The organism is Scytonema hankhaensis NUACC26, assembly GCF_045865695.1.
In the GTDB taxonomy this organism is placed as follows: Bacteria; Cyanobacteriota; Cyanobacteriia; order Cyanobacteriales; family Nostocaceae; genus Scytonema.
This window is the reverse complement of the sequence record NZ_BAACAP010000223.1, coordinates 1-57459: the sequence shown is the minus strand read 5'-3', so window position 1 is coordinate 57459 and position 57459 is coordinate 1. Positions and strand designations below refer to the sequence as shown.

The following is a 57459-nucleotide window of genomic DNA, read 5'->3' as shown; positions in this document are numbered from 1 at the left end:
GACCAAGAAGGAAAATTGGATTGGGAGGTTCACTACGTGGACGGAACAGTCATACGCGCCCACCAGCATGCTGCAGGTGGAAAAAAGGGGGCGAAGAAGATGAAAAATTAGGGCGTTCTCGTGGTGGTTTCAGTACGAAAATACACATACGCTGTGAGGGACAAGGTAAACCGATAACTTTTATTCTCAGTCCTGGACAAAGAAACGAGTCAATTTTTCTTGAACAATTGATGGAACAAGGTGCGGTCAAGCGTTCTGGGCGTGGTCGTCCACGTTTACGCCCTTTACGCTTAGTCGGCGACAAAGGGTACACAGGTCGTCGCATCCGTAATTACCTTCGTCGCCGTGGTATCCGTTTAACCATTCCACGGCTCTCAAATGAACCCCGTCGCGGTCCTAAAGCCTTTGAAATCTACCGTCAACGCAACGTTGTTGAACGTACTATCAACAGGCTCAAACAATTTCGCCGCATCGCTACCCGATATGAAAAGCTTGCAGCAAACTATACAGCTATGATAACGATCGCCTCCATTATTCTCTGGTTATAGTTTGAAAACACGCCCTAGTTGCATCTGTTGACAATTTTTCCCATATCTTCTGATATTCTTTCTTCATCTCATCAGCCAACTGTTGCGGGCTGAGAATTTGAACATTTTCTCCATATTTCAAAATACGCTGACGAAACCAAAACCAATAATCTATCGTGGCTTCGATATCACGAAATTTCTCTTCCAAATCGCTGCAAACAATGACTTCATCTTTGCGTCGGGGTTTGTAGTTGGCTAATTGTCCGCTCGTGCGATAACGTACTTTCAACGTGGGAAAGTTACATGATGACCAAGCTACATTAGATGCAGCACCAACACTGACTATTCTATCAAGGCGAAAGATATGATTCTGGTCTATGTTGGGCCAATAGTCAAAACGCTTAGAACGCCAGTCAGGTCTAAATGCAAACAGGTAAAGAACACCATCGTGTAATCGCAACTCCGAACGATCAATATCCCAGATTCTCCCTTCTCCTGGTTTGCTTTGATAGCGAATTGTGTAGCGACACTGTTGCTGAAAGCGTTCTTGGAGTTCGCGGACAATGTTATCTAAATTGCGATCGCTATAATCAACAGGAGGACTAAAATCTAGCTTAACAAACGCTGGAATGTCCGATTCTGAAAGGTTACTAATGCGTTGAATCTGGCTAGCTTGAGCCGAAAAGCCCATATCAGAAAGGAAATAAGCAGCTATGGCTAGGGCTTCTCGCTGTTCGTTAGACAATAGTAAGGGAAATTTGGATTCGACGAGTTCGTAAGGGCTGTGAGTTCCGCTTCTAATTTCGATACCGCAATCCCTCAGCTTGCGAATTGCGCGGGTGAGTTTTTGCTTAACATCGGCATTATCTATAGATTGACCCTGTTGTTCGAGAAAGATTGATAGTAAATCTGTAAGTTCGTCGCGTCGTCGTGGTTTTTCGGCTAGAAGTCTGAGGATTTCTAGAGCAAAGGCAAGCTGGTTGTTACTTGCATCCACTTTGGGCGGCATTGTTTGAAAGCGTTTTACGTATTTGACTCTACTAGTGTTCCCAGAATTTTTCGATTGTAGTCAAAAAATGATAACAACATTTCCAAAACTGGTATTAAACTTGGTTCAAAGGAAATACAGGGAAGCAAATGAAGCTTTTTTTACAACCCCTCTACTCTCAGCTTAACCCAGGAGTTGAGAATTGTCCGGTTGGGTGTACTTCTGAATGCATTGTCACTCAACAGGCTCCCAATCTGCAACCACCACCGGGATGTGTTTGTCCCTTGTCATCGCATCAAGCAAAAACTTATAAGGAAATTATACACGGAGATGCAGATATTATTTGCAATAAATCGGCAACTGGTGATGGTAAGTCCTTGGCTGCAAATTTACCGGGACTCATCAACCCTGATTTCCGCATCATGGCTTTGTATCCCACTATCGAACTTGTGGAAGACCAAGCCGAACAGCAAAAGCACTACAACAGCCTATTCAATTTAGATGCTTCTCAACGGGTTGACCGTCTGTTTGGTGCGGAATTAAATAGACGGGTTAAGCAAGCAGATAAGAGTGACAAGTTTCAAGAATTGTTATTGGCGATTTATCAAAAGCCTGTTTTGCTGACCAACCCTGATATTTTTCATTACATGACTCACTTTCAATACCGTAACCCGGCTTATGGTAGCGCTCAATTACCATTGACGTTGGCTGAATGGCCTGATTTATGGGTGTTTGACGAATTTCCTATTTTTGGCAGTCATCAAGAAACCGCTGCTTTAAATAGTTTGGCTTTCATTCGTCGCAGCCAAGAAAACCTACCTCGTCCCAGACGGTTTTTGTTCACTTCAGCAACACCAAAACCCGATTTTATCGAACAACTCCGCAAAGCTAACTTCAAGGTGGCTTCGGTTGAGGGGGTTTATGCAAGTGAGGAAACACCTGGATTTCGACAAATTCTGCAACCTGTGGAGTTGGAGTTTGTGGAATTACCAAAGGATAAAGACACCCAGACATGGTTAGAGGAGATGATTCCGACTCTTCAGCAAATTCTGAATGCGGAGTCAAAAGCGAGAGGCTTGATTATTGTGAATTCGGTGGCGAAAGCCGGTCAGGTCACTCGTTTACTACAAGCTTTGTTACCAGGGGTGATTGTTCGAGAAATTAGCGGACGGGTTGACCGACAGCAAAGATTGCAGGTGCAAAACGACTTGAAAGATTCCAGCCAACCAGTTCTGGTGGTCGGTACTTCTGCAGTTGATGTTGGAGTTGATTTTAAAATTCACTTGTTGATTTTTGAAAGTAGCGACTCTGCAACAGTGATGCAGCGTTTGGGACGTTTGGGGAGACATCCCGGTTTTAATACGTATAGGGCTTTTCTTTTGATTCCCGGTCATACTCCTTGGATTGTGGCACGACTGCAAGAAAAACTGAATCCCAATGAAACAGTAACACGGGATACTTTAGCAGATGCGATCGCTTATGCATTTGACCCACCCAAGGAATTTCAAAAATACCGTCAGCGTTGGGGTACATTGCAAGCCCAGGGAATGTTGTCCCGGATGATGCAAGAGAATAAGAAAGTCAGCGAACAAGTTCGTAGTCGCATGACAGAAGACTTGCAGCGTATTTACTCGCAAGATTTTGCCTCAGCCTACAAACAATGGTTTGCAATGCAAAACAATCCGGTTGGTAAAGCAACCCAAAAAGAACTTTTACGCTTCCGAGGAGGTTCAACGCTACAAGCCGCCGTTTGGGATGGCAATAATTTCTATACTTATGACCTATTGCGACTTTTACCTTATGCACGAGTTGAAATCATTAATCGGGAAACCTTTTTAAATGCAGTTCTTCAGACAGGAAGAGGTGAAGAAGAATTTCCCGATGAATTTATCAATGTTTACCTTCGCATTCAAGAATGGTTGGATAAGCGAGTGGATAATATTAGCTTGCACTGCAACCGGAACAGCAGCGAGTTACCAGTTAGCGAACTCTATTTAATAGATAAGTTAAGTTTAGTTGGAGATTTGCAAGCTGATGTTGTGAAGTGTTTGCACCACAAAAAATTACTCACTTTTCTAGTTCCAGTCAACAAAAATAAACTTAGCAGTCATTGGGAAGTAAGCCGCACTCTTAACCTCAGCCCATTATTTGGTTTATATCGTTTGGTTGATGCTAGCGAACAAGCTTATGCTTGTGCATTTCATCAAGATGCTTTACTTTTAGAAGCTTTAAAGTGGCAATTAAAAAAATTTACCAGCACTCGATTTGAATCTTCCATCTTTTGATTTTTATCACTAACAACTGTACGAGCGCAAGGCATTGCGCCCCTACTATCTACTAACAACCCTTTCATGTCTACCCTTCTTCAAACACTGCTCATCGAAACTTTACCAGAAGATACAGACCCAATTTTGCGTTTGTATATCGAGAAGCTACTACCACCACTAGAACGTGAATTTCGTTTCATTTCAGCTTTAGGCGGTTCTTACGAAGCACATTACCAACTATTATCTCAGCTTGGCGACTCCTATGCTCGAGAAAAAGCTCAAAGTTGGTCGAGTCGTGCAGACCAAAATTTATTGGTTCACGTTCTGAATGGCTTACTCACTGCTTGGAACATCAGTAAATATTTATCTCAACCCCTATCAAATGTTGAAAAATATTTACTTTGTTTGGGATTAACTCTGCATGACTATAACAAGTATTGTAACGGACAAGGAGAAGAAACACCAAAACAGTGGCAAGTCGAAGAAATTATTGATTTATGCCGCGATTTAGGAGAAAAACTTGAATTTCAATCATTTTGGTCTAAATGGCAAGACTATCTACCAGAAATTGCTTACTTGGCACAAAATACCCAAAATAAAGCTAGCACAAATATTTACCCTGCTAACTGGCCTGTTCCTAAAATTAAAGACCGCCGACGTTTAGAAATTCCCTTGCGTCGTCTGCTTGCTTTTGGCGATATTGCAGTGCATTTCAGCGATCCAGCAGACATAGACACACAAACAGGAGGACAAAGACTGCGCGAACAATTGCGATTTTTAAATATTAACAAAAATTTGGTTTATCATCGCTTACGAGATACTGTAGGTATCCTCAGTAATGGTATTCACAACTCCACAATTCAGTTTGCTAAAGAACTCAATTGGGAACCAATTCTGTTCTTTGCTCAAGGGGTTATTTATCTAGCACCACCAGATAATGAAACTCCAGAGATTCCCGAACTTCAAGAATTTATTTGGACTCAAGTCAGTGGAGTCTTAGCTCATAAAATGATGGGAGGAGATATTGGGTTTAAGCGAGATGGAAAAGGTTTAAAAGTTGCACCGCAAACATTGGAATTATTCTCTCCAGCAGAACTTATTCCCAAACTACCGCGAGTCATTGAGGTTAAAGTCGCAAATAGTAAAGACCCCGCAACACCCAAACGTTTGGAGAAGTTATCTTTAACTGATACCGAACGAGAATTTCTCAGCAAAGGTGCAGATATTCGAGCCGATCGCATTGCTGAATTTATTTTTCTAACCCAAAAAGAGTTTTTTGGTGAGTCTCCAGAATATATAAACTGGATGCTCAATACTTTAGGAATTAGTAACAAAATATCACCAGAACAAACACAAGTTCAAGCAGGAGGTGTAAATTATGGATGGTATCATGCGGCTGCTTATTATATTGCGAATCATACCACTTTAAAACCAGAAGATATATCGGACTCTATTGAAAGATGGGCAGAAGATTTAGCAAATTGGGCAATTGAAAATAACTTACTCTCTTCACATTCAAGTCCTATCCGCAAGATTTTCTATGATTACTTAAACCAGTATCTAGAAGTCAAAGGATGGGATAGCGATCGCACTTCATTTGACACTGAATTTACAGCCTATGCCAATGCGAAAACAAAGGTAGCAAAACAACCTATTTGTTCGTTAAGTTCTGGTGAATTCACCTCTGAAGACCAAATGGATTCTGTGGTTTTATTTAAGCCACAACAATATAGCAATAAAAACCCTCTTGGAGGGAGACAAATCAAACGAGGTATTTCTAAAATCTGGGCTTTGGAAATGTTACTTAGACAAGCTTTTTGGTCAGTACCAGCAGGAAAGTTAGAGGAACAACAACCCGTCTTTTTATATATCTTTCCTGCTTATGTCTATTCTCCTCAAACAGCTGCTGCTATTAAGTTATTAGTCAACAACATGAAGTTTATTAATCTCTGGGATGTCCGCAAGCAGTGGCTAGAGAATAAGATGAGCATCCATGCTTTGCAATCCGTCACATGGTTAAGTGATGAAGCCAATTTAGGACGTTTTGACAAAGATAAATATGCTAGAGAAGATTTGCCTTTTATGGCAATGAACTACACGACAACACGAGGAAAAACACTCACTGATGCATGGGTACAACCTGCTTTTCTTGCTTTATCGCTTTCCATATTATTAGGAGTCAAGGTTATAGCAACCAGTAGTTCCGTTCCACTTTATGACAGCGATTGTGATTTTAAAGAATCAATAGTTCTCGATGCACCAGCGTCATTTTGGAATTTACTTGGATTATCTAATTCTTTGCGAATTCAAGATTTTCAAAATGCAATGCAGCGACTGTTGATTGCATACAGCCTACATTTAGACACTCGTAGTTCTCCACCAGATGCTAAATGGAGAGATTTGATTAAAACAGTTCGGGAGGTGACAACGAATGTACTCAATATTTTTTGTCTAGCAGCAGAGGGTTTACGACGAGATAAACGAGATATACCCAGTCAAGAAGAAGTTAAGCGCTATTGGCAATATGCTCAAATCTGGGTAAAACAAGATGATTTCAAACAAAATGGATGTGTTTTTCTCATGAAGTTAATTGAAAAGCTAGTGCAGCAATATCGCGTGTTTTATCAAGCAAATTTAGGTGAATCTAGTCATACAATATTACTTCCCTTATCAAAAGCTTTGGAAATGATTTTATCAGTTCCTCAGCAGGTTGATGTCGATGATTTAATTTTGCAAGCTTCCGGACAAATTCAAGATGCTTTAGGGCGTCAGGAGGTTTATAAACGTCCTTTAATGATGAATAGATCGGTGGAAAAAACTAAAAGAGAGGAGCAAGAATTAATGGCAATTCATGCTTTTATGACTACTTGTGTTCGCGAACTTTTTCTTGGGATTTATAAAGGCGATCGCGCTTTGTTACAAGAAAATCGCAATCGGATTAAATCTGGAGCAGAATTTGCTTATCGGTGGTTGGCTTTGCAAGAAAAATCTACTAAGGTGTCTTAGGTTTTTTAATTAATAATTAACCGCAGATGAACGCAGATGCACGCGGATGAGTTTTTGAGTTTTGTCTTAATATATAAGGAGCAGGATCGTGAGCGTTTTTACAACTTTGAAGTCTGAATTTCAATCTGCATTTCCCCGTTTAGCATCTGGAAAGTATATCCATTTTATCTTGTTACGTCACAGTCAATCGTTCCCTATATTTCAAACAGATGGAATCCTTAACACTGCACGCACGCAAGCGGGTTTGGGTAATACAGATGAAAGCAAAAAACAAATTAGTCGTTTGGTGATGTTTAAGCGCAAACAAACGACTCCTGAAAGACTTGCTGGACGGGAATTACTCCGTGGTTTGAGTTTGACTAGCGCGGATGAAGCAAATAAGGATAAGCACTGTGAATATAATGGTGAGAAATCCTGTAAAAAATGCCCGGATTGTATTATCTATGGATTTGCGATCGGTGACAGTGGTTCCGAACGTTCTAAAGTTTACTCTGATTCGGCTTTTTCTTTGAGTGCTTACGAAGAGTCCCATCGTAGTTTTACATTCAATGCACCCTTTGAAGGTGGAACGATGAGTGAAGCTGGGGAAATGCGAAGCAGTATCAACGAGTTGGATCACGTGATTCCAGAGGCGACATTCCCCACAGTGGAAACGCTTCGTGACTCTACTTATGAAGGCTTTATCTATGTTTTGGGTAACTTACTTCGTACTAAAAGATACGGTGCTCAAGAATCGCGCACGGGAACAATGCGAAATTACATTGGTGGAATTGTTTTTGGTGATGGTGAAATTTTTAGTAATTTACATTTTACTCAAGCGCTTTACGATGCTTTAAAAGGAGATATCGATACTCCTATTAGTGATGTTTTACAGCAAGTAGAGACAGTGGCGAATAATTTATTGAATGATGAGCCTGTACGGAAAACCAAGTTAATTTTTGGTTCGCAATTAGATGATTTAGTCGGTGAAGTTAATGCTCTATACCAAGATGAGGCTCGCTTGGTGGAAACTATGACTGCATTATATGGGCAAACTAAAGCTTATGCAGAGTCTTTTGGAGCTTTGAAAAAGAAAGGTAAGTAACCCAATTTGGATTACCCCCCTTAATCCCCCCTTGTAAAGGGGGGAAATGGAAAATCTAATTCCCTCCTCACAAGTTACCTACGTGCTTAATTTGGTTAGCTTGTAAAGGGGGGAAATAGAAAATCTAATTCCCTCCCCTTAGAAAGGGGAGGGTTAGGGTGGGGTAAAACCCATGCAAAAATCCACAATGATATTATTATGGCTTTATACCACTGCACTTTGACGCTACACGATAATGTTTTCTTCGCCACTAGGGAAATGGGAATTCTCTATGAAACTGAGAAATATTTACACAATTGGGGGCTAAGTTTTGCACTGTTTTCTATTAATTACATTCCCCAACCCTATCGTTTACAAGGAGAACTAGCACAAAAACCTACATATTTAGATGCAAGTGCCGAACAAAATCTTCTACATCTCAATCAAGCCGGAATTTATGTATTCCCCGCTCAACCTATCAATTGGTCTTATCAAATTAATACCTTTAAAGCTGCTCAAGTTGGCTATTATGGTAAGTCAAAACAGTTTGGCGATAAAGGTGCTGAGAAAAATTACCCAATTAATTACGGAAGGGCTAAAGAATTGGCTGTAGGCAGTCAATATCGCACTTATATTGTTGCTCCAGAAACTATCAAAATTCCTCGGTGGATACGGTTGGGAAAATGGGCAGCCAAAATTAGAGTTGAAGTCATTAAACTTCCCGAACAAATCATGCGATCGCAATCTGGAGATTACACCTGTTTGCATCCTTTAAATCCCTTAGATTTATCAAATGAGACTCGACTGTTACTTTACAACCGGATTGTTATGCCTCCCGTGAGTTTGGTAAGTCAAGCACAATTACGGGGTGAGTATGTATTTGCCAAGAAGAATGATGAAGTGAAAAAGAAGGATTGGGATGCTTTTAAAGCAACATTAACAGCAGAACAATATCAGCAATTACCTGAAGAAATTTATTTACCAAAGGTCACTTTTTATGGAGCAAGAAATGTCGTTGCAACAGCATAAGTTTACTACATTACATTCTATTGTTGTCGAACTTGCAGCAGCAGATGTAGGAGAAATCCCCCCGACTTTATCTCGTGCATTGCATGCGCTAGTAGTTAAGTGGTTAGCAGCAGCAAATCCATCTGTAGCGGAAGCCGTTCATGCAAGTCAAAGTTCGCCATTGACGATTTCAGGTTTGTTGGGAAATCGCCGTCAGGGTGGGGTGCGTGTAGGAGATTACTTTTATTTTCGGATTAGTTTATTGGATGGTGGTTTGGTTGAACCATTGATGCGGGGATTTGAACTGTCAGAGAATCAATCTTTGGTGTTGGGAGATTTCCCGTTTGTACTGCGGAATATGTACGCTTTACCAGGAACGCATCACCTAGCTGGTGCGGCTGATTACGCGCTGCTGTCACACCCAGCCCCAGTTTTAACGGATATCGAGATGCATTTTCTGTCTCCCACTAGCTTTAAGCAAAATCAAAGCGTGCAGACTTTTCCCTTACCTGAATTGGTGTTTAACTCACTGCATAGGCGGTGGAATGTTTTTGCACTAGAACAATACCAACTTCCGGCTTGTGAATGGAATGCTGTAGTCACAGGTTACGAACTGAAAACCTACGCACTCAAGATGGAAGGAGGTGCGGAAGTTGGGGCGCAAGGCTGGATACGCTATCGATTTAATTGTGCTGAAACGGCTCGAATTGCAACAATTTTGGCAAATTTTGCCTTCTTTGCAGGTGTAGGACGTAAAACTGCTATGGGAATGGGACAGACACAGTTAGGCAATTCACAATTCAAAATTCACAATCCAAGAACTCAAAGTTATAAAAAACCTCGTAGAAAGGCTAACGCGAAATGAACGAACAATTTTATCTTCCCCTCGCTTATCTAAATGCTTGGGAATATTGTCCGCGTCGCTTTTTTCTGGAATACGAACTAGGAGAAAATGCTGACAACGAGCATATTATCATTGGTCGTCACTTACACCGCAATGTTGATGATGAGGGGAAATCTGTGGAAGGTGACAAAGTGGTTTATCGACATCAATGGGTGTGGAGCGATCGCACCCTCATCAATGGCATTATCGATGCAGTAGAGGAAAAAGACAACCAGTTAGTGCCGTTGGAATTTAAAAAAGGACGCATGGCAAACCACTTGAACGACCATTTTCAACTGTGTGGTGCGGCTATGTGTTTGGAAGAACGTACAGGAAGTACCATTCCTTACGGAGAAATTTTTTACTATGCCAACCGTCGTCGCGAGCGTATCCATTTTACACCCGAATTGCGGTTAGCAACAGAACAAGCAATTCAAGCAGCGAGGTCAGCCATTGGAGGTGCAATGCCACCACCGATTGACAATGCGAAAAAGTGTCAGGATTGCAGCTTGCAGAAAATTTGTTTGCCCAAAGAAATCAAAAAACTACGCCTTGAGGTATAAATTATGTCTATTCTCTACGTCACTCAACCTGATGCAGTTCTCAGCAAAGCAGCAGAAGCTTTTAAAGTTGCTCTCAAACAAGAAGATGGCAATTGGGAGAAAAAATCCGTTCCCGCTCAAACTGTCGAACAAGTGGTTTTAATGGGAAATCCCCAAATGACAGGCGATGCTCTAGTCTATGCTTTAGAACTAGGAATGCCAGTACATTACCTGTCTGGTTTTGGTAAGTACTTGGGTTCCGCGCTTCCTGCATATTCTCGTAACGGTCAGTTGCGGTTGGCACAGTATGCTGCTTACTATAATGCAGACCATCGTTTGGAGATTGTTAAAACAATTGTGACTGGCAAAATCCACAATCAACACGCTGTTTTATACCGTCACGACCAAAAAGACAATCCCCTGAAATCTCGCAAACAGCTTGTTAAAGAACAAACAACTCTTAACGAGTTGCGAGGTGTTGAAGGATTGGCAGCGCGAGAATATTTTGCCGCTTGGTCTAAGATGCTAGAGGAAGAATGGTCATTTAATGGGAGAAATCGCCGCCCCCCTACCGATGCGGTAAATGCATTATTGGGTTTTGCTTACGGGCTTTTGCAAGTACAGGTAACAGCTGCAGTTCATATGGCTGGTTTAGACCCTTATGTTGGTTATTTACACGAGGCGACAAGAGGACAACCCGCAATGGTTCTGGATTTGATGGAAGAATTTCGCCCGTTGATTGCTGATAATTTGATTCTTTCAGTCATCAGCCACAAAGAAATTAAACCCGATGATTTTACCGATAATCTTGGTGCGTATCGACTTTCCGATAGCGGACGCAAACAGTTTTTGCAAGCCTGGGAACGAAAAATGAACGATGAGTTTAAGCATCCCACCTTTGGTTATCATTGCAGCTACCGGCGTGCGATCGAATTGCAAGCACGATTGTTCAGTAGGCATCTACAAGAAGGAGTTCCTTATAAAGCGCTGACACTGAGATGAGTACTTTGTTTTACCTCGTCATTTACGACGTACCAGACAATAAAGCAGCAAATAAGCGGCGAACAAAACTCCATAAACTACTTTCTGGATATGGAACATGGACACAATACAGCGTGTTTGAATGTTTTTTAACCGCCGTACAGTTTGCTAAACTAACAGTGCAAGTTGAGAACTTGATGAAACCAGCCGAAGATTCAGTGCGGATCTATGTTTTAGACGCCGGGTCGGTACGCAAGACCATCACCTACGGTTCCGAGCAACCTCGACAGCAAGACACAATAATATTATGATATTAGGGTAGTCTTACAGATTTTTTTGGCAGGGCAAAGCACGGGCAAAAACCCCCCACCTCCCGCCAAAACGTCAGAACCTAGACAAAGCAATACTCTCAGCGATTGAAGTATGAGCACAGAGTCTGTTTGCGAAAGCTAGAATGGACTTTTGAAACAGTCCCGCCAAAAATGGTTGTGGAAACCGCTCTATTGTTGACTTTGGTAGGTTGCCCTTTCTATTAAATGAAACCCGCTTGCGGGATTGAAACTTCGCACAATTAACGCTCCCCGATGGGGAGCAATATCACTTTCTATTAAATGAAACCCGCTTGCGGGATTGAAACCGACTTTAATTTAGCAGACAATATTAGTAGGCTTGAAACTTTCTATTAAATGAAACCCGCTTGCGGGATTGAAACAAATAAATAAAAATCTGAAGATAAATATAACATTCATCTTTCTATTAAATGAAACCCGCTTGCGGGATTGAAACTCTTCAGACTGTATAGGAAATAGAAAAAAACAGCCATGCTTTCTATTAAATGAAACCCGCTTGCGGGATTGAAACCAGTCTCTTAAAAATCTAGAATTTTGAATAGTCTGTTCCTTTCTATTAAATGAAACCCGCTTGCGGGATTGAAACTTTTCATGTTAAAACTAGTTAAACTTTACTTGATTACTTTCTATTAAATGAAACCCGCTTGCGGGATTGAAACATTCTTCTTTAGCTTGCTCGTCTAGCTCGTCATCCGCCTTTCTATTAAATGAAACCCGCTTGCGGGATTGAAACTAATCGATAATATACATTGATAAAATAATCTTTATCTTTCTATTAAATGAAACCCGCTTGCGGGATTGAAACAAACTATTAACAGAACTAAAGCAGAACAATTAGCCCTTTCTATTAAATGAAACCCGCTTGCGGGATTGAAACTATCTCAAACTCTGATTGGGCAAAGATTGAAGGATTACTTTCTATTAAATGAAACCCGCTTGCGGGATTGAAACAAGATAGCGACGGCAACGCCATTATGTTGGACAACTCTTTCTATTAAATGAAACCCGCTTGCGGGATTGAAACCGACTGAACGCTCTGCAATCGTCATCCACAATGACCACAACTTTCTATTAAATGAAACCCGCTTGCGGGATTGAAACCTAATATTTAGAATTTGTGATGCCCCAACACTCAAACTTTCTATTAAATGAAACCCGCTTGCGGGATTGAAACATATCTCCAGCGACTGCTGCTCAATATCTATTAGCAAGTCGCTTTCTATTAAATGAAACCCGCTTGCGGGATTGAAACTTATATTCTAGAAGGAGCAGTTTACCAGTAGAACTTTCTATTAAATGAAACCCGCTTGCGGGATTGAAACCCAATCGACTAACTAACAACTGATTATTTAAGTCCAACTTTCTATTAAATGAAACCCGCTTGCGGGATGGCAACAATTCACTCTCTCTTTCAGATGCGCTCGCGGTTTCTTTTTTTATTTCCTTCAACGAGCGTACACTGAAAGACATTTAATAGTAAACTGACTCAAGTTGATTGAGTATAAACAGTATGCGGCGTGACCCCATTTTTTATCAGATGTTTCAGAGATTCCCTCAATTGCTCTTTGATTTAATTGGCGCTCAACCAGACAACGCCGAAGAGTATCGGTTTGATTGTGTCGCCGTTAAGGAACCGAAGTTTGAGATTGATGGGGTGTTTCTGCCACCAGATTCGCAACCGGGAACGGTTTATTTCTGTGAAGTTCAGTTTCAAAAGGATGAGGAACTCTACGAACGGTTGTTTGGTGAATCGTTGTTATATTTTTACCGCAATTGCAATCAGTTTGACGATTGGCAAGCGGTGGTCATTTACCCATCACGCAGTATCGAACAGAGTAAAGTCTATCCCCATCGTTCGCTGCTCAATGGCGAACAAGTGCATCGAATTTACCTCGATGAGTTAACAGATGTGCGCTCACTGCCCGTAACGGTAGCAGCAACGGTATTGACAATCGCACCGGAAGCACAAGCCCCAGAATTGGCACGGGAATTGCTCTCGCGAACCGAGCAAGAGGAGTTTACAGCCAGAGAACGAGGGAACATCATCGATATTATCACCTCTATAATGGTCTATAAGTTTGCCAATTTAAGTCAAGGGGAGATTAGGGCAATGCTAGGATTGGATTTGACTCAAGAGCCAAGGGCAATTCGAGAAGCAAAGGAAGAAGGACGAGTTGAAGGACGAGAAGTAGAAGCACTCGCGCTGATTACTCGACTGTTAACGCGCCGATTGGGACTTGAACTTTCTGATGAGATGCGATCGCTTCTCTCAACACTCCCGCTTTCGGTACTCGAAGACCTCAGCGAAGCCCTGCTAGATTTCACCACTCTAGCGGATTTGGAACACTTTTTAGCAGAACATCTTGAACCAAAAATTGTGGATTAAGCGGAATATTTAATCTCCAAGGATTGAATAACTGCTTCATCGCACGGCTGTTTGACGATTGGGTACTCGAACGGGGTATGGTCGATGCCAGGTATTAAATAACGGGATGCTCCCTTTTGTTTTAAACTCAGACTTCCAATTCAAGAACTCTAAAATGTTTTGATGAGTGCTGTAACCAAGAGTAATTCTGAAATGCTTCATCAATCAGATTGACGAATTTGTTCCCAATTTCAAGGTTGTTTAAGCCTGGAAGTTTAATTAGCGCACTTAATTATGGCGACGTAAATGTGCGCTCACATTTCTGTTTAGCTTTGACATCATAGCCATTATAGACGCAGTAAGTTTTTCTCAGCATTGGATGTCGCCAACGCTCATGGCTACCTTTACCACGCTTAGGCTAGTAAACAAAAGCCAAATCCAAAAATTTTACTTTTCGTTACGGGGTAGGGTCGAGGTAAGCAGTAATTCTCACCTCGACCCTACCCCCTAACCTCGCATAAATTTTTTACAAATTCGCCAATAGTGTCAGCTTAACCATTTACGGATTGAAATGCTTTGAGAATTTCGCCCTCTGGCACATGGTTTCCACGGGGCAGTAACTCTTTACCTGTTAAAGCGGCAGCGACACGAGCAACTGAGGCACCATATTGATGTCCCCCTTCTAACATTGCGTCCGTGATGCCATCTGGCTCCATACGAAGACCGCCTGAGCGGGCATAGGGACCCCAGCGAGAACCTGTGACTTCGCTACCTGGTGCCGATTTTGGGAAGGGTACAAGAATCATTCCGCACTCTGCTAACGAGCCAAGCATAGCAATCTGGGTGAGTTCCACTCCAGAACCTGCATTCCCATATCCGCCACCTGTTGCAAAGACTCCTGCTACTTTACCAACAAGTTCATCGACTAACCAAAGTTGGTACACACTGCTATCGATGAACTTTTTGATTCTCCAGTCCAGCATTCCCATGTGTACGGGAGAACCCAAAATGAGGGCATCGCATTGACGAACTTCATCGATTGTCGCCGACTCTGCGGTGCGGAGCGTAACCGTTGTACCTGCTACCGATGCAGCACCTTCAGCAATACTTTGGGCGAGTTTTTGAGTGTTACCGAACATGCTAATATACACAATTAGAACTTCAGCCATGTAAATTTCCTCTTTTTCAGAGATTTTGTCGTGATTTCATGTTGCTGTCACTGCTTAATTCAAGAATTCAATGCCATATTTGGAAGCAATGGAGGCAATCTTATTCATGCTTGGCTCAATCTGATTCACGTTTGCTCGTACAGATTCAGAGTCGGGTGAGAAATTTTTTGGAACTTTCGTTCCGATTTCCTCAATGAAATTTTCAAATCCTTTAGAAGGCGTCATTAATAAGATTTTGCCCGGTTCAGAACCCACATTTTTGTAACCATAAGGCACGCCAGCAGGGATATAGACAATATCTCCAGCATTAACCTTCGTTGTTTTGTTGGGATCAAAGCCAAAAAACTCGAACTCCCCTGCCAAAGCATAGAAATTTTCTGGAACATTGATGACATGTTTTTTCAGGAGAAAGCCGCCAGGGCTAGATCGAGGTGCATTAGTAATTTCAACAACAGAAAAATCTTCAAAACTACCTCTATTCACGATATTTTTGAAGTTTTTGAACGTGAATAAATCTTCATTCACGGCAAATGTTTTCTCTCGATCTGCATGGAAAACGACAAAGCTTCGATCTACTTTAAGGGGTGTTGCTATAGCAGTTGTCGGATTGAATCCTGTGACAAGTGCAATGATTGCAAAGAGCAGAGCAATGATACTTTTTTTCATCTGTCTTTACCTGATTCATTGAAGCTTGAGGAAGAGAGAGTGGATGTAACCCTTTTCACCTGAACAGTAAAACGGATGCATTTAAAATTACAGAGAGGCGTTGATCTGTTGGAGTAACCCGTAGAAATCTTCGAGGTGCCATGTTTCGGCAATTCGACCTTCAGCAATTCGATGAATATCCATCGTCCTGAATGTCACCGAACGATTCGTTGGAGCAATCCCTAAGAATTTGCCCTGATGAGTAGCATGTATCGTGGATCGAACAGCAACTTTGTTTTCTGTAACCAGAATATCTTCGAGAGTGAATTGAACATCAGGAAATGCCGTCCGAAACGCTCGAATGGTTGCCTTTTCGCCATCAGGTCCTGGTGCTTGTCCTGGAATTGCCGGACGATCTGCCCAATCGACAGCAAGGATATCATCTAATATGTCCACATTGCCAGTGTTAAAAGCGGCATAGAACTGGCGAGCAAGGGTCTCATTGTCCATATTTATTGTTGTCTAACTCCCTAAACGAACAGTGCAACAGCATCTAATCTGTTGAAGCATTTCTAGCGAGGATGATACATTGACCTACTTAGCTGCGAACGAGTGGGGTATCGACAAGTTGCTCGGTAATAAACCAGGTTTGAAGCTCATTTGTTCGTAGCACCTCTTTCACGATTTCACGAGTATCCTTTGATTGCATTGAAATAAGTCTCCTAACTTTGAGGAAAGTTGTTGGACAGCAGAGGTTATTCTTTCACTTCAAACTGGTCTTTCGTTGCGCCACAAACTGGACAGACCCAATCATCTGAAACATCTTTAAAAGGTGTCCCAGGTTCAATATCGGAGTCTGAATCCCCCTGCTCTGGGTCGTACTCATGACCACAGATAAGACAAACATATTTTTCCATTGCAGTTTTCATGACTATCTTTTCCTCCCAGAGAACTAAAAGCCTATCTATCACTTGCCTACAAGCGTTTCTCTCTCCGCCCGATTATTTATTGACTTTGCTGTGTTCTATTAACAGGAATCCAGGTAAAAATTATTAAGCGCATTTTTGGAGCCAGTGCTAGCTTGTGGTTACCACCAGTTGAAGCACCTAGCGTCGCAAAGAGCAAGGGAGAAAAGAGAGAAGAGAGAATTTTACAAATGATTTAGGATGGCTATAGAATGTACAAACGCCACAGGGACACATAGGGTTCTAAATAGTCTCAATTCGTTGGCATAAGCTTACATTAACCACATGCTTTTCACCCAACTCTGCTTGACTTCAACAAGTATTAAACGGAAGTGATGCTAAATTCTTTCATATTCTTGCTGAGTTATCACATTCTTGGGATTTTCTGGCAAGCTCGATTAACTAATTTTTCGATAAGCCTTTGGAGTGATGCCTGTCAGTTGTCGAAAATGCTTGGTTAGGTGACTTTGATTTGTAAAGCCACATCGCAAGGCAATATCAGCAATAGACAGATCCTTTACCTTCAACAACTGCTTTGCTCGCTCCACTCGCTGCTGAATTACATACTGGTAAGGAGCAATGCCCATCGACTGTTTGAACAGTTTACAAAAATGGTATTGGCTAATTTCTAATACCTCAGCTAGAGCCAATAGCCTGATTTCTTGCTCAAGATGTACATTGATATACTCCAGCACCTGATTGAGCTTGTACCAAGGTAGTCCATTCTCATATTTCTGAATGATTTGCTCCCAAGTACAGTAACTCCGCAACAGATGAATTGATAGCGTAGTTGCTAGGGAATCGACATAAAGGCGATCGCACCGTCCATTCGACGCCAGCGCTGATTTCAGGGAAAGTCCGATTCCATAAATTAACGGATCGGGCTTGGCAAATTGGGGGAGAAGTTCAACACGATCTCGATCTACAGATTCATGAGCAATTTGAGCCAAGAGGGTAGGCTCAAGCATGAGCAAAGTCACTTCGCTTTCTCGATCCCAGCTCGATTTATGCAGTACGCTAGCCGGAATAATCACGACATTCCCGTTGAGAACCTGCTCACTCCGCCTGCGTTCGTTCAACACTCGCTCTACTTGAGTGCCAGAGTGATGAACAACAACGACATGCTGAGCATTGCTGTGCTCGGGTATCTCCCAAGCTGGTTGCCGATGGTGCTCGATCTGAATTCCATTCCACTCTAATTGGTAACTGGAAAGGAGAGGCAGGCGAGGTGTGACCTGCGAAGTATCATCCGTTCCTGGGTAAACAATGGTTGAGGGTTTCTCTGTTGACATATTGTTAACCTAAACTTTTTAGTTTACTGAAGGTCGTTTATCAACATCAGTGGGTGTGGAGCGATCGCTATTACTATACTGTAAATGGGTAACAACTGTTCTTTTTCAGAATGGTTTCACAGCATTACGGTTCCAAGCTATCTCGACAGCAAGAGACAATCATCTTATGATGCTAGAATGAAATTAACAGTTTTTTGGCAGGGCAAAGCACGGGCGAAAACCCCCCACCTCCCGCCAAATTGACAGAACATAGACAATTCAATAGTTTCAGCGATTGAGGTATGAGCACAGAGCTTGTTCATGAATGCCAGAAATGGACTTTTAGAATAGACCTGCCAAAAATGGTCATCGGAATGGCTCTATAATTGGCTTCGGTTGGCTGCCCTTTCAAATAAATGAAACCCGTTCGCGGGATTGAAACAGAATGGTGTAAGCAAATATTTACCATTCCACCTTCTTTCAAATAAATGAAACCCGTTCGCGGGATTGAAACCGCCAATTCGTTTGAGATTCAGTTGGGATAGATACTCTTTCAAATAAATGAAACCCGTTCGCGGGATTGAAACACAATTTCATTAATAGCTTCTTCTGAAAGTTGGTTTCTTTCAAATAAATGAAACCCGTTCGCGGGATTGAAACTTGTTTTGAGGAGTGGCATTGGGGGCTGGAGTCTGCTTTCAAATAAATGAAACCCGTTCGCGGGATTGAAACAATTGGGTATCATCAACATAAGCTTTAATATCACTTTCAAATAAATGAAACCCGTTCGCGGGATTGAAACATGTGTGTTTGGGTCAAGGCTGGAGATGGTTTATAGACTTTCAAATAAATGAAACCCGTTCGCGGGATTGAAACTTTGCTTCTGGAGGCTTAGAGCAGCCTAATGAAGATCTTTCAAATAAATGAAACCCGTTCGCGGGATTGAAACAGAAAGTCCCCACACTGCCCGATATGCAAAGCATCAACTTTCAAATAAATGAAACCCGTTCGCGGGATTGAAACAGTTTTTGAACATCATTACTAACCTCATGCCCCAACTTTCAAATAAATGAAACCCGTTCGCGGGATTGAAACTCAGTTAATAGGAGATAGAAAATATGGTATCATCTACTTTCAAATAAATGAAACCCGTTCGCGGGATTGAAACTTCCTCTAATTGATACTCCCCTACGCGAGAACCGTACTTTCAAATAAATGAAACCCGTTCGCGGGATTGAAACCGAAAAAGGAAAAGGCAAGAAAATCCTTTTTGAGAAAGCTTTCAAATAAATGAAACCCGTTCGCGGGATTGAAACAAGAATATTGCGATCGCTCACAACATATCTTTAGCTTTCAAATTAATGAAACCCGTTCGCGGGATTGAAACGATGCCTTTACTAAGTCGTCTGGGCTTTGACAAGACTTTCAAATTAATGAAACCTGCTTGCGGGATTGAAACCATCGGCGATCGCCTTCATGCGATTCATGCGAACCTTTCAAATTAATGAAAATTATCACCTCTATAATGGTCTATAAGTTTGCTAATTTAAGTCGAGCGGAGATTAAGGCAATGCTAGGGCTGGATTTGACTCAAGAGCCACGGGCAATTCGGGAAGCGAAGGAAGAAGGACGAGTTGTGGAAGCACTTGCACTGGTTACTCGACAGTTAACACGCCGATTGAGACCTGAACTTTCTGATGAGATGCGATCGCTTCTCTCTACACTCTCTCTTTCGGTACTTGAAGACCTCAGCGAAGCCCTGCTAGATTTCAACACTCTAGCGGATTTGGAACACTTCTTAGCAGAACATCGGCGTAGCCCGATGTAGAGCAGTAGCTTACAAAGAGTATCGCCTACAATTATTGCTGATAACTGTGTCAAAAATACCCTCAGAGACCTGAGTCCATGTTAGTTTTTAGTATCGCCTACAATTATTGCTGATAATTGAAACATCGATTTTTTAAAAGGCGTTCAACAATGATAATTAGAGTGAAGTGTTAACTCAAAACAATCAGCATGACAGCAGAACAGCCAGTACAACCTCAAGAAATCCCTGTACTTGACTATGGCGAACAGCCAGAAGCCTCAAATTTGGTTTTGCCAAAATCTGCTTCTTTGTCTAGCCCTGCTCAATGGACTCATTTGCATTTTGAAGTACAGCAACAGCCCGCGCACGACACAGGCGAACACCGTCACCAAATGCATATTTTGACCATGGTGACATCTGGTACGCCAATTAGCCAGTCGATTGACGGGCAGTCTCAACATCATTTAGTGGGTCAAAATAACGCCTTTATTCTTCCAGCTGGGGCACTGCATCGCTGTAACTGGCAACAGGATATCGAGTTTATGTTTGTTGGGCTAGCTCCTCATGTGTTTATTCAAGTGGGTCAGGAACTGGTTAATTCCGATCGCATCGAACTGATCCCCCAGTTTGCCACCATTCAAGATCCATTAATTCAAGGAATTCTGTTCACCCTAAAACAGGAATTAATCGCGTCAGACATTAATACTCATTTATTTGTCGATCGACTTAAGGTAACGCTTGTGGCGCACTTGCTGCGAAAATACGGCGTTCAAAAAGTCCAAATCGCTACTTATACCGATGGATTACCTCGGTACAAATTGAATCAGTTGCTGGACTATATTGATACTCACCTAGACTGTAGTCTAAGACTAGAAGAGTTAGCGCAACAGGTTAACATGAGCCAGTTTTATTTCAGTCGCCTGTTTAAGCAATCTCTGGGGATCGCACCACATCAGTATGTAATTCAGCAACGAGTAGAACGGGCAAAACAATTGTTGCGAAAAGGTGATTTGAGTCTAGCGGAGATCTCCTTAGAGTGTGGCTTTGCCAATCAGGGACATCTGAATCGGCACTTTAAGCGGCTGACAGGTACTACTCCCAAAGAAATTGCAAGAATGTATAAAAAAACGAGCAAGATTATGTAATAAAAGCAGTTGGGATAAACATTACTCTAGAAATCGTTCGGGTAACACTTTAAACCTGAATGAGTTCGAGTAAGAAATCTACTATGAAGGCTTTACAAGTTCAGAAATTTGCCGATCCAACTGCTATTCAAGTCCAAGAGGTTGCCGATTTCCAACCGACGGTAGATCGCGTGGTTGTCCGAATCAAAGCAGCGGGCGTAAATCCGGCAGATTGGTACGCGGTCAATGGTATGTTTCAAATTCCGCCTGCATTACCCTTTACGCCGGGATTTGAAGCAGCAGGTGAGATTATTGCTGGAACGACACATTTACAACCTGGTACTCGCGTTCTGATGACCTTGCCTTATCTGAGCGAGGGTGTTGCGAACTTTGGTGCGTTTGCAGAACAGGTAGCGGTTCCTGCCAAAAACGTGGTTCCAATCCCTGATAGTGTTGATTTTACGATCGCAGCTGCCCTCCCCGTCATGTATGGCACTGCATACATTGCCCTCAAGCATCGCGCCCAATTGCAAGTGGGTGAAACCCTGTTCGTCACAGGTGCAACAGGGGCGACAGGATCGGCGGCTGTGCAAATCGGCAAGCATCTGGGGGCAACGGTCATTGCTACGGCAAGCGGCGGAGAAAAAGTGCAGTATGCGAAAGACTTGGGTGCGGATTGTGTCATTGACTACAAGCAAGAAAACGTGAGCGATCGCATCAAAGAATTCACCCAAGGCAAAGGTGTGAATGTTGCTTTTGAAACTGTGGGCGGTGATTTGTTTGAAGCCGCTATTCAATCGATAGCATCAGAAGGACGATTGCTGCCAATCGGTATGGCGAGTGGGATTATTCCTGAACTGAGCATGATTCGGGTATTGGCTGGTAATTTTGCGATCGTTGGTACCGATTTCGCTCACTATACCGTTCACCATTTGGATTTAGTGCGTCAAGGATTAGCTGAGATTTTGAGTTGGCATCAAGACGGCATCTTTAAGGATTTGACCGTTAAAACAATGCCGCTAGAGCAGGCAGCTGAGGCGATCGCACAAGTGCATCAAGGGGCTGGCGCTAAAGTCGTGCTGACCATGTAGGGGTCGGAAAGCGGTCGCCCAATCGAGTCACTGTAATGCATGGAAATTCTAATGTTGCAAGGTAAGAATAAATTATGGAACTCGGTTTGAAAGGAAAAGTTGCGATCGTTACGGGTGGCAGTTCTGGGATTGGTCGGGCAACTGCAGTTGCCTTTGCTCAAGCTGGAGCGAAGGTTGTTGTGGCAGCACGGCGTACTCAAGAAGGCGAAGAAACTGTTCGTCTTGTCAAAGATGTTGGTGCTGAAGCCCTATTTGTGCAAACTGACGTAACGAAAGCTGTTGATGTAAAAGCATTAGTGAACAAAACGCTAGAAACCTTCGAGCGATTAGACTGTGTTTGTAATAATGCGGGTTTTGGTAAAACTGTTCCTCTGACTGAACGCTCAGAGGAGGAATGGGATGCAGAAACGGATGTCAATTTGAAAGCTGTCTGGCTATGTCTGAAATATCAGATTCCGGCACTACTCAAAACCGGATCGGGAGCGATTGTCAATATGGCATCAATGGGCGGTGGAGTCAAGTCGCTTCGCTCCAATTCGTAATTCGTAGTTCGTAATTCGTAATTTTTGACTTCAATTACGAATTACGAATTACAAATTACGAATTATTCAGTGATGGTGGTTTCACTGTCCAATAGTAGGGACAGATTTCGCTCCCTTTTTTCTGCAAAGTAATTATTTTATGAGAAATAAGAAATTGTCATGAAAGCTGTACAAGTGCATGAGTTTGGCACCACGGACGTACTCAAAATCATCGAACTACCCGATCCCGTTCCTGCTGCAGGAGAAGCTCTGATTCACGTTCATGCAGCAGGCGTTAGTCCGCTCGACACCTATGTCAGAGAACAAAGTCATGGTGCGCCAACGCCAGCGTTACCCTACATTCCAGGCTTTGAAGCGTCTGGAGAAATTGCAGCGATTGGGGAGGGCGTAACGAAATTTAAGGTGGGCGATCGCGTCTATGTTAACACCTTCTTGGGTGCATATTCAGAACTAATAGTGCATGATGCTACTAGTGTTTACCCGTTGCCCGACACCGTATCCTTTGCTCAAGGTGCTGCTGTTGTTAATTCCTATCCAACTGCTTATTATGCACTATTCAACTTAGCTCACGCCAAGGCGGGCGAGCGCGTGTTTGTGCATGGAGCGAGTGGTGCGGTGGGTACTGCGGCGGTGCAATTGGCAAGAGCAGCAGGGATGACTGTGGTAGGGACTGCGGGAAGCGATCGCGGCTTAGAACTCGTGCAACAAGAAGGCGCACACTACGCCCTTAACCATCGTTCGACGAACTATCTGCAAAAGGCGCTTGAACTGACTGAAGGCAAAGGTTACGATGTTATTCTCGAAATGAATGCGACTAAAAAACTGGCAGAAGATGTTGGTCTAGTAGGCACGTTTGGGCGAATTATCATAATTGGCGGTACCGATGCACCTGTAACGTTCGATCCTACGCCGATTTTGTGGAAAGGTGCCAGCGTTATTGGGCTATACATTGGGTTAACAACCCCGGAAGAATCTGCCCAGATTCACAGTGCGCTTTACAGCCAATTGCAGAACAATAACCTGCGTCCAATTGTGGGGCAAGAATTCGCCCTTGCAGATGTGGTAAAAGCTCATGAAGCAGTGCATCAAGCTAGTAGTGCAGGAAAAATTGTATTAACGTTTTAGCGTCTGTGTCATCCCAACAGTCATTCTAGAGAAACCTCATGTCTACCAATAACCGAATACACGAGTTACTAGAGTTTTTTAAAACCAACCCGTCACCTGAAGAAATCTACGAACGCTATTACGATGAGAATGTAATCGTTCAAGAAAATATGCAACCTCCGCGTGTTGGTCGTGCTCTAAGTATCGAGCGGCAAAAATTAATGAACGCTAACATTAAAGAAGTTCACGATTTCAAAATCGGTGCTGTTTTGGTGGATGGCGATCGCTCAATGGTAGAAATGCACTTAGATGCGACCACTCAAGATGGCTATCACATCCACGTTGAAGAAGTTGGGTTGCAGCTCTGGAAGAATGGCAGAATTATCCACGAACGCTACTTCTACGATCCCGTTAGCTTTGATGGTAAAGCGAAGGAATATAACCAAATCCATTGAAGAATCACACAGCAGGTTATTCCAGTTATCAATTCAGAGGTCATAACTATGCAGGTCTTAGTCATTGCGCGGGTCAAGCCAGGAATTCCGGTAGAGAAGGTTTTGCCCTTTGTGAGTGCAGAAGCAGCTCAAGCTTGGGAGTTTTATGCTTCAGAGCAAATTCGCCAGATGTACTACATCGCTGATATGAGTGGTGCAGTGATGCTCTGGGAAGGTGAAAGTGTTGAATCCATCGCCGAGCAGGTGCAAAAGCTCCCAATGGTGAAAGAAGATATCCTTGCCTGTGAAGTCTTGCCACTCAAGCCTTATACTGGTTATGCCTCACTGTTTACACAGCAACTGGGTGATGAATGAAGACTTCAATATGGAAAAGCGGAAAATAGTCACTTCTGCTGAATCAAATTCTCCTCAGACGTAATACCACTACAATTTGATGTTAAAGCTGTAATACCAATTTACGAAATGCATGATACATATACATTGGTCGTAGGGGCGCAAGGCATTGCGCCCCTACAGGGTATTTGTATCACCAAAAGAGTGAAATGGTATAACGCTTTCGTAAAAGTTATATTTTTGAATTTACATAACCATATTGTAAGTCCGATAAGTTGAAAGCTTATCGTATTTCATTTATAATGATTGCTTTGATTGTACGGTTATTATCAATATTTAGGGTAGTTAAAGCCGAACAATAAAGCTTTTTTCCAGAAATATCATAAGAATATAAAGCAAACAAACAAGAACGCAATTTTCACTTATTCATAACACCTATGGCATTAATTCGTTACAACCCCTGGCAAGAACTGAACGCTATCCAACGCCTGTTTGAAGATACAAGAGTTCCATTTGAAAGAGATTTTGTTAAAGTTCCTGCTGCTGAACTGACTCAAACAGATGATGCAGTATACCTCAAGTTGGAACTTCCAGGTATGGATGCTAAAGACTTAGATATTCAGGTTACAGAAAAGGCTGTTTCCATTAGTGGAGAGCGCAAATCTGAAACTAAGACTGAAGACAAAGGCAGGACAAGGACTGAGTTCCAATATGGTAAGTTTCAACGTGTCATTCCATTGCCTGTAAAAATTCAAAATACTGATGTCAAGGCTGAATACAGAGACGGGATCTTGAATTTGACTCTGCCCAAGAAGGAAGAAGAGAAGAATAAAGTTGTCAAAGTGAATTTAGAACAGCCTGCTGCATAATTTCATGCCGGAAAAAGCCCAGTTGCTTGAGTGTAACTGGGCTTTCTTCACCATTACGAATTGCTGACTCACGAGTTTTGCCGTGAGTGCAGGGCATGACAACGCGATCGGCAAACTCTGGAATTGTGACTAAGAAAAGCCGATCTTCATCTGACCACTGAACAACCATGCTGTATCGACTCATTTGTATTGTAAGATATCAGATTGTTACAGATTTAAAGTTATGGGAGTTTCTGCATCTGCCTTTGATTTCTCCCGATCGTAACAAAAGCAACGATCGCACTTGCCAACGCCAATCCAACAGCTATAAACATTACTAACCGAAAGCTATCCACAAACGCAAGAGCGATCGCCTGTTTTAATTTTGCACTCAATTCTACACTTAAAGAGGCAGGAACTTCTGCACCTGCTAGCTTGATGCGCTGTTCGTCCAATAGTTTTTGAACTTGATATGGGATGTTCAGTGTTGCCAAACGTTCATTAAGGCTGCGGTTAAACGTGTTGAAAACAAAGATATTGAAAACAGCGATCGCAAGCAACCCAGCAGTGCGAGCAACAGCATTGTTAATTCCCGAAGCGACACCAGCTTGGCGCTGCTTAACTGCACCCATCACCGTTGTTGTCAAAGGAGCAACACTAATTGCCATACCCAAACCTAACACCACTATAGCAGGGAAAAATGTTGTCCAGTAACTGCCACCAATTCCCGGCACGGCAAAGGCAGCAAATCCAAGGGCAGCAATAAGCGGTCCGATAGTTAAAGGAAGTCTTGCACCGTAGCGACTTACTAAACCTCCAGACCAACGCGAAAGGAAAAACATGATTAAAATAAACGGTAAGAAAACTGCACCTGCGGCTGTAGCTGAGTAACCCTGTACTTGAATAAGATTGAACGGAACAAAATAAAACACTCCACCCAAGGCTGAGTACAGTAGCAATGTGAGCAAATTGGCTCCACTGAAGGTGCGAGATCTAAATAGAGACAATGGCATCATTGGAGCATGGTTGTTCGCTTCAACAAAAACAAACGCTCCTAAGATGAGCGTACCAACAACCAAACAACTCAGAACTAGAGGATGAAACAATCCCAGATGAGACGATTCGATGAGTCCGTAGACAAGCACGCCTAAACCGAGAGTTGCCAAAGCAGCACCCCACCAATCCAGTCTTGCAGACTCTTCATTGCGACTTTCACAAACCCGCCAAAATAAAATACCCAGTACAACACCAGCTAGCGGCACATTGAGAAAAAATATCCAGCGCCAAGAGACATTTTCTACTAACCAACCACCAAGAACCGGACCAAGCGCTGAGGTGATTGCTGTAAAACCCGACCAAGTGCCAATAGCTTGTCCGCGCTGTTCGGAGCTAAATGAGGCGCTGATAATAGCTAAACTTCCCGGAACGAGTAACGCACCGCCAATTCCTTGAACCGCTCTAGCAATAATAAGTTGGTTAACATTTGGCGATAAACCGCACCAGATTGAGGCTAAGGCAAACAGAGCAACACCACAAGCAAAAATGCGCCGTCTTCCAAAGCGATCGCCCAACGATCCACCAACCAAGATTAAAGCAGCAAGGAACAGAGTATATGACTCTACAATCCATTGCACTTCGGTAGTAGATGCATTCAATTGTGATTGCAAGACTGGAAGCGCCACATTAATAACAGTACCATCAATCATTGCCATGCTCGAACCCAGGATTGTAGCAGCTAACACCCACTGTCCGGTATTTCTAGAGCAAGGGGTAGTGCATGGGTTTGAGCGAATAACAGCTTCATCACACGGTTGTTTGACGATGTTAGCCATCTTATGCTTAGTAACCTCGACAGCAAGACACAATAACCTTATGATATTCTTAATGGTCTTCCAAATTTTTTGGCAGGGCAAAGCGCGGGCAAAAACCCCCCACCTCCCGCCAAAACGTCAGAACCTAGACAAAGCAATACTTTCAGCCATTGAGGTATGAACACAGAGCCTGTTCGTGAAAGCCAGAATGGACTTTTAAAACAGTCCCGCCAAAAATGGCTGTGGAAACGGCTCTATTATTAGCTTTGGTTGGCTGCCCTTTCAAATAAATGAAACCCGTTCGCGGGATTGAAACGAAGTCTGTGCAATTACACTTCCATTACCCAGCGCCAACACTTTCAAATAAATGAAACCCGTTCGCGGGATTGAAACTTGTACTAAAAACGGGGAACTCTAGCAGGAAAGGCACTTTCAAATAAATGAAACCCGTTCGCGGGATTGAAACTAATTAAACTAATTAAATCACTTTTCAGATATGGTCGCTTTCAAATAAATGAAACCCGTTCGCGGGATTGAAACGACCAACCAGCGTTCAGCCAACCCGGTGCATCGATTGCGCTTTCAAATAAATGAAACCCGTTCGCGGGATTGAAACAACTCTGTCGGCTAAATAACCACCAGCTGCACCCCCCTTTCAAATAAATGAAACCCGTTCGCGGGATTGAAACATGTAGTCAGTTCACCAAGGGACATTGTAGACACTGGCGACTTTCAAATAAATGAAACCCGTTCGCGGGATTGAAACTTTCGACCTTTGGTAAAGCCGCCTCGATGATTCTTTGCTTTCAAATAAATGAAACCCGTTCGCGGGATTGAAACATTTTTGAAGCGCTCTATGTAATCGTTACCTTCAGTCTTTCAAATAAATGAAACCCGTTCGCGGGATTGAAACCTGGTAGCGGTAAATCGGAAGAAACCCCCACGCCTTTCAAATAAATGAAACCCGTTCGCGGGATTGAAACCGCTTCTAATATTTTTTTATCTTTCTCAGGATTGGGCGGTCTTTCAAATAAATGAAACCCGTTCGCGGGATTGAAACGTAAAACTTCTGTGTACAGATGTGGACTGATTCTAAAGCTTGCCTGTACAATCAAGTCATCCATAATGGGCTTAATCGTGGAAATAAATCCTTTGCTTTTTGCTTCTAAAAGAACACTTAGCAATCCGGTGATGTTAAGTCCCTCACTAATAGCGATTTGTCTACCTTGAAGCTTGAAGGATTTCATCTAGAATGACTAAGCTCATGATTTTTCTCCTATAATACTGTCTTGCTTCAAGTCTAAAAGAAAGTCCAATGGTTAGGTTTTGGAACGTGGTTAAAATGGAGTTATTCTTTCAATGCTGTGGCAAAAAAGACACGAGCAACATCTGGAACATCTCGGGGTGGAAATTTATAAGTATAACGACCAAAATGAGCTTGTTCATCTCCTGGCTGAACAACTGATGCCTTCCATCCATAAGTAGCGAATAAAGTTTCTGGCTCTTCGCATCCATAACGCCAATGTTTAGATAATCCGTCGTTGCTTTGTAATATCGATTTTGTATTTATCAAATCAGCCCCTAAGTAACTAGTAGGAGCACTTAAGTGAGTAATTGTCTTAAGTAAGTCATGTACCTCATTATCACTCAAGTAGTAAAATACTCCCTCCACTAACCACGCTGAAGGGATATCAATTTGAAATCCTTGAGCAATGAGCAACTCGGACCAAGGTTGTTTCAAATCGATTGAGAGTGAATGCCGATGGCATAAAGCTTGAGAATTTTCTAAAAGAGATTCTTTAAATTGCAAGACTTCAGGTCGATCTACTTCATACAAATGAGTGTCAGGATGCCAACTTAGGCGGAAAGCCCTAGTGTCCATCCCGGCTCCTAAAATGACAACTTGACTTGTTTGATGGGCAACAGACATCAAAAAATCATCAAAAAATCGTGTTCGTGTAGCAACAAAAGGTGTGCCTCTATTTTCATATTCTTTAGCTGTTCGTATAACTTCTGCAATCATATCATCCCCAGCTAATACAGCTGCCAACGGGTCTTCAAATAACCTATCTGGTCTTTGAGTTTCTATGGCTCGCAGTGCTGCCATAATACGAGAGGTTAAACTGACAGAATCCTTTATCTCAACCATTATCTTTTTATGACTGAAACGTAAATTTTATGTAAATAGTATTCTAAAATTATATTTTCTCATAGAATAGCAACCGTTTTTACTCTGCAAGCAAATTGCGTTTGCTTCGCGAACCACTACACTACTCCAGAAATAACAAAGCAATTTAGCGAGTTTGTCATGCACAGCGACTCCAAAATTATTCATCCCGATTACATTCGCATAATTGAAAGAAAGCCCGGATGTTGGCTATTTAAAGCTATGAAACCGTTTTACACTTATCTCAAAGTCGATATAGACGACTTTGAGATGCTTTACGGTATAACTCAACAACAAATATTGACAGAATTATTTCGCATTAATAGCGGCAGTTTAGGGTTTTACGTTGCAGATTTACGACATAAGCAATATCACTATTGTGGAACTGAACCAGAGTCAGTCAAGCGCAAATTACTCGAACTCGGGATTGGTCGAGAAGATCCGATAAAAAGTTGAACCCTCCGGGCTACCTTCTGTGGCTTCACACAGAAGGTGGGGAAATTGGCGCGGAGCCCGCTTGCGGGATTGAAACCTGCAATTATTGCGCGATCGGGAGAGTCTAAAAAAGAACTTTCAAATAAATGAAACCCGCTTGCGGGATTGAAACATCTCTTCATCCTAGAAATTTGATAAGCAGTATCGCTTTCAAATAAATGAAACTCGCTTGCGGGATTGAAACATTAGAAGTATATTGGGTTTCAATTTTTAGTTGGCTTTCAAATAAATGAAACCCGCTTGCGGGATTGAAACCGTCATGCGATCGCGGAGAATGAGAAACGAATTCAGCTTTCAAATAAATGAAACCCGCTTGCGGGATTGAAACTGTTAGCAAAAAAGTTATTCCAATCATGAAAACTAGAACTTTCAAATAAATGAAACCCACTTGCGGGATTGAAACTTTCAAAAGCAGCATGACCACGGGCAGGGAAAGGCTTTCAAATAAATGAAATCCGCTTGCAGGATTGAAACAAGTTTCATATCAGAAAGGCACTTTCACAAGAAATGTGAATATAGACAAAAAATGTTTGGATTTCTCAAGCTAATGCGATAACATGAAATTTCATGCAAAGGTAATAGTCATGCTCGATGCACGGGGAATTTATCCTGTTTCAGACTTCCAGCGCAACGTCAAACACTTCATTAAACACTTACAGGAGAGCCACAAACCGATTGTCCTGACGGTAAATGGCAAGGCATCTGCGAGCGTGCAGGATGCAGGTTTAAAAATGTAACTTTTCACTCCTCGCCTCAAGTAGCAAGGCTGTTTCATTTCACCAAGTCTTTGTGCCTAGTAGCTTCGACAGCAAGAACAAGAGTATTATGATAAAATGTTATCGTAAATTTTTTGGCAAGGTAACGCACGAGCAAAAACCATCCACCTCCGCACCAAAACGACAGAAGCTAGACAAATCAGTACTTTTAACCACTGAGGTATGAACACAGAGCCTGTTCTTGAAAGCCAAAAATGGATTTTTCAAACTGTCTTGCCAAGAGCGTTCGTGGAAATGGCTCTGTAGTTAGGTTTGGTAGAGCGCGGTTCAAATAAATAAGACCCGTTTGCCGGATTGAAACGTGAAATCAGAATAATGTCTTGGCATCCACTGCTAGGGTTCAAATAAATGAAACCCGGTTGCGGGATTGAAACAGGAATTCTGGACTCGATCTTTTATAAAACGAGGTAAGCACTCAATGAAAGTGGCAAGCACTCTTTTATTGGAAATCGGGTTTGGATCGAGCGATCTTTTATAAAACGAGGTAAGCACTCAATGAAAGCGATTGAAGTCATGGGCAAAATTGACAACCGGGGTAACCTGATTTTAGATGAACCGATAAAAGGAGCAACTTATCCTCATCAAGTTCGGGTCATTATTTTGGTTCCAGAATCAGTAGAAGCAGAAGATATCGAGCAAGATGATACACCCGTCGAGGAGATTAAAGCTAGCTTGAGAAGGGCTTTACAGCAAGTCAAAGCTGGAGAAACTAGACCAATCAGCGAGCTATGGAATAGAATTGATGCAGAATAACGATGTAGTTGTAATTCGGTTCTCTACGGAATTTGAAGAAGAACTTCACCGACTTTCAAAGAGATTTCGCAATATTAAATCTGATATTCAATCAGTTATCACTCGATTACAAGAAGGCGAAATTCTAGGAGATAGAATCGCTAGAATTTGTGAGGAGTGGGTGATTTATAAAGTAAGAGTTCGTAATAGTAATATCCAAAAAGGTAAAAGTGCGGGGTATAGAATAATTTATCAAGCAGTATCTTTAAAAAGTATTGTGCTACTGACAATTTATTCAAAGTCAGACCGAGAAGATATTGGCATCAATGAAATTAGAGAGTTACTGTCTGAGTTTTATCCTGATGAAGGATAGCTAACTGGAGATATAGTATTTCCCATTCTACTGAGGTACAGATTTATCCGAAATTTATCTGCGTCCATCTGCGTTCATCTGCGGTTAATTATTTTTTCGGTGTACCTGACGGAAATGGGAATTGCTATATACAGAAGATTTTAACTTAGTGAGGTACACATATACTCCACCCGCACTATCGCGTACCTTCCCCAACATATATATATTTAAATATAACTATAATCTGCTATTTTTTGACAAAAAGTCTATAAAAAATCAATAAACACTGTGCCACTATTGTAACTGGCTCTCCCCGAATTCTCCACTAAAAGTCATCCATTCAGGTGAAGCTATACACAAGCAGAAAAAATAATATAAAGGAAAGTCTTTTATTAAAATTATTAAGTAAAAAAGAATACATTATTAGTGACATGACTACATATTTAGAAATCCCTGTCATTGGTAAAAAAGTTAAACACCCGTTACGTTGGGCGATCGCTCTCGTAACAACTGGTGCTTTAGTTGCAGGGACTGCCACAACATACAATGCAGTTGTCGAACAAGCGGCAAAAAAACAAGACATTACAGCCCTCACAATTCCAGTAGGAGCAAAAGATGTCGTCCTAAGAATTTCCGCAAGTGGTAAAGTTGTCCCAGTCCAAAGCGTAAACATTAGCCCGAAAAGCTCTGGAACTCTTGTAGAGTTGTACGTCGAACAAGGAGATAAAGTACAGCAGGGGCAAATTATCGCCAAAATGGATAGTGCAGATATTCAAGCTCGCATCCTTCAAGCCCGTGCTAACCTAGCACAATCCCAAGCTCAGTTAGATCAAGCCCTTGCAGGAAATCGACCTCAAGAAATTTCCCAATCCAAAGCACGTTTGGCACAAGCAGAAGCGCAACTGGCTGAAGCAAAAGCAGGTAATCGTCCCCAAGAAATTTCTCAAGCTCAAGCTCAAGTGGATGCAGCCAAAGCAAGGGCTGATTACACGAGCGAACAAGTAAGGCGTTATCAATACTTGTACCAACAGGGCGCGGAGAAAAAACAATTACTCGACCAAGCCGTTAGCGAAGATAACTCTGCTAAGGCAAATTTGCGAGAAGCTGAAAAACGCTTGGCACTCCTACAAAGTGGCACTCGTTCTGAAGAAATCTCTCGTAGAGAAGCTTCTGTCTCGGAAGCACGCGCCTCTTTACAGCTTTTAGAAAGTGGAACTCGTGCTGAGGAAATAGCTCAACGCCGAGCGGCTGTTGCAGCTTCTCAAGCTCAACTCAAAGCAGAGCAAGTCAATTTAAACAATACAATTATCCGCGCTCCTTTCTCAGGAGTTGTCACGCAAAAGTATGCTAACGTCGGTGCTTATGTAACACCAACAACTTCTGCATCTTCGAGTGCATCCGCTACTTCGAGTTCGGTTGTAGCTGTCGCACGTGGCTTGGAAGTTCTGGCTAGTATCCCAGAAGCGGATATAGGTAGAATCAAACAAGGTCAGCAGGTAGAAATTGTTTCTGATGCTTATCCCGACCAAGTTTTTAAAGGTCATGTTCGCTTGATTGCGCCTGAAGCAGTTAAGGAAGAAGGTGTCACCCTGTTCCAAGTGAAAGTTGCCATTGATACTGGTACAGATAAATTGCGCTCTGGTTTGAATGTGGATATGACGTTCTTGGGCGACAAGGTACAAGATGCTTTGTTGGTGCCGACAGTCGCAATTGTGACCGAAAAGGGTGAAACGGGTGTTTTAGTACCGGATGAGAAAAATCAACCTAAGTTCCGCTCAGTGACTATTGGAGCGCAAGTTCAAGACCAAACTCAAATTTTAGATGGTGTGAAACAGGGCGATCGCATTTTCCTCAACCCACCACCTAACTACAAAATTCAGAAGATGCAAGAACAGCAGAAAAAATGAACATCCTAGAAAGCGTTAAAATGGCAGGGAAAACCCTGCTGTCAAATAAATTACGTAGCGCCCTCACCATGTTAGGTATTGTTATCGGTAATGCCTCAGTCATTGCCATGATTGGTGTTGGTGAGGGCGGGCAAAAATACGTTAACAAGCAGTTGGAGTCTTTAGGTCCAAACGTGTTGTTTGTCATTCCTGGCAATCGCGAAACCCAACGCATCTCTAACGAAGTGCCGAAAAACTTAGTGTTGGAAGATGCAGAAGCGATCGCATCTCAAGTTCCAACAGTGGCGGGAGTTGCTCCTGAGTTGAATAGAAGGTACGTTGTTACAAACCGTAATAAAAACACCAACGTTAATATTATTGGTACAACAACTAGCTTTCCTGCAGTCAGAGATTTTGACACCACCAAAGGGCGGTTTTTTACAGAAATCGACTTGAAACGTAGCAATCAAGTCACCGTACTTGGTGCTGAGCTAGCAGAAAGATTATTTGGTAGCAGCAATCCTGTCGGCGAACAATTGCGAATCAAAGATTCTAGCTTCCTAGTTATTGGCGTACTCGAAGCAAAAGGCTCAAGTCTTGGCGCAAACTACGATGAAGCAGCCTTAGTCCCAATCACAACTTCAGCAAACCGACTCGTAGGAAAAAATTCTCCATACGGCATCGCCTTAGATTATATCGTTGCTTCTGCACGCGATAGCAATAGTGTTGATGCAGCAGAATTTCAGATTGCTAACTTGCTACGCCTGCGCCATAAAATTACTACCGAAGATGACTTTAGTATCCAGAGTCAGAAAGACGCACTGCAAATTATTGGTCAAATCACGGGCGCTTTGACAGTGATGTTGGCTGCAATAGCAGGAATTTCTCTATTCGTTGGTGGTATCGGCATTATGAATATTATGCTCGTCTCCGTTACCGAACGAACTCATGAAATTGGTTTGCGTAAAGCTATTGGTGCAACTCCTCAAGATATCTTGCTGCAATTCACAATTGAAGCCGTGATTCTTTCAGCAGCAGGTGGTTTAATCGGGACTGCGGTTGGTGTCAGTGGTATTATGCTGGTAGCTGCTTTAACTCCATTAGAAGCAGGGGTATCTCATGCAGCGATCGCAACTGCTGTTGGTATTTCAGGTGGTATTGGTTTATTCTTTGGTATCGTTCCCGCACGCCGTGCTGCCAAACTTGACCCTATCGTTGCTTTGAGAAGTGCGTAATCAGTGACCAGTAATCAGTGACCAGTGACCAGTGACCAGTGACCAATGATAAATAATAAACTAAAAATTCAAACTTCAGAACTTGCAACTGTTTCTCAATCGGCTATTATTCGATTGGAGAATATTTTTAAAGTCTATGGTAGTGGTGAAACTGAAGTGCAAGCGCTCAATGATGTTAACCTTACCGTAGAAGAAGGCGAATATTGTTCCATCATGGGACCTTCTGGTTCTGGTAAATCTACAGCCATGAATATCATTGGTTGTTTAGATCGTCCCACATCAGGACATTATTATTTGGATAATGTCGATGTTGCTCAAATGAATGATACAGACTTGGCTCATATTCGCAATAAAAAATTGGGGTTTGTGTTCCAACAATTTCACCTGTTACCCCAACTTTCTGCAATGGAAAATGTGATGCTGCCAATGGTCTACGCTGGAGTAAAATCGAGCGAACGTCGGGACAGGGCGGCTGAAGCACTCAAAAGAGTTGGCTTGGAAAAACGTTTGAACAATAAGCCAAACCAACTTTCAGGCGGACAACAACAACGGGTGGCAATTGCAAGAGCGATCGTTACACGTCCGGTTGTTCTCCTCGCTGATGAACCCACAGGTGCGCTTGACTCTCGTACCACTCAAGAGGTTCTCAATATTTTTACCGAACTGAATGCTAGCGGTATTACTGTTGTTATGGTAACTCACGAACCAGATGTTGCTCGTCAAACAAGACGCATTGTTTGGTTTCGCGATGGTCAAGTCGTTCACTCCAACTTAACTCCATCTGATTTGACACATATAGCTAATGGCTAGTTGTTAGTTGTTGGTTGTTAATAGCATTGATAGTCTTCTTAACTTGATTTGTGAAATACAAGTAGGGTGGGCAATGCCCACCACATAGGATTTCGGTGGGCATTGCCCACCCTACTTAACCGAGTAGTATTGATTAGCCATTTACAAACTTGTTGTTTTCCCAGTTTGAGCTTGTGTTTCAATGGGTTTAACATCGGTGTATCCCATTTGTGCGACGATTGTCCGCAACACAGACATTTGCTCTTCAAAATCCAAACCTTCTATTTGAGAAAGCACGTTGTTTATGGCATCAGTTGCGTTGTAATTTGCTGGCAGATCAACGACGCTTTTACCCATAGCAACTGCCCATGCGTACCAGACAAAAAGCTGATTATTTTCTTTGATTGCACCGTATGCACGGGAGTGTTCTGTGTCCTCACGATTCACAATTTGTCGCATAATTGCTAATTGTTGGTCATCAGACATTTGAAGATATTCATCACCTACAAGTTTTGGTGCTAGTTCTGGTTCGGCTGCTGCTGGTGCGGCTGGAGTAATAGAATCGCCCATTTTTTTATAGGCGTAATACAACCAAGCTAGTTTAGCGTCAGTATCCAATCCATTAAATGCATCAACTACTTTCTGAGTTTCATTGCTTAAAGCTTGAGGGGCTTGTTTATTGTAACTTGCAGTCATAATGTATCTCCTAATTTAAAACTGTTAGCAGTTAGTAGTTAGTGGTTAGTCATTAGTAGAAAAGAATAGCTACTAACGACTAACCACTAACCACTAACCATTAACTTTTACTTATTATTAAGGCGTATCAGAGTTCGATCGCCTCATTCCACCACCAAGAGAAAGAGATTTAAAAAAAATATTTTCTCTGTCTTTCAATAGAGGTAATAATCTATCTTAGGATGCCAAGAAAAAAGTAGATAACCTTGATACAATCGCTACAATGACAAAATTACTTACGAGGTGACCTATGCCTGACGAAATTAAGCCCAATCCATCCGAAGCTCCTACCCAGGATGCAGAGCTAGCAGCAGAGAATATGGCGAGTGGTGAAGAAAAAGTACCAGAAGTAGATCTTGAAGCAGATTATCAAGCAGCTCAGAAATTGAGTGTAAGTGATATCGATCGCACTGGCGAAGGCGCAAAAGCTGCTGCTGAAGTAACTGCACCAGAGCATGAATTACACGCACCAGAAGAAACAAACACCACAGCAAAGCAAACTGGTAATCCAGATGATTACGTAGACATGGCAAAGGATGTGAACGCTTCTAAGACTGAATCTGTTACAGAAGTTAGCGATGATTTAGTTAAAGAAGCTCTGGAAAAAGGACAATCTAAGTAGTAGGGGCGCTCTTGCCGCAGCGCCCATACAGTTGTTAATTGTTATTTGCTACTGTATATAGATTCCTGTTCGATTTTTGAAATATTACATAGGGTGGGCAATATTTCCCACTGCATTTAGTATTCAGCTTTGGTGGGCAATGCCCACCCTACTAACTAACAACCAACTACTAACCATTAACATCTCTTTACAACTTCCAACAATTGACTTGGATGATTAATGAGAAAGTCTGGATTCTGCTCCGCTAAGACTGCTTGTGAATTGAATCCCCAAGTAACTGCTATAACTTTAATATTTGCTTTTTTAGATGCTTCTATATCTCTAGTTTCATCTCCAACATAAATAGCTTCTTGGAGCTTAATTTGTTTCTGTTTTAATATATTATTAATTATTGTGGTTTTACCAAATATAGTGACCCCTGAATAAATAAATTCAAAGAGAGCGTCTAGTTCATTTGCTTTTAAAAAAGCTACAACATTCTCTTGAGAATTAGAAGTAATAATTCCTAATCTATGACCTTCGCTCTTGAGTTCTATTAGCGCTTCTTTAATTCCTGAAATAGGTTTTAACTCTTTGATTTTGTTTTTTAAAGCTGCCTTAACCCTTTTCACTAGAAATGGTATTCGGAAAACTGAAATGCCTGAATACTTAATAACTTCCCTAGAACTGAGGTTTCTTAAAAGAGCAAGTTCTTCTGGGGTTATTGGTATGTAGCCAAATTCTTCAGCCAGTCTATTGGCAATAACTACAAGTGCATCGAGGGTGTCCGCAACAGTACCATCAAAATCAAAAATAATGACTTTCTGAATCATCTGAAGTATAAAGTATGAAGTATAAAGTATGAAGTATAAAGTGTCCTTTATCCTTTACCCTTCATCCTTTTCTTGTAATGCGTCCAGATTAACATGAGAATTTCTTCGTAACATTTCCGGTTTAATCCGTCGCAAAGCTGATGCTGGAAATCGTCGCTCCCAGTCTCGATCTGATATTTCCGCCAATTCTACCAGCTTTGGTGCAATATTCCCAGGGTACGGCTGAAACTCTGGCACATCTGTTTCTTTGGCAAAACGCTGGTTCCAAGGACAAACATCTTGGCAAATATCGCAACCAGCAACCCAGCCTTGTAAATTGGATTTGACTGTGTCGGGTAATTCTTCATTACGATTTTCAATTGTGTGGTAAGCAATGCATCGATTGGCGTCTATCACAAATGGCTCCGCGATCGCACTTGTGGGACAAGCATCTATACAACGAGTACAACTTCCACAGTGTTGAGTGTGGGGGCGATCGCATTCTAACTCCAGATTGGTTAGCACTTCTCCCAAAAAAACCCAAGAACCGTATTCGCGAGTGATGACGTTGCTATTTTTCGCAATCCAACCGATTCCGGCTTTTTGCGCCCATACTTTATCTTGAACCGGACCAGTATCTGCATAATAACGGGCTTGCACTGTCTCATAACTTTCTTGCAGCCACGCTGTTAAAGCCTTCAGTTTTTTATGCATGACCTTATGGTAATCCCTTCCCCAAGCATAACGAGAAATTTTGGCATACTCTTGTCCTTCAGGACGCTGGTAGGGAGTGTAGTAGTTGAGAGCAACACAAATTACAGAACGGGCGTCTGGCATTACACTCAAAATATCTTGACGCTTGGGGTTAGTCATCCATTCCATACTGCTGTGATAACCTAACGTCAGCCATGCTTGTAACCTCTGAGTTTCGGCACTTTCAGACCCGTCCACAGCAGCAATACCCACTTTATGAAATCCTAAACTTAGGGCTTTCTCTTTAATCTCACTGCTACGTGTTCCTGGGGATCGATTCATTTATCTTATCTGAATTTTTGCCACAGACTTTGCTTGTCTATCATACATGAGTCGGACAATATCCCTATTTATTTTTTCTACCGCTCCCGTATGTAAAGTTTATTTGCGTTTTGTAAAGAAATTCAACTTTCTCGCGATGGTGCAAAGGTATTGGAAGCCCGCACCACAAGAAATATTTGGAAACAAAAATTGGTAACTTTAGAGCAGAAAGAGAGTAACTATTAGCTATTAACAATCTTCTATCTCTAGGTTGATTTATATTTATATAACTAATTACCTCAAAAGCAGCTTTCACAAACAGTTACTTTTTTATTCAAATTAATAATAAGCCATTCGCTATAGGTATATTTATACTATGACTGCAGCCAAATCCACATCCGCCGAGGTTAGCGAACAACTCCAGATTCAAGGAGTTACAGAGCCAACTATATTGCGCTACTATCAAACCTTGAATTCTGGAGACTTTGAGGCAACTGCTGCTTTGTTTGCAGAAGATGGAGTTATGCATCCTCCTTTTGAATCTGGTATCGTAGGGCGAGATGCGATCGCACATTATTTACAACAAGAGGCTCAAGGTATTATAGCTGAGCCGCGTGAAGGCATTTCCGAGCCATTAAATGAGGAACAAATTCAGTTTCAAGTGACAGGTAAAGCACAAACATCTTGGTGTGGTGTTAATGTTTTGTGGTTTTTTACCCTCAATCAACAAAGACAAATTGTTTATACAAAAATCAAACTCTTAGCCTCTCCCCAAGAGTTATTGGCTTTACAAAAGAGTTAGTGGTTGCAATGCCCACCACTGAAGCTTTCGGTGGGCATTGCCCATGCTACAAAGATTGGGAATTTTAGAGATGAAGGAAGACATAAAAACAGGATTTCTAGCCTATAAATTATTAATAGATTTTTAATAAGCCAATGGTTATAGATATAAAGTTAGAAATGTCATAGTTATGAGTTTAAATTGCTGATGCGGTTTCAGACACGGGTTGTTTTACCTCTGATAAAGATACTTCTAACTTAAGACAGTTACCACCATTGACTTGTAGTTGATATTCAACCTTATCCATCAGGCTATTTATAATTAACCAGCCATATCCTCCTTCTTGTCTGTCAGTAGGAGAGGGAGGGAAGTAGTTCGATAAATCGTAGCCTTCACCGCAATCCCAAACTTCTAAGGCAATATCTCTGTCTTTCAGTTCCAAACGAAGCAGAACGGGTAGTAGTGGCTGGTCTTTATGAGCGTGGCGCACTACATTAGAGTAAGCTTCCACTAAAACCAAACGTAGGCGACTTGATTGTCTTGACCAATCAACCGAGTCTTTGAGATGGACTTCTAAGCATCCGAGCAACCAATTTTCGACTATAGTTAAAAATTTTAAGTCGCTTGGTACGTGAAGCTCACTTTTCATGATTTACAAAACCTCCAGCGAAAGAATAGTTTGGTCATCCTCTTGGACTTGGTTGTCCGCTTGGATGCGAGCAAGTAAAGATTTGAGGTTGAGAGGTTGCGGTTCTTCTTTTAAAAGCTGCCATAACCCCTGTTGATGTAGCATAAAACGACTAACAGGGTGAAAGCTACCTGAAGAATTTACGGTTAAAAATGTCTTTTGTGAAACCATAGCTTCAGTAATACCATCACTTGCTAGTAGTAGGATGTCTCCAGGTGCAAGAGATATTTTACCGTGTTTTGACATCCATACTGGTAGGATACCCAAAGGAACGCTACGTATTTTAAGATACTGAGGAGATTCTACTAAATTTCCCTGAGATGACCAATGAAGTGGATAGATATGTCCTGCATTAGCATAGACTAATTCTCTGGTGGTGGGAGTGTAACGTGCTAGGACAAGAGTAATAAAGCAATTATTACTTTGAAGATCGTTACCCATAGCTTCATTAAGATTATGCATCACCAAATTTGGCATTGGGGGGCTTTCTTGAGATAATTCCCGACGCAAAACCGAAATGGCACTAGCCATAAACAAAGCAGCTGGAACACCCTTACCAGAAACATCACCGACAGCTAACCATAAATCTCCTTTAGGATGGGCAAAAACTTCAAAAAAATCACCTCCTACTTCTCTGGCTGGATAGCAACAGGCTTGTACCTGCAAACCTTTGATATCGGGCATGGTTTGACGGAGAATGTTATTTTGAATTTGGCGAGCCACCTCTAACTCAGCATGAATCTGCTCTTGTTTTTCTTGCAAGCGCTGGTAGAGTTTTGCTTGAAATAAGGCTAAAGCAGCTTGTTCGGCAACTCCTGTAATGAGTTTAATATCTTCTTCTTGCCAGTGTCGAATATGTTTGTACTGGTTGAGTGCAAGGACTGCAAGCAACTGTTGTTGGTACACAAGAGGTACAACTAATTGCTGGTATTCCTTACCATTTTGGATATTAAGTACGAGTTGATATTGCTTGGTTTCTAAAACTTTTTCTATGAGAGGATCGAGATTAAGGGCAACATCCGTTTCTAGCGATTTGGCGTCTTGGTAGTAAGATAAACCTATTGTTAGGCGATCGCTTTCCACAGGTTTGAGCTGACAGCAATTTGCTTCAAAGGTTTGACCGATAGTTGCTACTATTTTTTGCAGCATACTGTGGTAGTCTAAAGACTCTCTAATTGCTGTCGTTACAGCATTAAATAGCGATTCTCGCCGCAAAGCATGAGTTAACTCTCGAGTTCTTTTCTTAACAACTCGATATATATCAGCTGCTTGTTCGACAACTTCTTTGAGTCGATCTGGTTTCCAAGGTTTGGTAATATACTTGAATACCTGACCGGAGTTAATTGCTTCTACCAAGTCTTCGACATCTGTAAAACCAGTTAATAGAATCCGCATAGTATCGGGAAACCTTTCTACAGTACGACTGAGAAGTTCAGTTCCACTCATTTCTGGCATTCTCTGGTCAGATATAATCGCAGCCATTTCGCCTTCTTTATCCAAGATTTCTAGGGCAGTGAGGGCATTACTGGCTTTGTATACCTGAAAATCTCGCCTAAAAGTACGGTAGAGTAAATCTAAATTATCTGGCTCATCGTCCACCACCATGAGCCTCAGTTTGTCTTCTTCTGTATCAGTCATCTAAAAGCCTCCGGGAGCGGGGAAACCTTGTGGCGTAGCGCAGCTGTGGAACCGCGACACGTGCCATTTTAATGGCAGTCCAAATATCCTAAAATGCATAGCTGTAGCCATCCTTTGCCTGTACCTTGTTACAATATTTGTGTGAAATTCCTTGAACTAATCCGTTTTTGGTTGAGACATTGAAACTACCAGTAGCACGAGTCGCAATTCTGCCAACATATTGACCAATCTTTTTGCCGGAAAGTACAACAGCTTTAACAATGTCACCAGTTTGAAAGCCAAAATGAAATTTAGTTCTGGAACAATGACGATTTGGAAAACCGTATTTATCGGTACGACACATCTGTCTTGTTCCATGACCGTTAGCTGTAATGAGTAAAGGTCTAACTCCTTTAATATTTAGAATCGGAGTTGATTGACCAACACAGGCAGCATCAAAATAGTGAGTTTTAGGTAATCGGAGTTGGGTTCTATTGAACTTAGTCAAACCTCCACTACCCGTTTCTACTGGTAGATTAGTTGCTTTCAGTGTTTCAAGTAATGCAAACCGAGTTGTGTTAACGGCGGCTGCATCCGCAAGTGGAAGCTTTGCTTGCTTTAAGATTTTCCCTAACCTTGTATGGTCTTTTTTGAGGAAATCTCTGATATCTTTTGTTCCTTTTTTGAAATTACATTTTTCGCAACTTAGAGTCAGATTTGTTATCGAATTACTTCCTCCTTTAGCTCGACAATGAATATGTTCTATCTGGAGAGGAGTATCTTTTGCACCACAGTAAGCGCATTGTCTGTTCCACTTTTCCAAAAGATACTCTCTAGTTTCGTAGCCGAAAAGTGTACCCTGCTGATATTCTTTTCCCTGAATATTTGGATGGCGAATTAGTTGCATATCAAAACGCACTAATTCTTGACTAATTGCTTCAATTGGTGCAACTTTACGCAATCTCTCAACCCAAGTCTTGATATTGTGAATACGACTTCGTAAACTGGGAGCTAGCCAACCCTCTCGACGTTGTTTTGAACAAGGTTGCTTGTTGCCTTTCCTAAACCATTCGTGCTTGGGTGGTCGGCGATACCTTGTTTTGCGATTTCTCCTTCTTCTTCTTAATTGTTTTCTAGAAGTAAGAGAAAACGAAATTGCAAAACCTCTGTGTCTAATTTCGGCTGCAAATACTACTTCTCCCGTCGTATCGTTTACTAATGCAATTCCTGTTGTTTTAGAACCGGGGTCAATTTTGATTCTTAAGGGTTGAACAGGCGTATCAGGACGGGCTTCTTTTAAGATTAATGTGAAAGGAAAGCGTCGGTATACTGCTGCTTTTTTGTTTCGCAACAACTGCCTTGCTTGTGCTGAATGGATTGGATTTAATGGTTTTTTGTCGGTATCAATTACAAATACTTTGGACATAAATGTCCCTCCATTTCTGGGTAATGTTAGCCTCGCCAAAGTTATTAGTCGGTACTTTGCCGTACTACACTGACTTACCCCTTGTAAATCTGTTTAATCTTTGGCTTTCAGAGCTACAAACTGGCAACGCATCTGTAGGTGAGAACTTTAACACTTGCTAATAACGTAGTCCAATTAAGGGCTAAATCGCGGTCAACTAACTAAAATTCCGAGGCACGAAGCCCCGTTACTTTAGTAAGGGGTGCTGACATTAGACTTCAATCTTTAAGTATTTAAATGACAAAATAGCTCTCTTAGTATTTAAAACAACAATTACATTAAATAATTTTGTCATTGGTCACTGGTCAGGTGGTCACTGGTCAGGTGGTTATCCTACCAACCCAGAACGCAAAGCCCGAACAGCTGCTTGAGTGCGGTCATCAGCACATAGCTTGTTCAAAATATTTCGGACATGAGTTTTCACAGTTCCAACTGTAATATAAAGCCTTTCCGCAATGACAGCATTACTACAACCTTCCACAATCAATTGTAAGACTTCCAACTCCCTTTCCGTTAGAATGTACGGGTCAATATTTTCCTCTGGTTGTCCCTCCACAGATTCTGAGTTAGTTGCAACACGCTTAGCACTAGCTAAGGATACTTCTGAAGTCGGCGGATTTTGCTGTGCTTGTTGCAGTACAATTCTCGCGATCGCAGGATCGATCCAAGCGTTACCATTGTAGGTGACACGTATAGCTTCAAGTAAATTATCAAATTTGATATCCTTCATGCAGTAAGAATCAGCTCCGGCAGCAAAAGCTGCCAACACAGCTTCTTTATTATCTCGTAAAGTTAAAATCAGTACTTTTGTGACTGGTTCATCCCCACTTGTCGATTTCAAATCTTTTGTGAGCTCAATTCCATCTTTATCTGGTAAACCTATATCGACAATAGCAATATCAGGTCGTAACATCTTTAACATTTTCAATCCATCAGTCGCATTGTTAGCTTCTCCCACAACCTCAATCTCTTCTTTTTGCAATAGCGCTGTCCGAATACCTACACGAGTTAGATCGTGATCCTCAATCAAAACAACACGAATTTTAGTCATGACAATCCTTGCCCCTACACTCTAGCTGTAAGATAGAGTGTACAAGAAAGTTTTAAAAGATGCAGTTGACAAATTTCATCCCTGCGGCGGAAGAAACGTATGTATAGAGATAATTCTATCCTATGAGCGAAATTTTCCCTTCTGCCCTTTGCCTTCTGTCTTCTCCTTGCCCCAATACCAAAATTTCCGGACAAGAAAAAAATTTCTGAGAAAATAGGTTAAAGTTTTATTTTACAAGCGCTGCTCTGGGCACCACAATCGAAGAGACGCGGGGCGTAGAGACACTGCGTAAAGCGGAGAGTCGCTTGCTCCCTTGTTCGGGGCGACGGTCCCAAGCGGAATAAAGCCGCCAATTTCTATAAGTTGACAACGCTTGTTGGGGTTCAATCCCCATCTGAGATCTCCCCGCGCTACTAGCGTCCTACAGTCTCCGCGTCTGTTCCTTGAATTGGAAGTTCCTTAAAATTCTAGTAAAGGCTTATAGAATTAACTTGTCTTCATTTATTGTTCTATATAATTTGCTGTAAAGCTCATATAAAAAAAGCTATGTCTGAACGCAAGAAAGCGTTTTCAATATTAGGGCTACCAGTTCACGTAATGACCGACTATCCAAGCTGGTTGCTCGATCGCCTGCAACAGAGTAAAGGAACTCATGTAGTAACGCTCAATGCAGAAATGACTATGCAAGCAGAGCGACATAACCCCCTTGCGAAAGTGATTCAGAATGCCGATTTAGTCATTCCTGATGGAGCCGGGGTAGTTCTTTATTTGCAGTGGCTGATGTGGCAGAATGTTCAAAGAATCCCAGGTATCGAACTAGCAGAATCACTGTTGCGCGAGCTTGGGAAAAGGAACTCCAATGCAAAAGTATTTTTCTATGGTGGAGCACCTGGGGTAGCTGAGAAAGCGTCCGAATTCTGGACTTCTCAAATCCCAAATTTAAATATAGTAGGTACTCATTGCGGCTTCCATTCAAAAGAAGAAGAAGAACAATTGCAGCAAACTCTTGCCCAACTACAGCCACAATTAATTTTTGTTGGTTTGGGAGTTCCGCGTCAAGAGTTGTGGATCGCTCAAAACCGCCATTTGTGTCCCAACGGTGTATGGATTGGTGTTGGTGGTAGTTTAGATATTTGGTCGGGTTTGAAAACTCGCGCTCCGGCTTGGTTAGGAGATAACAATTTAGAATGGCTTTACCGTCTCTACCAAGAACCTTGGCGTTGGCGTCGAATGTTAGCTCTACCAGAATTTGCTATCAAAGCTTTCGTTTACAGGTTTTTTCGCTCATTAGTTAGTAGTTAGTAGTTACATTCACTGGTCACTGGTCACTGGTCACTGATTTATTTTGATATTCCCAGGCAAAACCTGGGAATACTTATTTTGTACTGACTTTTAGTGTTAGCTTTATGAATTCTTTACGGCTTTATAAAAGTTTGACCCTAACAGAGTACATAAAGTACCGATCGAAATCGATGTGAGGAGTGTTTGTGCTTCATGAAAACTGCTGTAACAACTAAAGAAACTACTGACCAGTCCGTACAGGCTCAAAACAGCAAAACTAAACAGCCCAATGATACAACTGAAGTTGTAGTACAGTTGCGCTCTGTCTCAAAAACCTATGCTAACGGTTGTCACGCTCTCGTAGACGTAAATTTAGAGATTGCAAAGGGAGAATTTTTATTCGTTACAGGTTCGAGCGGTTCTGGTAAATCTACTCTTTTAAAAATGCTTTATGGCGATGAGAAACCTACGCAAGGGCACGTAATTGTTGATGGATATGATGTAACAAATTTACGAGGCGATGGCTTATCAAGCATTCGGCGTCGTATTGGCGTTGTGTTTCAGGACTATAAATTGATTCTACAAAGAACAGTCGCGGAGAATATCACAGTCGTATTGCAAGCTCAAGGGTATACACGTAAAGAGATTCAACGACGTTTAGAACCCACTTTGAAACTAGTCGGTTTGCTTTCTAAAGCAGACTGTTTTCCCGACCAACTTTCTGGAGGCGAGCAACAACGAGTGAGCATAGCTAGAGCAATAGTTGCAACGCCACCAATTATTCTCGCCGATGAGCCAACTGGAAATCTCGACCCGGATAATTCTTGGCAAGTTATACAAATTCTCCAAAAATTAAATTCTTTTGGAGCTACAGTCATTGTTACAACTCATGACGAGCAGTTAGTCCGGCGATGTAACCGCCCTGTGGTTCAAGTTCAACATGGAAGATTATATAGAAAATGTTAGGGGTTAGTAGGGGCGCAATGCCTTGCGCCCGTACAGTAATTAGTGGTTAGTAGTTATTTGCCTACCCTACCAACTAACAGTAAGTAGGGCTATGCCGCACAAAAGCCTTATGTGGTGGGCTTTAGCCCTACCTACTAATGACAAATGACCAATGACAACTAACTAATAACAAAAACTAAAGTCATCAAGAGTAAATTGACCGTCAAAAGCGCTAAAGGTTACGCGGTGAATCCCAGTTGCTGATACAGATAATAGGGTGTTGGGAGATGTCGCCTCATCAGAATTAGCAAGGTTAGCTCCTGGAAGTATTGTTTGAGCAAGCAGTTGATTTTCGCGATCGTATGCTGACATTATTAACCTTTGCGAACTTGTGACAAAAGTACTGACAAAGTAAACCGGATGTAAAAAAGTTGCTTCTAAAAATCCGTTTTTAGGAGAACCCATTAAGACAGTCAAACCAGAGTGGGTAGGAAAGGCTGGGTTGGAAGGCTGTATTGCTATACAATTTTTAAATTTAACGCCCCACTGCTCATACTGACGTTCTACAACTTCAAAACATCTTAAATCCTCCAAATTTAAATAGATACAGGTAGGTACATCAACTACTTCATTCTTGACAGTTGATTTTCTTTGAGTCTGTGAATTAGAATCTACAATTTGATTTGGGAAATCAAAGTCGTTAATAGTAAATTTACGGTCTTCTAAACTCAGCATTTGTTCCAAGTGAAGACTAGCCTGTGTTACCACGACACCCCGCCTTGTCATTTCTTAGAGAACAGTTAGATTATTTATTACATAGAATGTCATCTGAAGAATGAAGTGAAAAGTATGAAATATGAAATCTAAGCAAAGCTTTAGACTATAAACGATGAAGTCTTCGTCGATGGGACTTTACCTTTTCTTTATCTACTTTCTCATACATTCTTTAACTAGGAATCAGTGACCCTTCGGGTTCACCCTCCGGGTTCGCCAGTCGCCAGGGCGCGGGAAACCCGCCTCATGCGCGCTGGACTCACCAGTCCCCAGGGCGCGGGAGACCCCTCCGGGTTCGCCAGTTCCCTACGAAAGGAAACCTTTCTGCAGGACTGGTCTCACTGCCTACAGGGCTGGACTCACCAGTGACCAGTGACTAATTCAAACAACTATAGTGGTTTTCAATTGGATGCAATACATAAAAAAGTTATGGAACCGCAGACGAACGCAGACGAACGCAGATAAATTTGTACTTCATTCAAGTGAGAACCGCTATATTTACAATACCTGGAAAGTTCACAAATATCAGTAATGTTTCTGGGATGATAACATAAAAAGTTACTAAATAAATTCTACCTACAGTTTCATTTGCTACCAGTAAATTACCTGATATAATAATATTTGCCAATAGAATAAGCTTTATGCGTAGAAAAAACTGATATTAATTACAAGTAATATAATGTATAGATTTTACAATTATGTCTAGATTCTGATGAGTAGTAGGTAGATTGCATCCTCCTAAAGAGGTAGGTCAGAGTCAAGAACAGAGTGGAACACTGGAAGTAAGTTGGTGGTTATTGGTTAATAGTTAGTAGTTGTCACTAACCACCAATCACTAATCACTAACCACTAACTAAGATTTATGTATCAACCAATAGGATTTGAGCAACGTTCTCTAGTGACTTCATTAGGTATCATGACTTACTATACTAATGAAGGTGAGCTTTGGCAGGATAACACTGAAAAGGAAACTTTGGTGTTTTTGCACGGTTTTGGAGGTGGATCGTCTGCGTATGAATGGTCAAAAGTATACCCGGCATTTGCGGCAGAGTACCGTATTATTGCACCCGATTTGATAGGTTGGGGGAGATCGGAGCATCTAGCACAAAGTTATAAAATAGAAAATTATTTAGATACTATCCGAGAATTTTTGCAAAAAACTTGCGATAAGCCGGGTACGGCTTGCGCTAAGAGCGATCGCGCTGTGACAGTCATAGCTTCTTCTCTGACAGCAGCGTTTACAATTAGAGTTGCGATCGCTCATCCTGAATTATTCAAATCCCTCATTCTGACAACGCCCGCAGGGCTTGCTGACTTTGGCGAAGATTATTCTCGCAGTCTATTTGCTCAGATAGTAAGCATACCTATAGTTGACACATTGCTGTACAACACGGGAATTGCGACAAGTGGAGGTATTCGCAACTTTTTAGAAAGAAGGCAGTTTGCTCAACCTAAGCGGATATACGAAGAAATTGTCAATGCTTACTTAGAATCTGCACAGCAACCCAATGCGGAATATGCAGCTTTGTCTTTTGTGCGTGGGGATTTATCCTTTGATTTATCACTCTACATCGAACAATTAACAACTCCGAGTGCGATTATTTGGGGGCGAAAATCTGAATTTACAGGTCCAGAAATTGGTCGGCGCTTTGCCCAAATGAATCCGAAAGCCATTCGTATTTTTCAACAACTCGACGATGTAGGATTAACACCACAGTTAGAACTACCTGCAGTCACAATTGGTTTAATCCGAAAATTTTTGCCTCTTTTAAACCAACAATCGGTTTAGAATGAGAACCCACTATAAAATCTATCCACTAAAATCGATATGTCACAGCAACCTACACAGCGCCTAGTACGCCGAGGCAGAATATTTCCAGAACATACAATTCCACTTGAAGAATTAGCAAAACGTAAAGCTGAAAGACAAGAACGTTACCAGCGTTGTCGTCAAGTCTTTGACAAAGTTCGTGACGAGTTAATAGCTGACCATTACAACTGGTTTATGAGTGTTGAGCCAAATAGTGGTGACTATATTATCGATGCAGAGGAAGATGTCTTAATGAAAAAATCTCGTCAGCGATATCCTTCCAGCAAGCTTGTGATTTTTCAGATTAATGAGACAGGAGCTTGTGGCATGATATGATTTCAGGAAAATTCGGCAATATAGGAGAATTATTTTTTGAAATCAGTTTGATGACAGCAGATGGAGAACTATTCTCAGTTGATACACTGCTCGATACTGGATTTACAACGGGTTGGTTAGCACTTAATACCCAAGATATTGATGCATTAGGGTGGCTTATTATTGACTTTGAACGTACTATGATAACAGCCCAAGGTGAAACGACTTTTGACCTTTATGAGGGAAAAGTAATACTAGATGAAATTGAGTATACAATTCCAGTTCATGTTGGAGAGGAAGTGTCAGAAACTTTGATGGGTTTGCAATGGCTGAGAACACAAAGATTAAAGGTGGATGAAATTCAAGGATTGCTAACACTAGGGTCTCACTGAAAATGGGAGCATCCCAATTTGGAATAAACACCAAGAGCGATTAAAATCGCAGCTATACAAACTAAGTCCCTTCGGGTTCGCCAGTCGCCAGAGCGCGGGAAACCCCTCCGGGTTCGCCAGTTGCCTGGGCGCGGGAAACCCTCATAGGCGCACTGGTCTCACCGCCTGTAGCGTTGGACTCACCACCTACATGGACTAATTAATATGAAGTCCACGTAGGTGGACTTGGTTTGTATAGCAAGAGAATTCTATTCTGAGGGTAATTTTGCACTCGTAGGGATGCTCCCTTGAAAATTAAGGACTACTGGTGAAATTATAGCCGCCTGCTGTTATCTCAAGAGTCCCTTGTTTCCAACCTTGGTAAATTAGGGTTTTCTTACCAAGAGTATTTTGGTAAACAGCGTAATGCTTTCGCCAATCATGCAAATTTCCATTGCGCCAAACTTTTGGTAATCCTTGAGATTGATGCTGAAGTTGCACCTTTCCCGAAATACCTTTATATTCAACAGTTTTGTTGCTAATTTCACTTAAGTTCAAGCGAGATTGACTCAGTACAAATTGTTGAAATTTATCCCAACTACCGTATGTTTCTTTCTCTCCTATCTCCAAAGCAAATCCGCTAATCTTGTCATTACCCATAGCAGTTATAATTTGATTATCGGGGTATTTCTTGAAAATTTTCTCAGTTGCTGCACTGTTAATTCCTTCAATTTTTAAATTAATAGGTGTCAATGCTAACCATGTCTTTTCATAACCAAGAAAAGTCACTCCTTTTTTAGTTTCTAACTTAACAGACTTTGGTACAAAAAACTGAAATGGTGCATTGGGGCGATCGTTAAGCCAAATAATTAAATTACGGTATTGAGCAATGCGATCGCCACCAATAGACGAAGAAGAGATTTGAGTTGGATCTGTTCCTGTTGCTGCAATAAAATAATCAACACCACGCTTAGAATTAAACGCCATCATCTTAAAACCATTCCAGTCACCCCCAGAACCTCGAGCTAAAGTTCCTATTTGGAAGGTATTTCCAAAATATAGAGTTTCGTAAAATTCTGGTGCAGCATCACCACCCGGTTTCCAATTTTCATAAGTTGGTTTGGAATTCAGCAATTCAAGTGGCTTTTGAAATTGCTTTCGTGCTAAGGCAACAACTGCTGAAGGTGGACGATAGGTGCTAGTTATTAAATGTACTAAGTCAGGTGAAGGATTGGGATCTGCAAGAGGAGAATCGCCAAAGTACAACCCCAATTCATGAGTAGCTAAAGAACACCAAACACAGTTTCCCTGGTTGTAATCGCGTTTGGAAGGACCGCCAAATCCACCCCGCCAATATTTAATAGCACCAGAAGTCAAAGACCAATCCAACACGGATTTTGCCAGAGATTTGACTTCAGGGTCTTTGGCAAAATCATAGAGGTTGACATAAGTTGAGATGGTGTGTCCCAAATAGTTTTCGGAATCCCACTCGCCCTGTCCTATTTGGTAAAGAATACGAACATTTCTTTGAATACGTTCTTTATAAAGCTTGCGAGTAGCTTCATTTCCTGTTTCTTCAGCAAATAAGTACACAGAAACTTCTCGCATTGCCCTTAAATTATCTGTGTTCCGACAGTCTACCCAGGTATCGCAATTATCTTTTGGCCAAAACTGCTGTCTGTTGGGAAAGCGTCGTGTCAGTGGATCTACCTCTGTCCACAGTTGCATTGCCCGTTTCATTCTCTGTCGGTAGGATGGATCGAGGTACTTACCAAAGTAAAAGTATTTGCGAACTTGACCTTTGAGAGTAAAACCAGAGTAAAAATCAATTCCTAACGTATGAGCGTGACTTTTAGAATCTGCATCTTCAGATTGTAAAAAGGAAATAGCCTTTTCTCGGTTTCCGGCAAGAAAATCAATCATTGCCTTAGGATAGGATCTCTTTTCACTCTCAAAAGATGTAGTTCCGTATTTGCTGTCAGTCAATTTTGTTAAGGCTGCTTGAGACCGCAACTGAAACTCTTTTTCCATTTCTGGCGTCCACTGATTTTCTGCTTTAACCAGAGTGCAGCCAATTGGAAGACATATTAATGATATGACAATAGTTTTTATCATGATTGTTAGTTGTTGTTTGTAAGTTGTTGGTTGTTAGTTGTTAGTTGTTGAAATCAACTAGCCACTAACCACTAACTACTAACCACTAACCACTAACTCATTTATCCTGCAACCTGACATCAATGACAGTGCTGTTAAAATTGTAGTTAAAGCCGTCTAACTCAATTGGCATACCAATTTTAACTTTACTATTACCTAACACTGGTCCCTCTGGTGTCACTTGGGCTTTGCCTTGTAAAGTCAAAAGCATATCAGTGCTGTAATTATTGGATTTGATATCTGGTAATTCTTTTAGGGAACCGTCAGGTTGAGGAACTATAACTGTTCTTGGTAGTACTTTAACCGATTTAATATCAATCGTGCCATAGGGTTGATTGCGGATAATCACTTTAGTCTTACCACCTTTTTCAAACCCGCGTGCGAACAACTGTTCCGGATCGCGAACGTTTAACCCCCGAACAACCAAGTCTACTTCCATAGGTACTGTTTTACTACCAACTTGGGCAACAGAACCAGAACCACCAGGAAATAGGAAAATACCGAATATAACCAGCAAAATGACAAGTAAAGCACCGAAATCGAGAATGCTGATTTTACCGAATAAACGACCTTTGGAATCTAAAATAGCCATAACAAGTTTTTCTGATAATGGTAGCAGTATATCTTTAGTAAGAATGCAGCACTTTCATCTATTTTGCCGGACGAAAAATTATTGGGCGCTGCGATCGTGCAATAGTCTATCACAACGAGGGAGTAGGGAGTAGGGGGTAGGGGGTAGGGAGTAGGGACAAGGTAGACAAGGTAGACAAGGTAGAAGTGCTAATTCCCCAGTTCCCAGTCTCCAGTCCCCATTCCTACCATGCAACTCATAAAGAGAGAAATTCGTCACATAGTTTTACTTCTACTCAAATTCTTTTGAAACCGGATTGTTATGAACAGGAACCGCTTTTCTACAAACTCTCGTTATTGGCGACGGAATTGGTTTTATCCGTTAATTTCCTTAACAGTAGCTTTAAGTTTGTGCTTAAGTACACCCGTAAAAACTTGGGCGGGGATTGAGCGCTGGGTACCAACATTAATACAAGGCGTACAAGTTATTCAACTTTCTAACATATCCTCTCGTCAAGAAGTTGAGCTTGGCAAGCAGATGAATCAACAGCTAGGTCGTGAAGTGAGATTCTATCGTAACTCGGCAATTAGCGATTATGTGGAACAAATTGGCAGACGATTAGCTGATAACAGCGATCGCAGCGACTTGCCTTTTACCTTTCAAGTTGTTGAGGATAACAGCATCAATGCTTTTGCCACAACTGGAGGATTTGTATACGTTAACACGGGCTTGATAAAAGCTGCAGACAATGAAGCGGAATTGGCAAGTGTAATAGCTCACGAAATTGGTCATATTGGCGGAAAGCATTTGGTCAAGCAAATGCGACAAAGAGCAATTGCAGGTGGTGTAGCATCAGCTGCTGGGTTAGATCGTTCTCAAGCAGTGGCTATCGGTGTAGATTTAGCCTTGAACCGTCCGCGCAGTCGTGAAGATGAATATGATGCAGACAAAAGAGGCTTGAGAACTTTAACACGCAGTGGTTACGCTCCATCTGGCATGGTTTCTTTTATGCAAAAACTTTTGAAACAGAGTTCTGGAACTCCTTCATTTTTGAGCACTCACCCCGCAACAAGCGATCGCATTAAGGCACTTGAAAGTGCCATAGCCTCCCAATCTAGTAGTGGTGGCGCGGGTTTGGATAAAGCAGCTTACCAAGCAAAAACCAGAGCGTTACGTTAGTTTTGGGGATTGGCGGGGGATTGGCGATTGGGGATTGCTACTAACAACTAACCAATAACAATTAACTACCAACAACTAACCCCTAACCTTAACCCTGAATCCCTCTAGATTGACAATTGCCGATGCCTCTTCTAGTGGTAGAGTGCGGAGGCATTTGTCTAAAACATTAATTTGGTAGACTAATTGATTTGTGATGTCGAGTGCTGTCAACCAGCCACTTCGTGGATGATAAGCACCCGTATCTATATCCAACCATCCTTTGCCTTGCGCTATCTGACCGGGTAGAATTCCTGGCAAAGTAAAGGTGATTGTATGACCAACAATAATTAATTTATCAGCAAAATAGGGTTCATCTATACTGTGAAATTTGTCTCGCACCCAGCACATTTGGTCGGCAGTTTGTTCTACAAGGGGAATTGAGGGATCGACTCCCGCATGAGCTAGCAAAATATCTCCTAAGTCTATATATATAGGTAAAGCTCTTAGCCATTCCACATGGTCTTCAGGAATTGTGGCTTGTTTATAACTAGCAACTGTTGCTTGTCCGCCACTACACAGCCATGCTTGTACTATTGATGTCGGTGCTTGTCCGCTAGTTAAAATATTTAATAACATATGTTCGTGATTGCCCAAAACGCATTCGTAGTGATTGTTCTTCACAAAATCCACGACTTGCGAGCTTTGAGGTCCGCGATCGATTAAATCTCCGAGAAAATATATCTTATCGTCTGATATGGGGGCGATCGCATCTAACAAAGTCATCAAACTTTCGTAGTGACCATGCACATCCCCAATAATTATCCGGCGGTAGCTAGTTGCGCTCATTAGATCTGTGTTTTGATCGCTTTGTATAATACTTGTGCTACAGTTCAAGCTAAATTGATTTCGTAAATACGAGTTACAAACAGCTGAAAAAGTTATTGTATTTACAGCAGTTTTCACCTAAATGAACCGCACTCTGCTCTTGTGGTACGGGCGTCCTCGCCTGTATTAGAAGACGGGCGAGGACGCTCCGCAGTCGCCTCAACGGGGGGCTTTGGGGCCCCCTCTGGGGAACTCGGGGCCCCCACGAAGTGGGGATAAGGGGCAAGGGGGGAGACCCTCCGCAGTTGCTTCAACGGGGGGAACCCCCGCAACGCACTGCTCTCCGCACGGTGAGCCAGCGCTGCAGGAGGGTTTCCCGAACTCACAGCGACTGGCGAACCCCGAACGCGAGTGCGTCTCCGCGCTTGAGATAGGGGCGCTGCTCTCCGTACCACAATTAGGTGGTCTATCTACTTAAAAATGGCTGTAAGGTCATTATGCCCATATGTGGTTAAGATGTGTCACAGTAGGAATAAATTTGTTAGTTGTTGGTTGTTAATGGTTAGTTGCTTCCAACCACTAACTCTTCATTAATGTTTAACAGTCATGGGAAGGCGAACAACAAAAACTGAGCCTTCTCCTGGCTCGCTTCTAACAGTAATTTCACCTCCCATCATTTGGCAAAAGTGACGGCTAATTGCTAACCCTAGTCCAGTTCCGCCATATTTTTTAGTCGTAGAGGCATCTCCCTGAGTAAAGGGTTGAAATAACTGCTGCTGTTGGTGATATGTCATACCAATTCCACTATCTTCAACTGTAAAAGTGATAATCCTGGTAGAACCATTTTCACGCAAGCCCTGTTTGTCTTTCTCTATCAAAAGTTTAACTTTGCCATTTTTAGTAAATTTAGCAGCATTACTTAATAAGTTATACAGAACTTGTCTGAGCTTTGTCTGGTCGGTATGCATCACGCCAAGTTCTTCTTCAAAATAAACTTCTAGAACATTGCCATTTTTTTCTACCAACGGCTTGACTGTCATCACAATATTATTAAGTAATGTTGCTAGTTCAAATGTTTCAGGGTAAAAGGTCATTTTCCCCGCTTCAATTTTTGAAAGGTCGAGGATATCGTTGATCAGTGTTAGTAAATGCCTTCCCGCGCCGTTGATCGATTCTAAGTCACTGATAAAATCTTCTGCCATACCAAAATCAGCTGCATCATCTTTGAGCAGTTGACTCAAACCGATAATGGCATTTAATGGCGTGCGTAACTCGTGGCTGATGTTGGCAAGAAATTGGCTTTTTGCTTTACTAGCTGCTTCTGCAAGTTCTTTTGCTTGTTGTAGTTCTTTAGTCCGTTCGGAGACTCTTTCAATTAAACGGTTTAGAGATTTAGCTAGTAAACCAATTTCATCTTCAGTGCTAACTGGTGCTCGCAGATCGAAGTTAGATTTTTTTGCCACCTGTTCTGCTACTTGTGTCACGAGAATGACTGGTTCGGCGATGGCTCTGGAAGTCCGCCAAGCTATAATTGCGGCGATCGCGACTGATAGGAGCATACTGACTATCACAATTAACCGCTCGACTCCTTTTGCCAAGTCTACGTCTCTTTCTATTTCTTGCTCTTGTTCTTCTGCTGTCTGCAAAATATTACTCAATTGCAGGCGTAACTGCTCGAGCCGGATAGCTGTTTCGCCACCCATGATTTCTAGTAATTGCTCTTGTGCTGCGGAAGTGTTTTGTGGCTGTTGAGGCTGCTTTTCCAGCTGTTGTATAACGGCTTCTATTTGCCAAATATAGGAATCTAAATTACTTTCATAATCTTGTATGAGGGTTCGGAGAGTACTTTCGGTAGCTGCTAACTTTCCGGGTTTGCTGTCTAAAAATTCTATAATTCGTTTTTGTATACCTTTCGCTTCTTCAAAATTCCTAAACAGGTTATCTCTTTTGTCAGACAACCGTTCTCGATCTTTGATTACAGCAATTACGTTCGAGCTGTGTAACTGTACGCCTGTTAAAGCATTCCTATATTTAGCCAGCATCTGTGTCTGATACCGAGCATGAGTCAATTGCCCAGTCTCTATTCCTCGATAGTAGTTAGCGATCGCTACACCAGTCAGAGAGCCTAAAAAACCAATGCCAATCGCTAAAAAGTAGCCATAGCCAATTTTTTGATGAATTTTCCAAGAACTAGCTTTGAGTTTCCCTCGGGAGGGAAATTCGATAGTTGGGAGTTCGTCGGTAGAGGGCGGATCGGCTGACACTTGTTTTTTTTCTATATTGCTGTCAACAGAGGTTGGTTTTTGAGTTTGCATACCTCAAATTCTCCTTGCCCTCCTACAAAAAACTGTGTATCTATATAGATGTTGCAATTTTCTTAATGAACTTGCGATTGACAACTATTACTTTATCTTTTTTTTTCTCAAAATTCAGGCAATTATTCACTTTAGACTTTGGGCGATATTTGTTAAATAAAGGCTAAGTTTCAAAGATTTCTTATGAATTTTTTATGAAGTGCCTTTATTTTTTCAAATGACGCGCTACTCATCAATTGGAGCTATAGTATTTTTGCGGGTGGAGGGAATGTAAAATTTTATAATAAATTTACTTTTTCTTGGCTTTATTTTGCTACAATTCAGCCTTCAACTAACCTCGTCCCACGCGAGCGCAAGCTGCTATTTACCTGTAAGTATTTATTCTTTTCATACTAGTAACTATTATGGTTGGCATGTCCTCCATTATATGAGAGCGATCGGGATATGCACATTTTTAACAGTTATTGAGTACAAACAAAAGACTTCTCAATAAAAAATATCTAATTTGTAATATTGTGAGACTTTGTAATATTGTGAGACTTTGTAATATTGTGAGACTTTGTAATATTGTGAGACTTTGTAATATTGTGAGACTTTGT

General features: G+C 41.8%; 53 protein-coding genes, 3 pseudogenes and 3 CRISPR repeat arrays (1 of these 59 only partly in view). Of the genes and pseudogenes, 33 read left to right on the top strand and 23 right to left on the bottom strand.

Features of this window, described 5'->3' with window-relative positions; genetic code table 11:
- A pseudogene (locus ACKTT2_RS31735) lies at positions 1–548 on the top strand (IS5 family transposase) (its annotated part extends 220 nt beyond the left edge of the window); the annotation flags it as partial.
- Here ACKTT2_RS31735 and ACKTT2_RS31730 read toward each other — a convergent pair.
- On the bottom strand, positions 532–1536 hold the full coding sequence (locus ACKTT2_RS31730; RefSeq protein WP_407894246.1) for a helix-turn-helix transcriptional regulator: 1005 nt from the start codon (positions 1534–1536) through the stop codon (positions 532–534). The pseudogene ACKTT2_RS31735 and the gene ACKTT2_RS31730 overlap by 17 nt on opposite strands.
- A gap of 128 nt (positions 1537–1664) precedes the next feature.
- On the opposite strand from ACKTT2_RS31730, the gene cas3 reads away from it, so the two are divergent.
- From cas3 to ACKTT2_RS31685, 9 genes are all read left to right on the top strand, one after another.
- Positions 1665–3800, top strand: coding sequence for a type I-D CRISPR-associated helicase Cas3' (gene cas3 / locus ACKTT2_RS31725; RefSeq protein WP_407894244.1), 2136 nt, complete (start codon positions 1665–1667; stop codon positions 3798–3800).
- A 66-nt stretch (positions 3801–3866) separates the two neighbouring features.
- Positions 3867–6788: a type I-D CRISPR-associated protein Cas10d/Csc3 gene (gene cas10d, locus ACKTT2_RS31720; RefSeq protein WP_407894241.1), complete on the top strand. Its 2922-nt coding sequence runs from the start codon at positions 3867–3869 to the stop codon at positions 6786–6788.
- An 88-nt stretch (positions 6789–6876) separates the two neighbouring features.
- Positions 6877–7872, top strand: coding sequence for a type I-D CRISPR-associated protein Cas7/Csc2 (gene cas7d / locus ACKTT2_RS31715; protein WP_407894239.1), 996 nt, complete (start codon positions 6877–6879; stop codon positions 7870–7872).
- Positions 7873–8070: 198 nt separating this feature from the next.
- The gene (gene cas5d / locus ACKTT2_RS31710; protein WP_407894237.1) at positions 8071–8880 is read left to right on the top strand and encodes a type I-D CRISPR-associated protein Cas5/Csc1; all 810 of its coding nucleotides are present in this window, start codon (positions 8071–8073) and stop codon (positions 8878–8880) included.
- Entirely contained in the window at positions 8849–9724 is an 876-nt protein-coding gene (cas6, locus tag ACKTT2_RS31705) for a CRISPR system precrRNA processing endoribonuclease RAMP protein Cas6 (protein WP_407894235.1), read from the top strand. The genes cas5d and cas6 overlap by 32 nt, the downstream gene beginning before the upstream one ends.
- Positions 9721–10305, top strand: a complete 585-nt coding sequence (gene cas4, locus ACKTT2_RS31700) for a CRISPR-associated protein Cas4 (protein WP_407894233.1) — start codon at positions 9721–9723, stop codon at positions 10303–10305. Before cas6 ends, cas4 begins: the two co-directional genes overlap by 4 nt.
- Before the next feature lie 3 nt (positions 10306–10308).
- Positions 10309–11286, top strand: a complete 978-nt coding sequence (gene cas1d / locus ACKTT2_RS31695; RefSeq protein WP_407894231.1) for a type I-D CRISPR-associated endonuclease Cas1d — start codon at positions 10309–10311, stop codon at positions 11284–11286.
- Positions 11283–11576: a CRISPR-associated endonuclease Cas2 gene (gene cas2 / locus ACKTT2_RS31690; protein ID WP_407894229.1), complete on the top strand. Its 294-nt coding sequence runs from the start codon at positions 11283–11285 to the stop codon at positions 11574–11576. The genes cas1d and cas2 overlap by 4 nt, the downstream gene beginning before the upstream one ends.
- A 214-nt stretch (positions 11577–11790) precedes the next feature.
- A CRISPR array of direct repeats spans positions 11791–13011; the repeat unit is 37 nt; unit sequence CTTTCTATTAAATGAAACCCGCTTGCGGGATTGAAAC.
- Positions 13012–13125: 114 nt separating this feature from the next.
- Entirely contained in the window at positions 13126–14001 is an 876-nt protein-coding gene (locus ACKTT2_RS31685; protein WP_407894227.1) for an Rpn family recombination-promoting nuclease/putative transposase, read from the top strand.
- Between the two features lie 169 nt (positions 14002–14170).
- On the opposite strand, the pseudogene ACKTT2_RS31680 reads toward ACKTT2_RS31685, so the two are convergent.
- The 6 genes and pseudogenes from ACKTT2_RS31680 to ACKTT2_RS31655 all read right to left on the bottom strand — a co-directional run.
- A pseudogene (locus tag ACKTT2_RS31680) lies at positions 14171–14341 on the bottom strand (IS66 family transposase); the annotation flags it as partial.
- Between the two features lie 190 nt (positions 14342–14531).
- Positions 14532–15149, bottom strand: coding sequence for a flavodoxin domain-containing protein (locus ACKTT2_RS31675; protein ID WP_407894225.1), 618 nt, complete (start codon positions 15147–15149; stop codon positions 14532–14534).
- Between the two features lie 54 nt (positions 15150–15203).
- A complete protein-coding gene (locus tag ACKTT2_RS31670) occupies positions 15204–15815 on the bottom strand; it encodes a cupin domain-containing protein (protein ID WP_407894223.1) in 612 nt (203 codons plus the stop codon).
- A gap of 87 nt (positions 15816–15902) precedes the next feature.
- The gene (locus ACKTT2_RS31665) at positions 15903–16304 is read right to left on the bottom strand and encodes an ester cyclase (RefSeq protein WP_407894221.1); all 402 of its coding nucleotides are present in this window, start codon (positions 16302–16304) and stop codon (positions 15903–15905) included.
- 245 nt (positions 16305–16549) lie between these two features.
- Positions 16550–16711, bottom strand: coding sequence for a rubredoxin (rd, locus tag ACKTT2_RS31660; protein ID WP_407894308.1), 162 nt, complete (start codon positions 16709–16711; stop codon positions 16550–16552).
- Between the two features lie 446 nt (positions 16712–17157).
- The gene (locus tag ACKTT2_RS31655; RefSeq protein ID WP_407894219.1) at positions 17158–18051 is read right to left on the bottom strand and encodes an AraC family transcriptional regulator; all 894 of its coding nucleotides are present in this window, start codon (positions 18049–18051) and stop codon (positions 17158–17160) included.
- 384 nt (positions 18052–18435) lie between these two features.
- Positions 18436–19489: a CRISPR direct-repeat array (repeat unit 37 nt; unit sequence CTTTCAAATAAATGAAACCCGTTCGCGGGATTGAAAC).
- A gap of 45 nt (positions 19490–19534) precedes the next feature.
- Between ACKTT2_RS31655 and ACKTT2_RS31650 the strand changes: the two genes are divergently transcribed.
- The 8 genes from ACKTT2_RS31650 to ACKTT2_RS31615 all read left to right on the top strand — a co-directional run bounded on the left by ACKTT2_RS31650 (position 19535) and on the right by ACKTT2_RS31615 (position 25355).
- Positions 19535–19858 (top strand): DUF4351 domain-containing protein, encoded by a 324-nt coding sequence (locus ACKTT2_RS31650; RefSeq protein WP_407894217.1) that lies wholly within the window; start codon positions 19535–19537, stop codon positions 19856–19858.
- Positions 19859–20046: 188 nt separating this feature from the next.
- Complete coding sequence (locus ACKTT2_RS31645; RefSeq protein ID WP_407894215.1) at positions 20047–20982, top strand: AraC family transcriptional regulator; 936 nt, start codon at positions 20047–20049, stop codon at positions 20980–20982.
- 83 nt (positions 20983–21065) lie between these two features.
- Positions 21066–22052, top strand: a complete 987-nt coding sequence (locus ACKTT2_RS31640; protein ID WP_407894213.1) for an NADPH:quinone oxidoreductase family protein — start codon at positions 21066–21068, stop codon at positions 22050–22052.
- A 74-nt stretch (positions 22053–22126) separates the two neighbouring features.
- A complete protein-coding gene (locus tag ACKTT2_RS31635; RefSeq protein WP_407894211.1) occupies positions 22127–22594 on the top strand; it encodes an SDR family NAD(P)-dependent oxidoreductase in 468 nt (155 codons plus the stop codon).
- A 159-nt stretch (positions 22595–22753) separates the two neighbouring features.
- Positions 22754–23719 carry an NADPH:quinone reductase gene (locus ACKTT2_RS31630; protein WP_407894209.1) on the top strand — a complete coding sequence of 322 codons (966 nt, stop codon included), beginning with the start codon at positions 22754–22756 and terminating at the stop codon, positions 23717–23719.
- 38 nt (positions 23720–23757) lie between these two features.
- Positions 23758–24153, top strand: coding sequence for a SnoaL-like domain-containing protein (locus ACKTT2_RS31625; RefSeq protein ID WP_407894207.1), 396 nt, complete (start codon positions 23758–23760; stop codon positions 24151–24153).
- Positions 24154–24201: 48 nt separating this feature from the next.
- Complete coding sequence (locus ACKTT2_RS31620) at positions 24202–24507, top strand: muconolactone Delta-isomerase family protein (protein WP_407894205.1); 306 nt, start codon at positions 24202–24204, stop codon at positions 24505–24507.
- A gap of 416 nt (positions 24508–24923) precedes the next feature.
- Positions 24924–25355, top strand: a complete 432-nt coding sequence (locus tag ACKTT2_RS31615) for an Hsp20/alpha crystallin family protein (protein ID WP_407894203.1) — start codon at positions 24924–24926, stop codon at positions 25353–25355.
- Here ACKTT2_RS31615 and ACKTT2_RS31610 read toward each other — a convergent pair.
- From ACKTT2_RS31610 to ACKTT2_RS31595, 4 genes and pseudogenes are all read right to left on the bottom strand, one after another.
- Entirely contained in the window at positions 25324–25539 is a 216-nt protein-coding gene (locus ACKTT2_RS31610; protein WP_407894201.1) for a type II toxin-antitoxin system HicB family antitoxin, read from the bottom strand. The two genes, ACKTT2_RS31615 and ACKTT2_RS31610, sit on opposite strands and share 32 nt — an antisense overlap.
- Positions 25540–25576: 37 nt before the next feature.
- A complete protein-coding gene (locus ACKTT2_RS31605; RefSeq protein ID WP_407894199.1) occupies positions 25577–27166 on the bottom strand; it encodes an MFS transporter in 1590 nt (529 codons plus the stop codon).
- A gap of 258 nt (positions 27167–27424) precedes the next feature.
- A CRISPR array of direct repeats spans positions 27425–28205; the repeat unit is 37 nt; unit sequence CTTTCAAATAAATGAAACCCGTTCGCGGGATTGAAAC.
- A 58-nt stretch (positions 28206–28263) separates the two neighbouring features.
- Positions 28264–28392: pseudogene (locus ACKTT2_RS31600) on the bottom strand (PIN domain-containing protein); the annotation flags it as partial.
- Between the two features lie 101 nt (positions 28393–28493).
- On the bottom strand, positions 28494–29294 hold the full coding sequence (locus ACKTT2_RS31595; RefSeq protein WP_407894197.1) for an SAM-dependent methyltransferase: 801 nt from the start codon (positions 29292–29294) through the stop codon (positions 28494–28496).
- 159 nt (positions 29295–29453) lie between these two features.
- On the opposite strand from ACKTT2_RS31595, the gene ACKTT2_RS31590 reads away from it, so the two are divergent.
- The 7 genes from ACKTT2_RS31590 (at position 29454) to ACKTT2_RS31560 (ending at position 35598) form a co-directional block, all read left to right on the top strand.
- On the top strand, positions 29454–29768 hold the full coding sequence (locus ACKTT2_RS31590) for a hypothetical protein (RefSeq protein ID WP_407894195.1): 315 nt from the start codon (positions 29454–29456) through the stop codon (positions 29766–29768).
- Positions 29769–30391: 623 nt separating this feature from the next.
- On the top strand, positions 30392–30544 hold the full coding sequence (locus tag ACKTT2_RS31585; protein ID WP_407894193.1) for a hypothetical protein: 153 nt from the start codon (positions 30392–30394) through the stop codon (positions 30542–30544).
- A 534-nt stretch (positions 30545–31078) separates the two neighbouring features.
- Positions 31079–31336: a type II toxin-antitoxin system RelN family antitoxin gene (locus ACKTT2_RS31580; RefSeq protein ID WP_407894191.1), complete on the top strand. Its 258-nt coding sequence runs from the start codon at positions 31079–31081 to the stop codon at positions 31334–31336.
- The gene (locus tag ACKTT2_RS31575) at positions 31326–31688 is read left to right on the top strand and encodes a type II toxin-antitoxin system RelE/ParE family toxin (RefSeq protein ID WP_407894189.1); all 363 of its coding nucleotides are present in this window, start codon (positions 31326–31328) and stop codon (positions 31686–31688) included. Before ACKTT2_RS31580 ends, ACKTT2_RS31575 begins: the two co-directional genes overlap by 11 nt.
- 410 nt (positions 31689–32098) lie before the next feature.
- Positions 32099–33574, top strand: a complete 1476-nt coding sequence (locus tag ACKTT2_RS31570) for an efflux RND transporter periplasmic adaptor subunit (RefSeq protein WP_407894187.1) — start codon at positions 32099–32101, stop codon at positions 33572–33574.
- A complete protein-coding gene (locus tag ACKTT2_RS31565; RefSeq protein ID WP_407894185.1) occupies positions 33571–34788 on the top strand; it encodes an ABC transporter permease in 1218 nt (405 codons plus the stop codon). The genes ACKTT2_RS31570 and ACKTT2_RS31565 overlap by 4 nt, the downstream gene beginning before the upstream one ends.
- Before the next feature lie 45 nt (positions 34789–34833).
- On the top strand, positions 34834–35598 hold the full coding sequence (locus tag ACKTT2_RS31560; protein WP_407894183.1) for an ABC transporter ATP-binding protein: 765 nt from the start codon (positions 34834–34836) through the stop codon (positions 35596–35598).
- Between the two features lie 141 nt (positions 35599–35739).
- Here the strand turns inward: ACKTT2_RS31560 and ACKTT2_RS31555 are convergent, their stop codons facing one another.
- Positions 35740–36273 carry an orange carotenoid protein N-terminal domain-containing protein gene (locus ACKTT2_RS31555; protein WP_407894181.1) on the bottom strand — a complete coding sequence of 178 codons (534 nt, stop codon included), beginning with the start codon at positions 36271–36273 and terminating at the stop codon, positions 35740–35742.
- Positions 36274–36562: 289 nt separating this feature from the next.
- On the opposite strand from ACKTT2_RS31555, the gene ACKTT2_RS31550 reads away from it, so the two are divergent.
- Complete coding sequence (locus tag ACKTT2_RS31550) at positions 36563–36934, top strand: hypothetical protein (protein WP_407894179.1); 372 nt, start codon at positions 36563–36565, stop codon at positions 36932–36934.
- A gap of 176 nt (positions 36935–37110) precedes the next feature.
- Here ACKTT2_RS31550 and ACKTT2_RS31545 read toward each other — a convergent pair whose 3' ends face one another.
- Complete coding sequence (locus ACKTT2_RS31545; protein ID WP_407894177.1) at positions 37111–37746, bottom strand: HAD-IA family hydrolase; 636 nt, start codon at positions 37744–37746, stop codon at positions 37111–37113.
- A gap of 54 nt (positions 37747–37800) precedes the next feature.
- Positions 37801–38760 carry a tRNA epoxyqueuosine(34) reductase QueG gene (gene queG, locus ACKTT2_RS31540; protein ID WP_407894175.1) on the bottom strand — a complete coding sequence of 320 codons (960 nt, stop codon included), beginning with the start codon at positions 38758–38760 and terminating at the stop codon, positions 37801–37803.
- A gap of 355 nt (positions 38761–39115) precedes the next feature.
- Here queG and ACKTT2_RS31535 point away from each other — a divergent pair, with 355 nt between their 5' ends.
- Positions 39116–39541, top strand: coding sequence for a YybH family protein (locus ACKTT2_RS31535; RefSeq protein ID WP_407894172.1), 426 nt, complete (start codon positions 39116–39118; stop codon positions 39539–39541).
- Between the two features lie 175 nt (positions 39542–39716).
- Here the strand turns inward: ACKTT2_RS31535 and ACKTT2_RS31530 are convergent, their stop codons facing one another.
- The 4 genes from ACKTT2_RS31530 to ACKTT2_RS31515 all read right to left on the bottom strand — a co-directional run bounded on the left by ACKTT2_RS31530 (position 39717) and on the right by ACKTT2_RS31515 (position 44341).
- Positions 39717–40169, bottom strand: a complete 453-nt coding sequence (locus ACKTT2_RS31530; RefSeq protein ID WP_407894170.1) for an ATP-binding protein — start codon at positions 40167–40169, stop codon at positions 39717–39719.
- A gap of 3 nt (positions 40170–40172) precedes the next feature.
- Positions 40173–41846, bottom strand: a complete 1674-nt coding sequence (locus ACKTT2_RS31525; RefSeq protein WP_407894167.1) for a SpoIIE family protein phosphatase — start codon at positions 41844–41846, stop codon at positions 40173–40175.
- A gap of 88 nt (positions 41847–41934) precedes the next feature.
- Positions 41935–43251, bottom strand: a complete 1317-nt coding sequence (gene iscB / locus ACKTT2_RS31520; protein WP_407894165.1) for an RNA-guided endonuclease IscB — start codon at positions 43249–43251, stop codon at positions 41935–41937.
- Positions 43252–43618: 367 nt separating this feature from the next.
- Positions 43619–44341, bottom strand: coding sequence for a response regulator (locus tag ACKTT2_RS31515; RefSeq protein WP_407894163.1), 723 nt, complete (start codon positions 44339–44341; stop codon positions 43619–43621).
- 546 nt (positions 44342–44887) lie between these two features.
- On the opposite strand from ACKTT2_RS31515, the gene ACKTT2_RS31510 reads away from it, so the two are divergent.
- Together ACKTT2_RS31510 and ftsE are read left to right on the top strand one after the other, a co-directional pair.
- On the top strand, positions 44888–45643 hold the full coding sequence (locus ACKTT2_RS31510; protein WP_407894161.1) for a WecB/TagA/CpsF family glycosyltransferase: 756 nt from the start codon (positions 44888–44890) through the stop codon (positions 45641–45643).
- Positions 45644–45835: 192 nt separating this feature from the next.
- Entirely contained in the window at positions 45836–46588 is a 753-nt protein-coding gene (gene ftsE / locus ACKTT2_RS31505; protein ID WP_407894159.1) for a cell division ATP-binding protein FtsE, read from the top strand.
- A gap of 162 nt (positions 46589–46750) precedes the next feature.
- Here ftsE and ACKTT2_RS31500 read toward each other — a convergent pair whose 3' ends face one another.
- Entirely contained in the window at positions 46751–47353 is a 603-nt protein-coding gene (locus tag ACKTT2_RS31500) for a hypothetical protein (protein ID WP_407894157.1), read from the bottom strand.
- An 850-nt stretch (positions 47354–48203) separates the two neighbouring features.
- Between ACKTT2_RS31500 and ACKTT2_RS31495 the strand changes: the two genes are divergently transcribed.
- From ACKTT2_RS31495 to ACKTT2_RS31485, 3 genes are read left to right on the top strand one after another with little or no spacing between them, the layout of a single operon-like run.
- A complete protein-coding gene (locus tag ACKTT2_RS31495) occupies positions 48204–49130 on the top strand; it encodes an alpha/beta fold hydrolase (protein WP_407894155.1) in 927 nt (308 codons plus the stop codon).
- 39 nt (positions 49131–49169) lie between these two features.
- The gene (locus ACKTT2_RS31490; RefSeq protein ID WP_407894153.1) at positions 49170–49487 is read left to right on the top strand and encodes a hypothetical protein; all 318 of its coding nucleotides are present in this window, start codon (positions 49170–49172) and stop codon (positions 49485–49487) included.
- The gene (locus ACKTT2_RS31485) at positions 49484–49858 is read left to right on the top strand and encodes an aspartyl protease (RefSeq protein ID WP_407894151.1); all 375 of its coding nucleotides are present in this window, start codon (positions 49484–49486) and stop codon (positions 49856–49858) included. Before ACKTT2_RS31490 ends, ACKTT2_RS31485 begins: the two co-directional genes overlap by 4 nt.
- Before the next feature lie 294 nt (positions 49859–50152).
- On the opposite strand, the gene ACKTT2_RS31480 is transcribed toward ACKTT2_RS31485, so the two are convergent.
- Positions 50153–51868, bottom strand: a complete 1716-nt coding sequence (locus tag ACKTT2_RS31480) for a hypothetical protein (protein WP_407894306.1) — start codon at positions 51866–51868, stop codon at positions 50153–50155.
- A 181-nt stretch (positions 51869–52049) separates the two neighbouring features.
- Positions 52050–52583 (bottom strand): DUF4330 domain-containing protein, encoded by a 534-nt coding sequence (locus ACKTT2_RS31475; RefSeq protein WP_407894149.1) that lies wholly within the window; start codon positions 52581–52583, stop codon positions 52050–52052.
- A gap of 300 nt (positions 52584–52883) precedes the next feature.
- On the opposite strand from ACKTT2_RS31475, the gene ACKTT2_RS31470 reads away from it, so the two are divergent.
- Positions 52884–53741, top strand: coding sequence for a M48 family metallopeptidase (locus ACKTT2_RS31470; RefSeq protein ID WP_407894147.1), 858 nt, complete (start codon positions 52884–52886; stop codon positions 53739–53741).
- 75 nt (positions 53742–53816) lie between these two features.
- Here ACKTT2_RS31470 and ACKTT2_RS31465 read toward each other — a convergent pair whose 3' ends face one another.
- Positions 53817–54566, bottom strand: coding sequence for a metallophosphoesterase family protein (locus ACKTT2_RS31465; protein WP_407894145.1), 750 nt, complete (start codon positions 54564–54566; stop codon positions 53817–53819).
- A gap of 569 nt (positions 54567–55135) precedes the next feature.
- Complete coding sequence (locus ACKTT2_RS31460; protein WP_407894143.1) at positions 55136–56860, bottom strand: sensor histidine kinase; 1725 nt, start codon at positions 56858–56860, stop codon at positions 55136–55138.
- Positions 56861–57459: the final 599 nt, after the last annotated feature.

Bases quoted from the DNA above. Each gene is read 5' to 3' on its own strand.
- ACKTT2_RS31730 (WP_407894246.1), bottom strand. From the start codon at position 1,536: ATGCCGCCCAAAGTGGATGCAAGTAACAACCAGCTTGCCTTTGCTCTA.
- cas3 (WP_407894244.1), top strand. From the start codon at position 1,665: ATGAAGCTTTTTTTACAACCCCTCTACTCTCAGCTTAACCCAGGAGTT.
- cas10d (WP_407894241.1), top strand. From the start codon at position 3,867: ATGTCTACCCTTCTTCAAACACTGCTCATCGAAACTTTACCAGAAGAT.
- cas5d (WP_407894237.1), top strand. From the start codon at position 8,071: ATGGCTTTATACCACTGCACTTTGACGCTACACGATAATGTTTTCTTC.
- cas6 (WP_407894235.1), top strand. From the start codon at position 8,849: ATGGAGCAAGAAATGTCGTTGCAACAGCATAAGTTTACTACATTACAT.
- cas4 (WP_407894233.1), top strand. From the start codon at position 9,721: ATGAACGAACAATTTTATCTTCCCCTCGCTTATCTAAATGCTTGGGAA.
- cas1d (WP_407894231.1), top strand. From the start codon at position 10,309: ATGTCTATTCTCTACGTCACTCAACCTGATGCAGTTCTCAGCAAAGCA.
- cas2 (WP_407894229.1), top strand. From the start codon at position 11,283: ATGAGTACTTTGTTTTACCTCGTCATTTACGACGTACCAGACAATAAA.
- ACKTT2_RS31685 (WP_407894227.1), top strand. From the start codon at position 13,126: ATGCGGCGTGACCCCATTTTTTATCAGATGTTTCAGAGATTCCCTCAA.
- ACKTT2_RS31675 (WP_407894225.1), bottom strand. From the start codon at position 15,149: ATGGCTGAAGTTCTAATTGTGTATATTAGCATGTTCGGTAACACTCAA.
- ACKTT2_RS31670 (WP_407894223.1), bottom strand. From the start codon at position 15,815: ATGAAAAAAAGTATCATTGCTCTGCTCTTTGCAATCATTGCACTTGTC.
- ACKTT2_RS31665 (WP_407894221.1), bottom strand. From the start codon at position 16,304: ATGGACAATGAGACCCTTGCTCGCCAGTTCTATGCCGCTTTTAACACT.
- rd (WP_407894308.1), bottom strand. From the start codon at position 16,711: ATGGAAAAATATGTTTGTCTTATCTGTGGTCATGAGTACGACCCAGAG.
- ACKTT2_RS31655 (WP_407894219.1), bottom strand. From the start codon at position 18,051: ATGTCAACAGAGAAACCCTCAACCATTGTTTACCCAGGAACGGATGAT.
- ACKTT2_RS31650 (WP_407894217.1), top strand. From the start codon at position 19,535: ATGAAAATTATCACCTCTATAATGGTCTATAAGTTTGCTAATTTAAGT.
- ACKTT2_RS31645 (WP_407894215.1), top strand. From the start codon at position 20,047: ATGACAGCAGAACAGCCAGTACAACCTCAAGAAATCCCTGTACTTGAC.
- ACKTT2_RS31640 (WP_407894213.1), top strand. From the start codon at position 21,066: ATGAAGGCTTTACAAGTTCAGAAATTTGCCGATCCAACTGCTATTCAA.
- ACKTT2_RS31635 (WP_407894211.1), top strand. From the start codon at position 22,127: ATGGAACTCGGTTTGAAAGGAAAAGTTGCGATCGTTACGGGTGGCAGT.
- ACKTT2_RS31630 (WP_407894209.1), top strand. From the start codon at position 22,754: ATGAAAGCTGTACAAGTGCATGAGTTTGGCACCACGGACGTACTCAAA.
- ACKTT2_RS31625 (WP_407894207.1), top strand. From the start codon at position 23,758: ATGTCTACCAATAACCGAATACACGAGTTACTAGAGTTTTTTAAAACC.
- ACKTT2_RS31620 (WP_407894205.1), top strand. From the start codon at position 24,202: ATGCAGGTCTTAGTCATTGCGCGGGTCAAGCCAGGAATTCCGGTAGAG.
- ACKTT2_RS31615 (WP_407894203.1), top strand. From the start codon at position 24,924: ATGGCATTAATTCGTTACAACCCCTGGCAAGAACTGAACGCTATCCAA.
- ACKTT2_RS31610 (WP_407894201.1), bottom strand. From the start codon at position 25,539: ATGAGTCGATACAGCATGGTTGTTCAGTGGTCAGATGAAGATCGGCTT.
- ACKTT2_RS31605 (WP_407894199.1), bottom strand. From the start codon at position 27,166: ATGGCTAACATCGTCAAACAACCGTGTGATGAAGCTGTTATTCGCTCA.
- ACKTT2_RS31595 (WP_407894197.1), bottom strand. From the start codon at position 29,294: ATGGTTGAGATAAAGGATTCTGTCAGTTTAACCTCTCGTATTATGGCA.
- ACKTT2_RS31590 (WP_407894195.1), top strand. From the start codon at position 29,454: ATGCACAGCGACTCCAAAATTATTCATCCCGATTACATTCGCATAATT.
- ACKTT2_RS31585 (WP_407894193.1), top strand. From the start codon at position 30,392: ATGCTCGATGCACGGGGAATTTATCCTGTTTCAGACTTCCAGCGCAAC.
- ACKTT2_RS31580 (WP_407894191.1), top strand. From the start codon at position 31,079: ATGAAAGCGATTGAAGTCATGGGCAAAATTGACAACCGGGGTAACCTG.
- ACKTT2_RS31575 (WP_407894189.1), top strand. From the start codon at position 31,326: ATGCAGAATAACGATGTAGTTGTAATTCGGTTCTCTACGGAATTTGAA.
- ACKTT2_RS31570 (WP_407894187.1), top strand. From the start codon at position 32,099: ATGACTACATATTTAGAAATCCCTGTCATTGGTAAAAAAGTTAAACAC.
- ACKTT2_RS31565 (WP_407894185.1), top strand. From the start codon at position 33,571: ATGAACATCCTAGAAAGCGTTAAAATGGCAGGGAAAACCCTGCTGTCA.
- ACKTT2_RS31560 (WP_407894183.1), top strand. From the start codon at position 34,834: ATGATAAATAATAAACTAAAAATTCAAACTTCAGAACTTGCAACTGTT.
- ACKTT2_RS31555 (WP_407894181.1), bottom strand. From the start codon at position 36,273: ATGACTGCAAGTTACAATAAACAAGCCCCTCAAGCTTTAAGCAATGAA.
- ACKTT2_RS31550 (WP_407894179.1), top strand. From the start codon at position 36,563: ATGCCTGACGAAATTAAGCCCAATCCATCCGAAGCTCCTACCCAGGAT.
- ACKTT2_RS31545 (WP_407894177.1), bottom strand. From the start codon at position 37,746: ATGATTCAGAAAGTCATTATTTTTGATTTTGATGGTACTGTTGCGGAC.
- queG (WP_407894175.1), bottom strand. From the start codon at position 38,760: ATGAATCGATCCCCAGGAACACGTAGCAGTGAGATTAAAGAGAAAGCC.
- ACKTT2_RS31535 (WP_407894172.1), top strand. From the start codon at position 39,116: ATGACTGCAGCCAAATCCACATCCGCCGAGGTTAGCGAACAACTCCAG.
- ACKTT2_RS31530 (WP_407894170.1), bottom strand. From the start codon at position 40,169: ATGAAAAGTGAGCTTCACGTACCAAGCGACTTAAAATTTTTAACTATA.
- ACKTT2_RS31525 (WP_407894167.1), bottom strand. From the start codon at position 41,846: ATGACTGATACAGAAGAAGACAAACTGAGGCTCATGGTGGTGGACGAT.
- iscB (WP_407894165.1), bottom strand. From the start codon at position 43,251: ATGTCCAAAGTATTTGTAATTGATACCGACAAAAAACCATTAAATCCA.
- ACKTT2_RS31515 (WP_407894163.1), bottom strand. From the start codon at position 44,341: ATGACTAAAATTCGTGTTGTTTTGATTGAGGATCACGATCTAACTCGT.
- ACKTT2_RS31510 (WP_407894161.1), top strand. From the start codon at position 44,888: ATGTCTGAACGCAAGAAAGCGTTTTCAATATTAGGGCTACCAGTTCAC.
- ftsE (WP_407894159.1), top strand. From the start codon at position 45,836: ATGAAAACTGCTGTAACAACTAAAGAAACTACTGACCAGTCCGTACAG.
- ACKTT2_RS31500 (WP_407894157.1), bottom strand. From the start codon at position 47,353: ATGACAAGGCGGGGTGTCGTGGTAACACAGGCTAGTCTTCACTTGGAA.
- ACKTT2_RS31495 (WP_407894155.1), top strand. From the start codon at position 48,204: ATGTATCAACCAATAGGATTTGAGCAACGTTCTCTAGTGACTTCATTA.
- ACKTT2_RS31490 (WP_407894153.1), top strand. From the start codon at position 49,170: ATGTCACAGCAACCTACACAGCGCCTAGTACGCCGAGGCAGAATATTT.
- ACKTT2_RS31485 (WP_407894151.1), top strand. From the start codon at position 49,484: ATGATTTCAGGAAAATTCGGCAATATAGGAGAATTATTTTTTGAAATC.
- ACKTT2_RS31480 (WP_407894306.1), bottom strand. From the start codon at position 51,868: ATGGAAAAAGAGTTTCAGTTGCGGTCTCAAGCAGCCTTAACAAAATTG.
- ACKTT2_RS31475 (WP_407894149.1), bottom strand. From the start codon at position 52,583: ATGGCTATTTTAGATTCCAAAGGTCGTTTATTCGGTAAAATCAGCATT.
- ACKTT2_RS31470 (WP_407894147.1), top strand. From the start codon at position 52,884: ATGAACAGGAACCGCTTTTCTACAAACTCTCGTTATTGGCGACGGAAT.
- ACKTT2_RS31465 (WP_407894145.1), bottom strand. From the start codon at position 54,566: ATGAGCGCAACTAGCTACCGCCGGATAATTATTGGGGATGTGCATGGT.
- ACKTT2_RS31460 (WP_407894143.1), bottom strand. From the start codon at position 56,860: ATGCAAACTCAAAAACCAACCTCTGTTGACAGCAATATAGAAAAAAAA.